We start from the raw sequence: 42,856 nt of genomic DNA on the forward strand, positions 1-42,856 counted from the left end.
GCGTCCACGTTGCCCGCGCTGGTGGCGGGCACGTACAGCATCGCGAGCAGCGGATCGTGCGCCGAGCCGGTCTTCTCCACCGTCGCCACGTCGGAGCCGGTCGTGACGACCGAGCCGATCCGCGCGACGAGCGCCGTGACCCGGCCGGCGTCGATGGCCCGCACGGCGCGGTTGCCCTGCGCGGTCTGCACCTTGAGGAGCGGCGCGCCCGCGCGCACCCGCTGGCCCTCCTTCACGTACAGGCCGGTGACCTGCCCGGTGACGGGGGTCTGCAGGACATAGCTGCCCTGCGCGTACGTGAGGATGCCGTTCGCCTTGAGCGTCGACGACACCGAACCGGTGACGGCCCAGACGCCGGCGGCGACCATCACGACGACGGTGACGGCGAGTACGAGCAGACCCTGCGGCCGCGCGAGGCGCACCGGCAGGTCGAGCTCCTCCGGCGACTGCAGTTTGGACAGGGCCTGTTGGCGGAACTGCACGGAGACTTTCCCTTACCTAGCTTCCATGCCGGGCGGGACTGAGAATTCCCGGACCCGGACGCCCCGAAAGCCCCGGGACACGGAGTCCCGAGGCTTGGGGTGCGCCACCCGTCAGGAGGTGGCGCGGCGATCCCGTGGGATCGAATCCGACTCAGAGGCCGGCCGTCACGCCGCCGACGAGGCCGGTCACGGCGCCGGTGTTGACGCCGGTGAGGCCCTCGACCGTGTTGGTCACGGAGGAGACGGTGCCCGAAACCGGGGCGATGCCGTCAACGGTGCCCTGAACCTGGCCGACGAGGCCGCCGACGAGGCCGCCGGAGACGTTGTCGAGGTCGGCGTCCGAGATCTCAACGGTCTCAATGTGGTTGCTCATAATGAGCCGCCCTTCTTGGGTATGTCCGGGTACTTCGAAATTCGCGGGGCGCGCTGGAAATCGGTGGCTGCGAATCCCTGCGGCCGTCATGCGATGCGGAGGATCAAAGCATGTTGACGCGTCGCACAGCTAATCGGACCGCGTCCATTCATAGGGGATCCGCGAGCCCAATTACCTTCATGTGCCGGGGTGTTCACAGCCGGGCGGCATGTCCTTCACATTCTTCACGGAGAGGATTGTGAACGCCCTGTGTCCCCCAGTAACAAAGAGGACAGTCGCGCATCAACGGCGCGCGGTGCTTGTATGAGGCAATGTTTTCTTGCGAAGCACCGTGACTGCCCTGCGCATTCGGTGTGCAGGTTTCTGGCACGCGACCGCGGCGGCGGTCAGGACGGCCGGCGGCACGAATCCCCACGGCGCGGCGGCCTCCCGCAGGGCAACGGCGCAGGCCGCGCCGCCGACCACGGCCAACAACCGGCCGATCACCCACAGTTGCTCCCGGCGCCGCCCGGACCCGTCGACGGCCCCGGTCACCAGCGTCGTCAACGTCCCCGTGAAATAGGTGGTGGGCGCGCCCCCGGCCCCCGCCGCGACCATCGCCGCGGACTGCCCGCCCATCGCGAGCGCGGCCGTCACGAGCAGCACGGTCCGCCACACCCCGGCCGGGTCCCCGCCGAGCAGCCCGCCCGCCACCGCGAGGAGGCAGAGCAGCCCGCACTGCGCCGCGAGACACACCACGACACGGCCCGGCCACAACTCGGTGCGGTCCGTACGGACCTTCCGGCACACCAGGGCGGTCAGCGCGGCCCCCACCGCGTACCCGCCGAGCGCGAACAGCGGACCGGCCACCTCGGGCCCGGAGCCCTGCCCCGCCGAGATGCCGAGCAGTACCAGGTTGCCGGTCATGACGCCCGCGAACGTCTCGCCGAGGGCCGTGAACGCGAGCGCGTCCACGGCCCCGGACGCGGCGGCGAGCAGGACGAGCGAGACATGGGGGCGTGTGTCCATGTCCGAGACGGTAGGCGCGCGACCCCCGTCCGAAACGCTCAGGCGTCGGCGCGTCGGGAGGGCTCGTGCGCTGGGGTGGGCCAGGGCCTGTCGTCAAGCTCCCGGCTGCGTCGCGGCCGGGTCGGGCCCGAGGTCCAGCGGCGCGAAGTCCACGCCCTCCCACAGGAGCCGCGAGACCTCCTCCGGGTACGACGCCGTGCGCGACGGCGCGTCGAGGACCCGCGTCGCGCGCCCGTCCGCGGTGAACGGTGCCCACCCGGGCCCCTCGCCCGCCGCGAACGCGGTCCAGGCCGTGCCCATCTCCTCGGACAGCGCCCGGGCCGCGGGCGGCACCTCGGCGCCGAGGAAAAGACCGGCGAAGTCGGAGTCGAGCGTCCCGAAGACGAGCGGCACGTCCAGGGCGTGGCAGGCCCCCATCGAGCCGCCCGCACCGGGCGCCTGCCAGTACAGCTCGTACGCGTACGAGGTCCCGCCGCCCGCCGTGTGGGCCTCGGCCAGGCGCAGCGTCGGCATCCGGAACAGCCAGTCGGACAGCACCAGTTCATGGAGGTCGGTCGGGCCCGCGGACGGGTACGCGACCCGGTAGCGGGCCTCGGCGTCCGGGCCGGGGCCGAACCGCCGCAGCGCCTCGGCCGCTTCCTCCTCGGTCGTCTTCCCGTACCGGCCCGCCATGATGGTGAACAGCCGGTACTCGTCCCGGTTGTGCCCGGTGAGCAGTTCGACGTCGCGCGCGGCGCCGCCCGCGAGCGCCTCCCACGGGGTGGCGGGCAGCACCTCGCCGTCGACCACCGGACCGAACGGGGTGGCGGTGTGGGCGACACGGCCCCATCGGTCCGCGTACGCGGGCAGCGCGCGGATCAGGTCGTCGGTGGCGTCGCGCAGCGACTTCGGCGCGTACGCGGCGACTTGAGCGGCACCCGCGCCCGGCGCCCCGAGCCGCTCCGCGATCCGCGCGCCGATGTCGCGCGCGAGATCGAGCGAGAAGTACGTGCCCGGCACGCTCTGCGCCACTGCGCGCCGGAACAGGCCCGCCGCCGACGGCATCGCGAGCAGCGCCGCCACCGATCCCGCGCCCGCGGACTCCCCGAACACGGTGACCCGGTCCGGATCGCCGCCGAACGCCGCGATGTTCTCCCGCACCCAGCGCAGCGCCGCCACCTGGTCGAGCAGCCCGCGGTTGGCGGGCGCGTCGTCGAAGACACCGAAGCCCTCTGCCCCGACCCGGTAGTTGAGGGTCACGACGACCGCGCCGCGGGCGGCGAGCGCGGAGCCGTCGTAGTGCGGCCCGTCCGTGGAGCCGGTGACGTACGCCCCTCCGTAGATGTAGACCAGCACCGGGAGGCGGGCGGCGCCGACGTCCGGGGACCACACATTGACGGTCAGCCAGTCCTCGCCCTCGGCGGCGATGCGGCCCGTGAGTCCGCCCACGAGGGACTGCGGGGGCGGCGGCCCGAAGGCGAACGCGTCGCGCACCCCGTCCCATGTCGCCGCCGGCTCTGGCGCCGCCAAGTGCAGGGATCCGGCCGGGGGTTGGGCGTAGGGGATGCCGCGGAAGACGCTCAGCGCTCCCTGCGTGAGCCCGCGGACCCGGCCCGATGCGGTGCGTATCGGCGCGGTCGGGGTGGCGTCGGTCATGCGTGTCCTCCCTGGTGGCTCGCCTGGTGCCGACCGGGTGTCGAAGCGCTTCGACGGACTTCTGGACAGGCACCCTGCGCAAATCATAGGGTCGACATGCCGAACGACGGGCGGCTCGCGCCCACCCCTCGGCCCGGCATCAGGAGAACGACATGGTCACGCTCGCAGAGGTCGCCCAGCACGCCGGAGTCTCCGCCAGTACCGTGAGCTATGTCCTCAGCGGCAAGCGGTCCATCTCGGCAGCCACCCGCGAGCGCGTCGAGACGAGCGTGCGCACGCTCGGCTACCACCCCAACGCCGGGGCCCGCGCCCTCGCCAGCAGCAAGTCCAACATCATCGCCCTGATGGTGCCGCTGCGCACCGACATGTACGTACCCGTGATCATGGAGATCGCGACGGCGGTCGCCACCGCCGCACGCGCCCACGGCTACGACATCCTGCTGCTCACCGGCGAGGAGGGCGCCCAGGCCGTGCGCCGCATCGAGGGCAGCGCGCTGGCGGACGCCGTGATCGTCATGGACGTCGAACTGGACGACGAGCGGCTGCCGCTGCTGCGCACGGCGAGCCGCCCCGCCGTCCTCATCGGTCTGCCCGCCGACACCACCGGACTCGACTGCGTGGACCTGGACTTCGCCGCCGCGGGCGCCCTGTGCGCCGAGCACCTCGCGGGCCTCGGGCACCGCGAGATCGCCGTCATCGGCGAGGCCGCCGCCGTCTACGAGCGCCGCACCGGCTTCGCCGAGCGCACCCTCACGGGCCTGCGCGAGCGCAGCGCCGAACTCGGCCTGCGGCTGCTGCACCGCCCCTGCGAGGGCAGCTACGCCTCCGTCTCGGCGACGCTGTCGCGGATCTTCGACGAGCGCCCCGGCACCAGCGCGTTCATCGTGCAGAACGAGGCCGCAACCGACCCGCTGCTCGCCCTGCTGCGCCAGTCGGGGCGGGCCGTCCCCGAGGACGTGTCGGTCGTCGCGGTCTGCCCCGAGCAGGTCGCCCGGCACGCGTCGGTGCCGCTCACCTCGGTCGCCGTGCCCGCGCAGGAGATGGGGCGGCGTGCGGTGGAGCGGGTCGTCGCGCGGATCGAGGGCCGTGGCACGGGCGAGGAAGTGGTGCTGATCGACCCGGAGTTGACTGTCCGGGAGAGCGCCGCGCAGGCACCGCCCGCTGCATAGGATCGCCACATCCGGTCCCGAAGCGTCACAAGACGCGGCAGAAAGCGAGCGTGCCCGTGCACCCGACGTACGTCCTCGTCCATGGAGCGTTCGCCAACTCCTTCTCGTTCGCGCCGCTCCAGGCGGAACTGGGCCTGCTCGGGCACCGCTCGGCCGCCGTCGACCTGCCGGGGCACGGATTCAAGGCGACGTACCCCGCCGGGTACCAGACCCCGCAGGACCTGGAGGGGCTCGCCTCGACACCCGGCGCCATCAAGGGAGTCACCCTCGCCGACAACGCCGAGCACGTGATCGGCGTCCTGGAGCGGGCCAAGGAGAACGGGCCCGTCGTGCTCGTCTCGCACAGCCGCGGCGGCGTCACGGCCACGGCCGCGGCCAATCGCCGCCCCGACCTGATCGACCACATCGTCTACGTCGGGTCCTGGTGCCCCGTCGACCTGAGCGTGGGCGACTACCACGCCGAACCGGAGATGGCCTCGGTCGACATCGCCGCGCTCGGCCTCGCGATGGCGGGCGACCCGGTCGAACTCGGGCTGCTGCGCGTCAACTTCCGCACCGCCGACGAGAAGGCGCTCGACGCGTTCAGGTCGGCCTTCTTCGCCGACGGCACCGACGACGAGTTCCGCACGTTCCTGAACACCTTCCAGCCGGACGAGAACCTCGACGTCGGCGCCGCGGACGACCGGGCGCGGGCGGACACCTGGGGCCGCATCCCAAAGACGTACGTCCGCCTCGCGCGCGACGCGAGCCTGCCGCCCGCCCTCCAGGACCGGCTGATCCGCGAGGGCGACGCGCTGACCCCGGACAACCCCTTCCGCGTCCGCACCCTCGACAGCTCGCACCTGAAGTGGCTGGTCGACCCCGCGCCGGCGGCCCGGGTCCTGGCGGAGATCGCCGAACTCCTCTGACCGCCCGGGGCATGGGGCGGGGGTGACACCACATCCCAGACGTGAGTAAGGTGAGCCTTACCTCAGTTTGGAGTGGAGATGGTCAACCCAGTGGCGCACCAGGAGCTCACCCCCGCCGAGCGGGCGCGGACGATCCTCGCCGCGGCCGACACCCTGACCCTGACCCTGACCACCGCGACCGAGGCCCGGCTGCGGCTCGACTGCGTGGGGCTCTACGCCGTGGACGCCGCGTCCCGGCTGGTCCTGCTCGACCCCGCCGACCCGCGGCTGACCGAGGCGCTCGCCACGGCGCCGCACTCGGGCCTCGCCGCGTACGCGGAGTTCACCGATGTCGCCCCCGTCGTCGTACGCGACCGGGTGCGCGCCCGCCTCGCCTTCAGCGGACGCCTCGGGAACGCGGGGCCCGACACCCTGGTGTTCCGCCCGGCGCGCGCCGCGTTCGCCGAGGACGACACGGTGCGCGTGCTCGACATGACGGAACTCTCCGCGGCGGCGCCCGACCCGCTGGCCGGGGTCGAGGCGGAACTGCTCTCGCACCTCGACACGGGCCACGCGGACCTGCTCGTCCAACTCATCGAGCTCGTCGGGGACCTGGACCTGTCCGACGTGGCGGACATCCGGCCCGTACGCCTCGACCGCAGGGGCCTCGTGCTGCGCCTCGAACGCGCCGCCCAGGAACACGAGGACGTACGCATCGCCTTCCACACCCACGCGGTCGGCCCCCACGAGGTGGGCCACCGCATCCAGGAACTCCTCGACGTCGCGGCCGCCCGCGCGCACCGCTGAACGGAGGCATCATGCAGCGCGGCAACCTCACCGCCACCCGCGTCAAGCCCGAATCGGCGCGACCCCTGCGCCTGCACGTGCTGCGCAGCGAACGGCTCTCGCCGCACTTCGCACGGGTCACCCTCGGCGGCGACGACATCGCCGACTTCCGGCCGATGGGCTACGACCAGTGGTTCCGCCTCTTCCTCCCGGCGGGGCCCGACGCGGACGCCTCGCTGGGCCGGGTCCCGGACCGGCTGACCACGGTCAGCTACCTGAAACTCCTCGGCGGCCCCAAGGAGACCCGCCCCGTGCTGCGCAACTACACGGTCAGCGCCCACCGCGCCGAAGGCCCCCAAGGCCCGGAACTGGACGTCGACTTCGTGCTCCACGGACACGGTGACGACGGTGCGGCCGGCCCCGCCGCGACCTGGGCGGAACACTGCGGACCCGGCGACCCGGTCGTCCTCTTCGACGAGGGAACCGGCTTCAACCTTCCCGAAGGCGTCCGCCACGTCGCCCTCGCCGCCGAGGAGTCGGGCCTGCCCGCACTCGCCGGTGTCCTCGCCTCGCTGCCCGGAGACACCACGGGCTGGGCCGTCGCCGAAGTGCCGACCTCCGAGGACCGCAGGAAACTCACGGCCCCGCCCGGCATCGAGGTCGTGTGGGTCGACCGGGGCGGCCGGGAGTCGCCCGTGCCCGGCGCGGCCGCACTGGAGCGTGCCGGCCAACTGTCGCTCCCCGACGGCCCGTTGTACGGCTGGGCGGTCGGAGAGTCGGGTCTCGCCACCGGGCTGCGCCGGCACTGGGTGGCTCAGGGTGTGCCGAAGGAGCGCATCATGTTCTGCGGCTACTGGAAACGCTGAGCGCTTGCGCCTGCCTGGCGCGCCGCAGCTCCTCCACGGCCACCGGGACCGGAGCCGGCTGCACGCCGAACGCGCCGAGGTGCCGGTACGCGTCGCGCAGCGCCAGATAGGCGGCGGCGGGCAGCACCCGGCGCAGTACGGGAACCGCCGCCTTCGCGACGCCGTGCAGGGGGTGTCGGGACGCGGGTGCGGCGGCGGTCCGCGCCCGCTCGGCCGGCACGGGCTTCGCGGCGCTCGGCACGGAGAGCTTCACCCCGGAAAGGCGCGGCGAGCTGAGCCAGCCGCCCACGTTCAGGCGCAGACACACGTGCCAGGCGCCGGGGTCCAGCGGTCCTGAGATCTCGTCGACGCCGGCGGGGTCGATGGTGCACTCCGTCGTCCAGTGCATCTCCCACAGCTCGGGGTCCGCCTCGTGCGGCGTGGGATGCAGCGTGGACGTCCCGGTGGTCACGACGAGCTGGGTGCCGCCCGCCTTGTGGTGCACGAGACCCTGCGCCTTGGCCTTCTTCAGCGGCCGGGTGAAGTCGAGCACGGGGTCGAGCCCCGTCAGAACGTCGAGGGGAGCCGGGGGCTGCCAGGTCCACCGCACCCGCTTCTGCCCGGACGGTGCGCCGTGCACCGTGCGGCGGAACAGCAACGGAGTGCTCTCGCCCGTCTCCGGGTCGGTCCGCACCAGCGCCGTGCGCGTACGCACGTGCAGTGCCCCGTCGCGCCAGTCCGCCGCCTCGATCGCCGGGCGGTGCCCGACCTGGCTCTCGTACCGGGCGTAGGCATGGATGCCCTCGTGATCGCCGGACCGGCACAGCCGGGAGAGCACGCGAAGGCGCTCCGGCAGATGGCGGTCGACGGCGGCGGGCAGCTCGCCGGCGAGATCGATGACCTCCTGCCGCCAGGCCGCGCGACGCTCCTCGTCCTGCCCGAGGAAGCCCTTGCCCGTGAGCCGCTTCAGCGCCTTGCTGCCGTACCAGTTGGCGGTGAACCGGTGGCGCAGCTCGTCGTCCGACACCTGGGTGTCCGGGGCGTGCAGCAGCGCGATGATGCGCCGCACCGAGCCGATGTAGGGGGCGGGCTCGATGGGGGTGTAGCTGATGTTGTGCTTGCCGCTGCGGTGCCGCACCCAGTGGTAGGTCGTGTAGTCCGGCACCGTGCTGACCTGCTTGGCCAGCAGATAGGCCCGCAGCGTGAACAGATGGTCCTCGAGCCGTACCCGGCCCTCCTCGAAGCGCAGGTCGTGGTCGAGGAGGAACTGCCGGCGGAACAGCTTGTGGACGGTCATGCTCCCCAGCAGCACCGGGTTCTCGCGCACCGACCCCCGCTCCAGCGGCCTGGCGAACGGGGCCCGCGGGGCGCCGCGCCCGTGGCCCGCCATCCGCCCGATCACGATGTCCGCGTCGGTCTCCTTGGCGCGCGCGTAGAGCCGCTCCAGCGCCTGCGGGGCGAGCCAGTCGTCGTCGTCGACGAAGTGCACGTACTCGCCGCGCGCGCGGGCGACGCCGGTGTTGCGGGGGCGGCCGGGCCAGCCCGAGTTGGTCATCGGGACGACCGTCATGTTGTCCTCGTCGGCCAATTCCCTTTCCAGGAATGCGACGGTGTCGTCGGTGGATCCGTCGTCGACGTAGAGAACTTCGAAGTCCGTGCGGGGCATGGACTGTTTCCGCAGTGCGGTGAGGCCCACCATGACGTCTTCGCCAGTGTTGTGGGTCGGAATGATAACCGTGACTTTTACGGGGGTCATGTAGGTGTGTCAATCCGTGCGCTCGGACCAGTTCCGAGGAGAGGGCTCGTAACCTAGCAGCGTTTACATCCTTCACAGGAAACGCATCTTCCATGGTCACCCCGCGATATGAATATCGCACGGAGTATGCCGGGTCACTGTTTTGAGTGACGTGGGCCGGGCCCTGCCGGGGTTCTCATTCATCTCTGCGACGGTGTCGGCCATGGCTTCTCTGTACCGGACACTGCTGAACGGCCTCGCTCGGACCGGGGCCCAGATCATCGACCTCGCCCCCGGGGCGGCGGTCCTTGTGCACCGGCGGCACGGGAAGTGGACCAGCACCGACTTCGGCGGCGGCGTCCATCTCGTCGTGGACCAGCGGAAGTCGGGGATGCCGGAGCGGGATTTCCAGAAGGCGGCGTCCGACTATCTGTGCAGCCGCCACGTCGCCGAGATGCTCGACTACTACGGGGTGAACTGCGTATTCGACGTGGGCGCGAACGTCGGACAGTACGGAAACCGCCTGAGGCAGTTCGGATACAAAGGCCGCATTGTATCCTTCGAGCCCGTCCCGCGCTTCCTGGAGAAGCTCCAGAAGCATGCGGCGAACGACCCTGACTGGCACATTTTCCCGTGCGGGCTCGGCCGTTCGGACGAACGTCGGCCCATGTACGTCGAGTGGAACACGATGAACTCGCTGCTTTCCCCGAGCGACTACGGGAACGCGGCGTACAAGCGGTTCACCAAGGGCCGCACCGAGGAAATCCAGGTAAGCCGCCTCGACGGCCTCATGGACCAGGCCCTCGACGGCATCGCGGACCCACGCCCCTACCTGAAGATGGACACGCAGGGCTACGACCTGGAGGTCTTCGCCGGGGCGGGGGAGCGCGTCGACGACTTCGTGGGCCTTCAGTCGGAGGTCGCGCTGCTGCGGCTCTACGAAGGCAGCCCCCGCATGCAGGAGGCCCTCGCCGAGTACGAGGGCCGCGGCTTCGAGGTCACCGGCATGTACCCGGTGACCCGCGAGAAGAGCACCGGCCGGGTGCTCGAGTTCGACTGCGTGATGATGCGCCCCGGTGAGGCACCCGTGCCGGTTCCGGGGGAGCGGAAGCGCGCTGCCGCCGCCGGACAGGGGTCCGGCGGCTGAGCCGCTTCAGCGGTCGAGCTCCCGGTGCGCGCTCTCCGGGAGCCGCAGGTACACCACGGAGGACACGAGGCACAGCACGGCGACGTACCACGGGAACAGCCCGCTGTGCCCCAAGTCCTTGAACAGCGTGCCCATGTACGGCGCCGTACCGCCGAACAACGCCACCGTCAGCGAGTACGGGAACCCGATCCCGGCGGCCCGCACCCGCGCCGGGAACACCTCCGCGTTGACCGCCGCCGAGATCGACGTGAACCCGGTGAGCAGCACCATGCCGGCGCACTGCGCGAACAGCAGCGAGGCGAACGACCCCGTCAGCGAGTGCAGCAGCGGCACGCTCAGCAGCGCGAACCCGAGCCCGAAGAACAGCAGCAGCGGCTTGCGGCCGAAGCGGTCGGAGAGCATCCCGCCCACCGGCTGCAACAGCGCGAAGAACGCCAGCGAGATCGTGCCCGCGGTCAGCGCCTGCGGCTTGTCGATGTCCGTGTTCAGCTCCGCGTACGTCGGCAGGTACGAGGTCCACGTGTAGTACGCGAGCGTGCCACCGGCGGTGATCCCGCAGATCAGCAGCGACTGCCGCGGGTACTGCCGCAGCGCGTCGAACAGGCCCGGCCGCTCGTGCCCCTCGCTCCGCGTCTCCTGCGCCCCCTGCCGGATCCAGAACCCGACCAGGCTGAGCACCGCCCCCGCCAGAAACGGCACCCGCCACCCCCAGCCGTCCATCTGCCCTTCGGCGAGCGTGGCCACGAGCACCGCGGCGACACCGGACGCGATCAACTGCCCGATGGACGTGGACACATACTGGAACGACGAGAACAGCCCGCGCCGCCCCAGCCCCGCCGACTCCACCAGAAACGTCGTCGACGCGGCGAACTCCCCGCCCACGGACAGCCCTTGAAGCAGCCGGGCGAGCACCAGCACGACGGGCGCGAGCACCCCCACCGACGCATAGGTCGGCGTGATCCCGACGAGCAGACTGCTCCCACCCATCAGCAAAATGGTCACGGTCAACGCGGCCCGCCGCCCCCGCCGGTCGGCGACGGCCCCCATCAACAGCCCACCCACGGGCCGCATGAAGAACCCGACCGCGAACACGGCGAAGGTGGCGAGCAGCGGAACGAGCGAGTTGTCGGCACTCTTCGGAAACACCTGGTCGGCGATGTACGTCGCCAGGAAGGTGTACGCGTACCAGTCGTACCACTCGACGGCATTGCCGACGGAGGCGGCGAGGAGCTGTCGGGCCGGGTGAACAGGGCGGAGAGTGGTCGTGGCGGTCTCTGTCATGATCCTGTCCCGTTCCCAGGAACGTCCCTGTTCAAGCGCAGGTCGAGGCAGTCAACACTTTGCCTTCACCCGCGTCGACTCGCCGCAGCCGACCGGCCGTGCCGTTTGGTGCGGCCGTAGATCAAAACCATACTCACGGGCGCTGAGTCAGCAAAAAGTCAGCACGAGCCCGAGGCCGTGGCCATGGCCTGCTCTCCGACGTATCGAATCTTCGCGTGTGTCGTGTTGTGACGGCCTGCCACCGCTTGAGGTGTCGTCCCTCGAACGGTATGCGGACCGGGAAGCCGGCACCTTGACAGGCCTTGTCGGCCCAGCACTTGGTGCCCACCTCGGCGAGCGCGTCGATGATGCCGTGCGTACGCGCCGCCGAGGATGACGTATGCCTTCTTCCGGGCCCTGACCATGGCCTCGTCCAGTGTCGGTGCCAGCGCGGCCAGGACGCCGGCGGCCTCGCGGATGTAGCGGCACGCGGTTGCGACGCCGATACCAAATCCGGCCGCGAGCTGCGCATATGTGCCGCCGCACCGCAGATGGGCCAGGGCGATAAGGGCTTGGCGGCCGGGAGACAGCCGCTTCCACCGGCTGCCGATCTCCCGGCGTCGAGCCGTCAGGTGCCGGCCCGGGTGACGCAGGTGGGTGGTGGACAGGTCCATCGCGGACGGGTAGACAGCACGCGGAACTCCTGGCACGACGGTTGATCTTGGTCGACACTCTGGCTCGCACCGTCGAACAGGCCGGACCCTGACGGGGTGCCTCGGTAGGTGAGGTGCGGGATGCGGCTTCGACGTCGCGTTCGTCGAAGCCGCCGCGGAAGGGGTTCTGGTGTCGGATCGGCCGCGGCTCAGCCGCTCGACATGCTCGCGCAGCTTCCCCGTCAGCCGTGAGCGATGCGCCGGTAGCGTCGGACGGCCAGCGGCATGAAGACCGCGATGACCGCGCACGTGCACAGCAGTGCGTAGCTTGTGGCGTGTTGGACCGGCCAGGCCGATGGTGTCACGACCCCCTCCGGAGCCTGGTTGCCGAAGAGTGAGCGGGCGGCTGTGGCGGTCGCGGAGACCGGGTTCCACTCGGCGATGACGCGGAGGGGGCCGGGCATGGTGGTGACCGAGACGAAGGCACCTGAGACGAAGGTGACGGGGAAAAGCCAGATGAATCCGGCGCTCTGGGCGACTTCGACACTGCGCGCCATCAGGCCGATCGTCGCTCCGACCCAGGACATGGCGAACGCGAAGAACAGGACCAGACCGTAAGCGGCGACGGCGGCCGGAACGGATCCTTCTACGCGCCAACCGACCAGGAGACCGCACAACGAGGTGACGGTGAGCGTGACGGCGCTCATGGCGAGGTCGGACAGGGCGCGGCCGAGTATGACGGAGCCGCGCGGCATGGGCAGCGCGCGGAAGCGGTCGACCATCCCCTTGTCCATGTCGGCGGCGAGACCGATGGCGGTGAAGGAGGCGTTGAAGGTGACGGCTTGCGCGAAGATGCCGCCCATCAGGAACGTGCGGTACTCCGCACCACCGAGGCTGCCCCCGAAGACGTAGGCGAGCAGCAGAACGAACATCAGTGGTTGGACGAGCGCGGCGACGACGGCGCCCGGCGTGCGCCGAAGGTTGACCAGGTTGCGCCAAGCGATCACCAGTCCGTCGCGTACGGTGCGCAGCGATCCGGCCGGCTTCCGGGCGGTCAGGGTCACCGTCGCCATGCATGGGCTCCTTTCCTGCGGCCGCCGCGGCGCTTGACCGCGGCGGGGCTCTGTGCGGGGGACTGACTGTCATTCGGGGCCAGTTCGGTGTCCTGCACGTCCGGTTGCTCGCCGAGAGCGCGGGGCGATCGCGGCCTGCTGGTCAGAGACAGGAACACGTCGTCGAGGGTCGGTGGGGCGACGGACACCTCCCGTACGGGGAGTTGAGCCGCTTCCAGCGCGGCAAGGGCCTGCCGCAGGTCAGCCGCTCCGTGGTCGGTGGCGAGCGAGATCTGGCCGGTACGCCGGTCCACCTCGGGCTGGTGGCGGCCCAGGCCGGCCAGCACCTGGGCCACCACCGGGAGAGTGTCAGGAAGGGCCGGGCGCAGCGTGATCCGCTCGCCGCCGACGGCAGCCTTCAGCTCGGTGGCCGTGCCGCGCGCGATGACGCGGCCCTGGTCGATCACGGCGATGGAGTCGGCGAGCTGGTCGGCTTCCTCCAGGTACTGGGTGGTCAGCAGGACCGTGGTGCCGTCTGCCACCAAGTCCTGTACGGCTTGCCAGGTGTCGGCCCGTCCACGGGGGTCGAGGCCGGTCGTGGGCTCGTCGAGGAAGACCACCGCGGGCCGTGTGGTCAGGGCGCCCGCCAGGTCCAGTCGGCGGCGCATGCCGCCGGAGAAACCGCCACTGGGCCGGTCCGCGGCTTCGGTGAGCGCGAACCGGTCGAGCAGGTCGCCGGCGTGTGCGCGGGCCTCCTTGCGGCTCATTCCGTAGAGCCGTGCGACGAGGTAGAGGTTCTCGCGGGCGGTCAGGCGTTCGTCGACCGCGGCGTACTGGCCGGACAGGCCGATGCGTTCGCGTACGGCCTCGGGGGCGTCGCGGACGTCGTGTCCTGCGACCGTGGCACGGCCACCGTCGGGACGCAGCAGCGTGGTCAGGATGCGCACGGTGGTCGTCTTGCCCGCGCCGTTGGGACCCAGAAGGCTGAGTACGCTGCCCGCCGGGGCCCGCAGGTCGATGCCTGCGAGCGCCCGGCGGTCGCCGAAGCTCCGGGTGAGCCCCTCGGCCACGATGGCGTCCCGCTCGCCGGTAGATGTCACGGCCTGGCCGGCCCGCTGGGGCAGGGGCTGCCTGAGAGGGCCCATCAGATCCACAGCGGACGGGCTCACCGGGACGCCAGCGCGCTGCGCGGGGTGAGGTCCGTCCAGTGCGCGTCGACGTAGGCGATGCACTCCTGCCGGGGTGCGGGCCCGTGGACGGGACGCCAGCCCGCGGGGACGTCGGCGAACTCGGGCCACAGGGAGTGCTGGCCCTCGTCGTTGACCAGGACGCGGTGCTGAATGGCGGGGTTGTCGAAGGGGTTGGTCATGGTGGTGTCGCTCTTTCCGGTGTCGTTGGATGAACTGCGTTGGTTTCGGGTGGACTTGGGTCCGCCGCCGGGCCTGACGGCCCGGCGGGTGGGGTTCATACGGCGCGGAGCGCCGCGTCGAGGACGGGTCCGATGAGAGCCCGGGAGTCGGGGCGCAGCATCTGCGCATGGCCGCATGGCACGTCGTGCACCTGGAGCGTGCCGTCGACGTGCGGATCCCACAGGGCGGGGACGAGGCCGTTCTCGGGGTCCTCTTCCGTGGCGCGGAAGAACAGGACGTCGCCGTGGAAGGTGCGCGGCACGTAGCGACGCATCAGCCGGGCCTGGTCGGCGAAGTTGCCGACCATGGTCTCGATGGTCTCCGGCTCCAGGGCGCCGAGCGGGCTGCCGGTGTCGCGCAGAGCTCCCCGGACCGCCGCCGCGTCCAGCGGGACGTCGGTGTCCCAGGCGGACAGGTCGAGCCCCAGAGCGGTCAGCAGGGCGCGGAAGACGACGTCTCGACCGGCTTCCTCCAGCCCGTCGGCGGGCGGTACGGGGAAGGCGTCCAGGACGGCCAGCAGCGCCACCTCCTCGCCCGCGTCCTGGAGTTGGACGGCCATCTCTTGGACGACGTTGCCGCCGAAGGACCAGCCGAGCAGCCGGTAGGGACCTTGCGGCTGCGCGCTGCGCACCTGTGCGACGTAGTGAGCCGCCATTGCCTCGATGCTGTCGGGGAAGTGCTGAGTGCCGTCCAGATTGGGTGTCTGCAGGCCGTACACCGGTCGGTCGGTGACGTGCTGGAGGAGGCCCGCATAGGACCAGGAGAGACCGCCGGCCGGGTGGACGCAGAACAGGGGCGGCAGGCTGCCGGTGACGCGCAGCGGCAGCAGGCACGCCAGGTCCGCGTCGGTCGAAGTGTCGCCGGACGGTGCCTCGTGTGACGCGAGCGCGGCCGCGAGAGCGGCCGGGGTCGGCGTCTCGAACAGCGCCCGCATGCCCAGTTCGGTCCCCGTGCTGTCGCGGATGCGGGCCAACAGACGAGCAGCCAGCAGCGAGTGGCCGCCGAGGGCGAAGAAGTCGTCGTCGGCCCAGCACCGTTCGAGGTCCAGGACCTCCGCGAACAGAGCACACAGCAGGTCCTCGCGCGGTCCGGCCGGGGGCCGGCCTGCCGTGCGCGCCAGATGCTCGTCACGCGGAGCGGGAAGAGCATCGACATCGAGCTTGCCGTTCACGGTGAGCGGCAGCGCGTCGAGGGTGACGAACGCGGCGGGAACCATGTAGCCGGGCAGCTCCGCCGCGACGGCCGCGCGCAGCGCGTCACGGTCCGGCGCGGTTGTTCCGGCGGCCCTGGCCGTGTCGCTGTTGACCACGTAGGCGACCAGTTGATCCGTGCCCTGGACATCCTGGGCGCCGACGGAGCCCAGCGTCACCGCCGCCCGAGCGACGCCGGGCTGTCGCTCCAGTACGGCGACGATCTCGTCGGGCTCCACGCGGAATCCGCGCACCTTCAGCTGGCCGTCGGCCCGGCCGCGGAACTCCAGTCGGCCGTCCGCGGCTCGGCTCACGAGGTCTCCGGTGCGGTACATCCGCTCGCCCGGCGGGCCGAACGGGTCGGGTACGAACCGGGCCGCGGTCTCGGCGGGCCGGCCGAGGTAGCCGCGCGCCAGGCTCGCGCCCGCGAGGTACAGCTCGCCGGTCGTCTTCGGTGCGGCGGGCCGCAGGTACCGGTCGAGGACGTAGCAGCGGGTTCCGGCGACGGGCTCGCCCAGGACGGGCCGTTCCGTGGCGCGCAATGGTGCGGCCAGGGTGTCCACGGTGGCCTCGGTGGGGCCGTACAGGTTCCACACGCTCAACCCGGGCACGTCACGCAGCCGCTCCCAGAGGCCGGGTGGCACGGCTTCGCCGCCGAGCGCCAGCACGACGGGCCGATGCCCGGTCCCGCACAGCCCGGCGTCGAGCAGGGCCGCCGCGTGGCTCGGGGTCGTCTCCAGCACGTCGATCCGTTCCTCGCGCACGGTACGGACGAAAGCCGCCGGGTCGCGCCGGACGTCGTTGTCGACGATCAGGAGTTCGTGCCCGTCGAGCATCCACAGCAGGGGGTCCCAGGAGGCGTCGAAGGACAGTGAGGCGGTGAGCGCCACTCGCAGCCTGCGTCCGCCCGCCGCCGCTCGCGCGGGAGCGAACAGTGCGCGCCGGTGGTGTTCCAAAAGCTGCGCCAGAGACCGGTGCTCCACGACGATGCCCTTGGGTCGTCCGGTGGATCCCGACGTGTGCAGGACATAGGCAGAGTTCCGGTCCCCGAAGGACGAGCCCTGCCCCGGGAGTTCGCCGGGGAGTCCGGCCAGTGCCGTCAGAGTCGCGGCGGAGTCCAGCAGAATGACCTGCCAGTCCCCGTCGGGGAGCCGGTCGGCGGTCGACGCGGTGGCGAGCACCACGGCGGGCTGTGCGTCCCCCAGCACCGCGGCCACGCGCGACTGTGGCAGGGAGTCGTCCAGCGGTGCGTACACACCGCCCGCGCTCAGCACACCGAGCATGGCGGCCACCGAGTCGGTCGAGCGCGGCAGCAGCACCGCGACCGTCCGCTCCGGCCCGACGCCTTTCTGTCGCAGAAGATGTGCCAGACGGGCGCTGTCCCGGGACAGTTCGGCGAAGGAGAGTGCGTGCGGGCCGCAGCGCACCGCGATGTCGCAGCTGCGCGCCGCCGTGGCCGTGGCCTCGAAGCCCGCGGCCACGGTCGGATGTCGAGGCGTGGCCTGCGGACCGCGCCCACGGTGGAGCAGCTCGGCGCGCTGCGATTCGCCGAGCGGGTCGTGCCGGGACAGGGGAGTGTCCGGGGCCCTCACCACGAGCCGCAGCAGCGTGACGAAGGACTCGGCCAGCCCCTGCGCAGTCGCAGTGTCGAAGAGGTCGCGGGCGAACTCCAGCTCGCCGGTCAGTTCGCCGTCACCCGACTGCTCAGAGAAGTTGAACGACAGGTCGAACTTGGCCGCCGCCGTGTCCACGCCCTGCACCGCCGCGTGCAGGCCCGGCAGATCGAGGGTGGGACGGCCGGCGTTGTTGAGAGAGAGCATCACTTGGAACAGCGGGTGCCGGGCGAGCGAGCGCGGGGGTGCCAGATGTTCCACCAGTGACTCGAACGGCAGGTCCTGGTGCGCGTACGCGGCCAGGTCGGTCTCCCGGGTCCGCTCCAGCAGGCCGCAGAAGTCCGGGTCGCCGTCGGTACGGACCCGCAAGGTCAGTGTGTTCACGAAGAAGCCCACCAGCCCGGCGAGCGCCTCGTCGGTCCGTCCGGCGACCGGGGTGCCGACGACGATGTCCTCTCCCGCGCCGTAGCGGTCCAGCAGCGCGGCGAGCACGGCGTGCAGTGCCATGAAGGTGCTGGTGCCCTTGCGCCGGGCCAGCTCCGCCAGCCGTCGGCCGTCGTCCTTCGTCAGCGGAAGGGTGACGTTGCCACCGTGCCCCGAGCTGACGTCCGGACGCGGCCGGTCCGCGGGAAGCGCCAGTTCGGTGGGAGCGCCGGCCAACGTGTGCCGCCAGTGCGCCAGTTGCCGCGCGTGCACGCTGTCGGGATCATCCGGGCTTCCCAGGAGATCGTGCTGCCAGAGCGCATAGTCGGCGTACTGCACCGGCAACGGCGTCCAGACGGGAGCGCGGCCGGCGGAGCGTGCGGCGTAGGCGGCTGCCAGATCCTGCGCCAGCGGGCCCATCGACCATCCATCGGCCGCGACGTGATGGACCGTCAACAACAGGATGTGCTCCTCGGGCCCGGTCAGCAGCAGCTCGGCGCGCAGCGGTAGGTCATGGGTCAGATCGAATCCCTCGCGTGCCGACGCGCGCAGTACGTGCGGAACCTGGTCCGGCGTGCAGGGCGTGACGGAGAGCGTCGGGCGGCCTTCGCCGGGGGACAGGACGCGCTGGGCCGGTGTGCCGGGACGGTCGGCCGTGTCGCGGAAGACCGTGCGCAGACTCTCGTGCCGGGCCACCACGTCGCCCAGCGCGCTGTGCAGCGCGGGCACGTCCAGCCGCCCCTGAAGGCTGACCGCCATGGGCAGGTTGTAGGAGGCGTCTTCGGAGTGCATGCGGTTGAGGAACCACAGTCGGTGCTGCGCGGAGGACAACGGCAGGTCCGCCGGTCGATCAGTCCGGGCGTGCAGGGACGGACGGCCGCGCGCGGCGCCGTCGAGGTGCCTCGCCAGGCCGGCCGGGGTCGGGTCCTCGAACAGCGCGCGGACCGGTATCTCGACCCCGAAGGCGCCCCGTACGCGGCTGACGATCCGGGTGGCCAACAGTGAGTGGCCGCCGAGCGCGAAGAAGTCGGCGTCCCGGCCGACCGGGCCGCTGCCGAGGCACTCGGCGAACAGCGCGCAGAGGATCTCCTCCTGCGGGGTGCGCGGACGCTCTCCCTCCCGGGGCGAGGCCGTCCCCGGCTCGGGGAGCGCGGCGAAGTCGGTCTTGCCGTGCACCGTCAGCGGAATGCCCGTCACCAAAGCGAGGTGAGAGGGCGTCATGTACGTCGGGAGCCGGTCGCCGACGAACGACCGCAGGTGCGCGGCCGTCGGCTCCGTGCCCGTCTCCGGCACGATCCAGGCGACCAGCCTGCCGCCGCCGTCGGCCGCACGGACTGTGACCACCGCCTGCCGCACGGCCGGGTGGGCGGTGAGCGCCGCCTCCACCTCGCCGGTCTCGACACGAAAACCGCGCACCTTGACCTGTGAATCCGTGCGGCCCACGAACGACAAGGAGTGGTCCGGCCGTCGGCGCACCAGATCGCCGGTGCGGTACATCCGGCTGCCCGCGGGGCCGTAGGGGTCGGCGAGGAAACGGTCCGCCGTCATGCCCGTCGCCCCGTCGTAGCCACGGGCCACGCCGGCCCCGGCCAGATACAGCTCGCCTGTGACACCTGGCGGCGTGGGGCCCAGTTGCGGGTCGAGGACCCGGGCGCGCATCCCCGTGACCGGGTGGCCGATGACGGGCACCGAGCCGGGCACCACGGGGGCGATCACGCTGTCCACGGTCGTCTCGGTCGGTCCGTAGAGGTTCCACACGGTCACGCCGGACAGGTCCGACAGCTCCTGCCACAGCTTCTCGCCCACCGGCTCGCCGCCCAGCGCGACGACACGCGGCCAAGGCTTGCCGGGCGCGAACAGGCCGCACGCCCGCAGCTGTTCGAGGAAGGACGGCGTCGTCTCGATCACGTCGATCCGCCGCGCGTGCAGCAGCTGCACCAGCGCTTCCGGATCCCGACGGCTCTCGTCGTCCACCAGGTGGAGTTCGTGTCCGGCGACCATCCACAGCAGCGGGTCCCAGGAGGCGTCGAAGGTCGCCGCCGCTGTCAGGGCCACCCTCAAGGGACGCCCGTTGTTGGCGCGTTCGGCAGGTTCGATCAGGTGCCGTCCGTGGTGCCGCAGCAGATTTGCGAGCGCGCGATGCTCGACGACGACGCCCTTGGGCCGACCGGTCGAGCCGGAGGTGTGCAGCACGTAGGCGGGGTCGCCCCCGCGCGGGCAGTCTGCCGGCAGCTCGATGGAGCCAGGGGCGACGGTGGTCGCGTCATCCAGATAGAGGGCGGGTGTGCGGGAGGCCGGAAGTGCCGTAGCGCGGTCCCGTTCGGTGAGCAGCACCGCCGGCTGTGCGGAATCAAGGATGTGGGCATTGCGCTCGGCCGGATGGGACGGGTCGAGAGGCACGTACACGGCGCCGGCGCGCAGCACACCGAAAAGGGCGGCGATCTGTCGTTCCGACCGGGGTACCGCGACGGCCACGCGGTCACCCGGACCGACCCCCGCGGCGGTCAGGCGTAGTGCCACGCTGTGCAGTTGGTCCGTCAGCTCCGCGAACGACACCGTGCGCTGCCCGTCGGACACCGCGGTGCGGCCCGGGGTGACCGCCGCCTGCGTCTCCAGTACGTCGCAGACACTGTGCACCAGCTCGTGTCCGCGATGCCCGTCCTCGTCACGCGCCCCCGCGTCGAGGGCGGCGTGCCGTTGTTCCCTCGTGAGCATCTCCAGGGCGCTCAGCCGCGCGTGGGGAGCGGCGAGCGCCGATCGCAGCAGACGCACGAAGTGGTCGGCGAAGCGGCGTACGGTGCTTTCGTCGAACAGCTCGGCGCTGTACTCGACCTCGCCGGTCAGTCCCGCGGGCAGTCCGTCCGCGTCCTGGAGCTCCGTGAAGTCCCAGGTGAGGTCGAACTTCGCGGTTGCGTGCTCGGGCCGCAGGACCTCGGCGCGGACCCCAGGCAGGTCGAGGCGGGGCGCGCGGGTGTTGTTCAGAGCCAGCATCACCTGGAAGAGCGGGTGCCGGGAGAGCGAGCGCGGCGGAGCCAGCGCCTCCACCAGCTGCTCGAAGGGCAGGTCCTGCCTGCCGTAGGCGCCCAGGTCCGCCGTGCGCACCCGGTCCAGCAGCTCCCGGAAGGCGGGGTCGCCGCCGGTGTCCACGCGCAGCACCAAGGTGTTGACGAAGAACCCCACGACCTCGTTGAACTCCTCCTCGTCCCGCCCCGCGACCGGGGTGCCGACGACGATGTCGTCTCCGCCGCCCAGCCGCTGCAACAACGCGGCGAGCACCGCGTGCAGAACCATGAACGGGCTGACTCCCGCCTCCCGCGCAAGCGCGACAAGGGCACGGTGCTCACCCGCGTCCAGGCGCACCGGCATGCGACCCCCGCGGAACGTGGCGCGCTCCGGACGCGGCCGGTCGTGCGGCAACGGGATCTCGGGCGGCAAGCCGTCCAGGACCGTCCGCCAGTCCCTCAACTGGTGGGCGGCGAGCGAATCGGCATCGTCCCGCTCACCGAGCCGGGTGCGCTGGCTCAGCGCATAGTCCGCGTACTGCGCAGGCAGCGGCGCCCACTGCGGCCCGTGTCCTTGGGTGCGGTCCTGGTACGCCGCGCACAGGTCTCGGACCAGAGGCCCCATCGACCAGCCGTCGGTGACGATGTGATGGAAAGTCAGCAGGAGCAGATGCGAGCCTGCGCCGCCGTTCCGCTCGCTGGTGGGAACCAGCAGAGCGTGGAGGGGCGGCCGTGCGGTCAGGTCGAACTCGGGGGCAGGGAAGTCTCCCGGGTGGGCGTCCAGCAGCAAGGGGGCGGTGTGCAGTTCGACTCCACACTCGTCTGCCGGCAGCACGACCTGGTGCGGGCCCTCCGCGTCCTCCCGATACATCGTCCGCAGACTCTCGTGCCGCGCCAGTACATCGCTGAAGGCCGCCCGTAGAGCCGGTACGTCCAGATCTCCGTCGAGCCGGATGGCGACGGGTATGTGGTAGCGCTCGCCGCCTTCGCCCATGTGCTCCAGCAGCCACAGCCGGTGCTGCCCCGCCGAGAGCGGCAGCCGTGCCGGGCGGGCCCCGATGCCCGGGCCATCGGCGGATCCCTGAGGCTGTCGGGACCGGCGGTCGGCGGCCACGAGTTCCGCGAGCCCGGCGACGGTCGGCGCCCCGAACAGTGCGCGTACCGGCAGCCGGATTCCGGTCCGTTCGGCCAGTGCGCCCAGGAGCGGAGTGGCCAGCAGCGAGTGGCCTCCCAGGGCGAAGAAGTCGTCGTCCCGGCCGACCTCGGCAAGGCCGAGGAGGTCCGCCATCGCCGCGCACACCGCTTCCTCGGTGGCGGTGCGCGGTGGACTCTTGGGACCCGTGGAGACAGCGGCGGCCCGGGGGAGGGAGGAGGTGTCCAGTTTCCCGTTCGGGGTCAGCGGGAGCCGGTCGGTGGTGGCGTACGCCGCGGGCACCATGTGCGAGGGCAGCGACGCTGCCAGGGCGTCGCGGACCAGGCGCTGATCGCACCGCACCCGCGTGCCCGCCTCGTCGACGGTCGGGACGAGGTAGGCGGTGAGCAGCTCTGTGCCCGGCTCATCGCCGTGCAGAGCGACCGCCGCCTGGGCGATCCCCGGCAGCGCCGTGAGCGCCGACGCGATCTCCCCGGTCTCTACCCGGTGCCCACGGACCTTGATCTGGTCGTCACTGCGGCCGGCGAATTCCAGCGAACCGTTCTCGTGCCACCGCGCCAGGTCCCCGGTGCGGTACATCCGCGCCCCCGGCTCCCCGAACGGATCGGGCAGGAACCGGTCCGCGGTCATGCCCGGTTGCCCTGTATAGCCGCGGGCCACGCCATCCCCCGCCAGGTACAGCTCCCCGGTCTGCCCGCACGGCAGCAACCGCATGGCCGCGTCGAGCACGTAGCAACGGGCGCCCAGGACTGGACGTCCGATGACAGGATCCGTGCCGTGGACCCGCGCGGTGACGGCGTTCACCGTCGTCTCGGTCGGCCCGTAGAAGTTGTAGGCGAGAAGGTCCTGCTGCGCCGACAGCCGCTGCCACAGTTCGTCGTTGACCGGTTCGCCGCCCAGCGCGATCACCGTGGGACGGTGGACTGCCCCGCCGACCGTGCCCTCGTTCTCGGCGATGAGACCGGCGACCAGCAACTGCTTCAAGAAGCTGGGCGTTGTCTCGATGACGTCGATCCGCTCGGCGCGCAGGAAGCCGACCAGTGCCTCCGGGTCGCGGCGCGTGGCGTCATCCACGATGTACAGGTGGTGGCCGTCCAGCATCCACAGCAGCGGGTCCCAGGAGGCGTCGAAGGACGTGGCTGCGGTGAGCGCGACACGCATCCTGCGCCCCGCGGCCAGTTCCGCGCTCGCGTACGACTCCTGCCGGTGGTGGGCCAGCAGATTGCTGATCGAGCGGTGCTCGACCAGGACACCCTTGGGCCGGCCCGTCGAGCCGGACGTGTAGATGAGGTAGGCGGCGTCATCGCCGCGCGGTGCCTCACGTGGGAGTCCGGACCCGGTTTGGCGGGACTGCGACAGGCCTCGCACGGCCGTACTCGCAGGAGCCATCTCTGCGATCGGACCGTCAGGCACGCAGATGAGGATCGCCGGGGCCGCATCGCCCAGCAAGTAGCTGATGCGTTCTGCCGGGTAGGCGACGTCCACCGGCAGATAGACCGCGCCGCTGCGCAGCACGGCGAGCGGGGCGACGACGGTGTCGACCGAGCGGGGCAGCGCGACGGCCACCGTCGTGCCAGGACCGGCGCCGTCGGCCCGCAACGCCGCAGCCGCCGCGTCGACCTCCCGGTCCAACTCGGCGAACGTCAGGCTGCGCGTGCCGTCGTCGACAGCCGGTGCGTCGGGCATCGTGCGCGCCAGTTGGGACAGCACCTGTGGCAGCGTCGGCTCGTCCCCTTCGGCACACGTGCGGGACCCATCCGTGACCGGCACGGCGTTCGGCAGCCCGGTGCCCATGGTCAGCAACCGGTCCCGCTCATCGGGTCCGGCGAGGTCCAGTGAGCTGAGCGGCCGCTCCAAGTCCGTGACGAGTTCCTGTGTCACTCGCAGGATCCGCTCCAGGTGTCCGGCCGCGGTGCGCTCGTCGTAGAGCGCCGCGTTGGCCAGGACATCGATGCGGGCACCGGCGCCACCGGGCGCCGGGTGCACGGCGAGCGTGAGGTCCTCGACGGGGCCGAGCGACAGGTTGTGGAGCGTGCCGGTGGCCGGACCGAACCGCAGGTTCTCGTCGAAGGCCAGCACGTTCACCGCCGGTCCCATCAGGGAATCGCCGCGGACCAGACCGCGTTCCCGGCGCAGTTCCTGCGCCGGGAACCGCTGATGCCGCAGCGTGCCGCGCATCGCGTTCGTCACCTGACGCAGCAGAACCTGGGCGCTGTCCGTCGCGCTCAGGTGCAGCCGCAGGGGAAGGACCTGGGACATCATCCCTGGTGTCTGCCGTGCGGTCCGGCCGCGGCGACCGGTCACCGGCATGCCGAGCAGCAGATCCTGTGCGCCACGTATCCGGTGTGTGTAGACGGCCGTGCCGGCGACGAACAGCGCGGGCCAGGCCACCTTGGCGCGCCGGGCACCGTCACGCAGTCGCTGCCACGCGGCCCGGTCCAACGTGACCGACTGCCGCACCACCTCCGGGCCCGGCGCACCCGTGCTGTCCGACAGCCGCTCGGGGGAGGGCGCATCGGTCAACTGGCTTTGCCAGTGGGCGGCGTCCTCGGCGTACTGCGCCGACCCCACGTACTGCCGTGCCTCGGATACGAGGGGTTCGAGCGGGAGCGACTGGAAGGGTACGTCGATGCCGGCGGCCAGAAGGCCGTACGTCTCGGCGATCCGGCTGAGCGCGACAGCCGCGCCGTAGCCGTCCAGGATCAGGTGATGTGTGCGCAGGTACAGGAGATGGCGCGACGGCGACAGCCGGTACAGCGTGAACGCCGTCACCGGCCCCCGCACGACATCGACGGGCGTGGACAGGTCCTGCCGCATCGCCCGATGAGCGTCGGCTTCGCCGTTCGCACTTGCGGACACGTCGACGAGGGCGACACCAATGGACAGGTCACGGTGGACACATTGGCTCGGCGTACTGCCGGTCTCGTCGTCGGTCACCGTCGTGCGCAGCGCCTCGATCTCCTGAGTCGCGAGCTGGACGGCCCGGCGCAGTGTTGTGACGTCCAACTCCCCTTGGATGTCGGCGTACTCGGCAATCGTGAAGTCCGTGCCGCGCGGGCGGAGGTGGTGGGCGAACCACAGGGACTCCTGCGCCGGCGTCAGCGGCAACCGGACGGTGGTCTTCTCAGCCATGCGCCCGCCCCAGTACCGATGTGTTGCGTGCCGACACCGTCGACCACCCCTCCTGATCTCACCTGAATCGGTGCACATGCGAAGCCTCAACTGCACCGTCTTTCGTGGTTAATCCGCGACGCGTGGGACTACGGATTGGTGTGTGACACAGCACACCCTTTGTTACTAGTGCGTATTGCGTCCCGTTCATACCCACGGGCTTCGAGCACCCATCCGGACGGGGGGAGGGCTACGGATCAAGGTCGTCAGGAATCGTCGAGCGGTTCGACGCCGCCGACTCCGAGCGCAGAGGAGCACCTTCAGATGCACCGTTCAGGATGGGCCAGGTCCCTTCGCGGCATAGCCGTGGCAGGCAGTGTCGTGGCCCTGGGCCTCACCGGCGCCACGGCCGCGTCGGCCTCCACCGGGTCAGGAAAGGCGGGGAATACTTGGTCCAAGCAGGAAGCACCCGTTCGGCAGGCCGTCACGGATGGCCGTGGTTATCGAGGGACTCAGGGCTTCAACTTGTGCCTGCTTTCCCGCTGTTCCACGGGCTCTCACGATGACACCGGAGGCGGCATCGGTCTCGTGCAGGGCGGCAATCTCTGCCTGCTCTCGACCTGCGAGCTGCGGCCCTGAAGCGTATCGACGTAAATGACGATCTGTAGGGCCAACTCCTTCGGGGTAGGTCGGCAGATCAGTGCTCGCTCTTGATCGCACCGTCACCAAGGGCCGGCGGCGGCCCGGGTGGCGAGGCCGATTCCGACGCACAGGACGAGGACCGACGTGCCGACCGGTCCGCACGCAGGCCGGCCCCGAGACGGTCACGCAGGCGTACGAGGAGCAGGCCTGCGAGGGTGAGGGTGCCGGCCATGCCTACGCCGTAGCCGATGACCAGGGTGATGCCGCAGGTAGTGCGTCCCAGCGCGGTGGCGCCGAGCAGGACGACGAGGGCGGACGGACTCGGCACGAGGCCGCCCGCGATGCCCCTGTCGATGAGGCCAGTTCGCCTGCTCCGAGAGGGGCTTGTGCCGTGGCCCGCTCGCTTGTGTGGATGAGTGTGCTCGGGCTCCTTGGTCAGCACGGCCGCGGAGCTGCGTTCGGACTCCGTCTGCTGAACCGAGCTACTGCTCGGGCCGAGGACGGCCACCGCATCAGTCGGCCCGCGTCCGTCAGGAGCACCGTGAGGGTGCTGATGGTCATGCGGGTGGCTGTGTGCGTGATGGTCGCTGTGCCCGTGATGGTGATGGTGTTGGGCGCTGCGACCGAGGAGTGCGGATCGCAGGAGCCACAGTCCGATGGCCGAGCCGACACATCGCCGTCATCCGGGCCGCACCGCCGCGGCCGACCGGACGTGTCGTTCGGTGCGGCCAGCACCCCTCAGCACATCATCCGCCGCTGTGGACGGGGTGGTTCGTTCGGAGGGGTGGAGTGCGTCCCCGTGTCGACGCCCTTACCCGTGGGGTGCTGCGGTGTTGTTCGACGTTTTCAGGGCCAGATGCTGATGACCGTTGCGGTGGGCAGGAGTGCGCCGGCGAGGGCGAGAAGCCAGTACCAGAGATGTCCGAGTCGGGTGCGGCGGGCGAGTGGTCGGTTGGCGAGCCACCACAGGACGGCGCAGGCGGCGGCCATGGGGCCGAACAAGACGAGTGCGGCTGATGGATCGCCGCCGAATTCGGCTCCTGCTGGATGAACCCAGAGGACTGCGGTGAAGTACAGCATCGAGATCGGAACGATCGCGGGGATGCCAAGGAGCACGTTGATACCGAGTGCCGTGTACCACTGTCTGATCATGGCTCCCTCACCCTTGTGATCACCTGTCGGTGACAGTGTGAACAGCGCTCCACCGACCCGCCGTTCGAGCTTCGCGATGGTCTGGCCGCCCCGACCGCTACTGAGGTGCAGCAGCTCCGCCGTGCGGCGGATGTGCAGCTCCCCGGCTCCAGGGTGCGGGAAGGTCTCGATCTCGTGCCGCTCCACCGGTCGCCCCCGCGTCCGCATTCCGACTGCGTAATTCAGGTGAGCGATCGTAGCGTGATTGAGCGAGGTCCGGTTCGGACAGGTCACCGGGCGAAGCCCCTGTTCACGAGCGGTTCGACGGAGTCGGCGCATCCGCGTCGTCGCGCCGGTGGACCTGACCTCTACGGCCGGCCACCGGCGCGGGCGGTGACGGACGCCTGACGGCGTCAGTCCAGCTGGAGTTCCTTCGTCTCCGGCGCCCACGCCAGCGACACCACAGCCCCGAGCACCAGCAGCGCCGTGAGGGTGATCATGGAGGCGGAGAAGCCGAACGCCGAGAGGCTCATCGGGAGCAGGAAGGTGCCGATCGCGGAACCGACCCGGCTGAGCCCGTTGAGCAGGCCCACGCCCGAGCTGCGGACCTGTGTGGGGAAGAGCTCCGGGGGATAGACCTGGTCGAGGTTGGAGGACGCCGACATCGTGAAGGTGAACACGAGGAACAGCGGGAACAGCAGCATCGTCGGCGCGTGCGGCCACACCCCGATCACGCCGAGGGCCAGTGCCATCACGAAGAACGAGGTGATGAGGAAGCCGCGCCGCGTGAAGCGGGCCACGAACCACAGGCCGATCAGCCCGCCCAGCAGCAGGAACAGGTTGAGCAGGCCGTTGCTGAGGAACTCCTCGTCGGCCAGCCCCACGCGCTCCATCACCACGGGCAGGAACGTGTAGATGGCGAAGTACGGGATGACCTGACAGTTGTAGTAGAGGACACCGAAGAGCGTGTTGCGGCGGTAGCGGCGGCGGAACAGCTCGCGGTAGTCGTAGGACTCCTCGGCCTGCCCCCGGGTCAGCAGGCTCGAGATGTCGATGTTGGGGCCGATGTGCTTGGCGACGACGGCCTTCGCCTCCTCGATCCGCCCCTTGCTGATCAGCCAGCGTGGCGACTCGGGTGTCCCGATGCGCATGAGGAGGACGAAGACGGCCGGCAGCGCGCTGCTGGCCAGCAGCCATCGCCAGCTGTCCCCGCCGAATCCGATCACGTAGTTGCCGATGAAGTACGCCGCGATGTAGCCGATCGTCCACATCGCCGTCAGCGAGGCGAGGAAGCCGCCGCGGTAGCGGCGCGGGCAGAACTCGGCGACGAGTGTGGGGCCCAGCGCGTAGTCCGCGCCGATGCCGAAACCGATCAGGAGGCGCAGCACGAACAGCTCGGTCGGCCCGGTGACGAAGAACTGCGCGACGGAGGCGACGGCGATGAGCAGGAAGTCGAGGGTGTAGAGCAGCTGCCGGCCCCAGCGGTCGGCGGCCCAGCCCAGCACGATGCTGCCGGCGAAGATGCCGATGAGCGCCGAGGCGCCGAGCAGGCCCTGCCAGGCAGGACCGAGGTGCATCTGCGGCGCGATGAGCGTCAGTGCGATGCCGATGATGCCCAGGTGGTAGCCGTCGGAGAAGTTCGCGCCGAAGGTGAGCGCCGTGATCTTGAGGTGGAAGCGGTTCAGCGGGGCGTCATCCAGGGTCGTCGCGGTCCCGGGAGCCGTCGCTGTCCCGGTGCCCGGTGGCGCGGCCACTTCCACAGACGGCGGTTGCTCCACGGCGTCCTCCTGAACCTCGCGAGAATATTGAATGATCGATTTCATGAAGCCTCAGGTGTGAATACATCTATGTCAAGGGGTTGCGGGCGATCGCCGTGTGCGGGTCGCCCGGACAGTTCACCCTTCAAAGGCATGTGCCGCCAAATGCGCCGAGTCTTGTCAAGCGGCGAACGGACTCCTACAGTCCGTCGACAAGTGAGGCGTGGGAGCGCTTCCACTCCTCTTGGTTCATCCAAGCAATGGAGCCGCGATGACCGACATACCGCGCATGCCGAGCCGCCGTCGCATGCTGGGCGCAGCGCTCGCCGCGCCGCCCGCACTGATGCTGGGCGCACAGACCGCACGGGCCGATTCCTGGGGCGCCCCCGTGACGGTCGACTCCTGGAACAAGGTCAGCGGTCGGTGGACCGCCAACAACGAGCTGGAGACGTACACCCCGGACTGCGTCTGGTACGAGGGCGGCACGCTGGTGATCAAGGCGTACAACGCCGGGGGCGGTGTCTACTACTCGGGCCGTGTGGAGTCGACCGCGCTGTACGGGTACGGCACGTACAGCTTCACCGCGAACATGCCCAACGGGCAGGGCCTGCTGCCCGCGGTGTGGGCCGCGTACCTGAATCCGTGGCTGCCGGAGTTCGATGCGGCCGAGATCGTGGGACAGGACCCGAACGTCGTGTATCAGACCTCCCACGACGCCAACAACGCCCAGCAGCAGTTCTCCAGGACGAACTCCGCAGGCTGGACCAACGCGTTCCACACCTACTCGTTCACCTGGTTTCCCGACCACATCGACTTCGCGGTGGACGGCGCCATCACCGGCACCACCTGGTACAGCACCCCGGCCGGAACCGGCATGCGCTTCATCGCCAACGTCGCGGTCGGCGGCGACTGGCCGGGCAACCCGGATGCCTCGACCTGGGCCACCGCCGACGGCGCCCGCTACCTCAAGGTCTCCTCCATCACACACACGCCGTACAACCCGTAGTCCTGCGGCGGGAGTTCACTTCCGGTGCCGCGTCAGAAGACCGCGACCGGATTGACGACGAGTCCGGTGATGCCCGTGATGCGCGGTGGTGCCAGCACCAGCATGAAGCTCCAGCGGCCCAGTGTCGCGCAGGCCTCGGCGAGCCGGTCGAGGTCCGGCACCGGTTGGGCGAGCGGACGGTTGTGGTCCACGTCGACGTCGGTGCTGCGCAGTACCTCGCGGACGTACGCGGCGTGGCCGTGCTCGCCCGCGGGGATCAGCGACGTACCGCCGTAGCGGTTGAGCAGCGAGTAGTCCGGGTCGGCCGGGACGAGGGCGCGGGCCATGGCGGCGCGGACCGCGCCGGTGTCGCCCTCGCCCGCCGCGCGCAGCAGGTTCGCGGAGGCCTCCGCGGCGGACGGGGCGCCGGACGGGGCGCCGGACGACCGCTCGGCCGAGGCCCTCGGTGACCGCCCGGTGTCCGCCGCGTCGTCCGGCGCCGCGGTGCAGGCCGTGACGAACGCCGGTGCACCGACCGCGATCAGTCCGCTCAGGCGGGTGCTGGGGCGTCGTCGTCCGGTGCGCATCGCGGTCCTCCGTCGGGTGGGGGCTGTGCCGATGCCCCGATCCTCCGCCCCGCTCGCGTGCCCCGGCGTCGCCCCGTCGGGTACGTGCCGCGGTCGAGGGGGGCGGACCCCATGTCGTCCGATCGGTCGATGCGCGACCGAGTCACCCCCTCTTGTAGGCGAGCACGGCGGTCGTCACCAGGCACGGGGCCGGTGGCACCATCTGGACGCGCAGGGCGCCCCGCGCGGCGTCGTAGTCGATGCCCTCGGACTCGAACGTGCCCTTGCAGACGCTGCGCTGAGGAATCGCGAAGGCGGACGCCACGCGGCCCGTGACCGGTGTGCCGTCCAGGGGGCGGTCGAGGGTGATCTCGAGGACCTCCTTCGTCGCGGCGTCGGACGAGCACAGGAGGTGGGTGGCGTCGGTGAAGTCGCAGCCCTGGATGTTCGTGACCGGCTTGTCGAGGGATATCTGGCCGGCCTGGGGGAGGTTGGCGCCCGGCTGCGGCGCGGAGGGGTTGAGGACCGGTGTGGGGAAGACCTGGAGCCGCTGCCGCGTGCCCCACTCGCCGGACACCAGCCACTGCCCGTCGGGCGACACGGACGCGAACGAGTTGTTGAGCAATTCGCCCGGGTCGAGGGCGTGTTCGTACGTGGTGCGCTGTCCGGCCGAGGTCGTCACCGCGAACATCTTCTTCGTCGCGCTGTCGCCGCCCTGGTACGCGTCGAACGTGTAGCCGCGCGCCACGTCCGGGTCGCCCACGTGCGTCCAGCCGGCCACGCGCAGGGACAGGGGGATCGAGCCCAGGCCGCGGTACAGCAGCGTCCCGTCCGCGCGGGACGCCAGACCTTGACTGCCCGTCAGGGAGTTCACGTGCGTGGTGCCCGTCTCGGTCCAGGTGGGTGCGGCGGACGCCGTGGTCGCGCCGAGAGTGAGGGCGCCCAGGGCGGTGGCGAGGGTCAGCGCCGAGCGTCTTTTGTGCCGTTTCTGGTGCCGCTTCGTGTGCCGGGTCATGAAGGTCACCCTGCCCCATGATCGGTACGTGCAGGGGGCGTTCGGTCAGGGTGGCGGATTGTCGCCGTACGCCCCCATGCAGAGATGTAAAGGGTTGTAAAGGCGCCGTATAGGTGGAGTGACCACAAAGCCCCCCGCAATGCGCGGTCATTACCTGCCTGACGTTGTGTCATCACGCTGCGTGGCGGAATGAACTCCTCAGGGGTGTGACGCGTCTTACCCAAAACGAGACCTGGAAATTCGCTGGAGGTGCGACGTCGGAGAGTCACCATGCGCTTGACTTGGCGCACCCCCAACTAGGAGAGCTCATGCGACCGTTCGCACTGAACTATGCCCGCCCCACGCGAGAGGCAGAGGTCAGGGCGCCGTATGTGTACGACGCAACGCTGCAGTTGAACGTGTTGGCCGACGGCGCAGTGGCGGCACGCGACTACGCAGTGTTGCGGAACTTCGCGGCCACCACCTCGACCGCGGGCTCGAAAACCCATTTCGACGACTGAACGGCCCTGCCGAAATGACCGTGCTGATCCTGACGAGTGAACAGGATGTGACGGCCGACATGGCCGTCGTCGAATTGAACGCCAATGGAATCCCCGTCCTGCGGCTCGACCCCGCCGAACTGCCCGGCGGCGTCGGGGTGTCGGGCGAGTTCGCGCACGGCGCGTTCCACGGCCATCTCTCGGTCGGTGGCCGGGTCGTCAGCATCGGCGGCCTGCGCTCGATCTGGGTGCGCCGCCCCGGCGTGCCCGCCGCCCGCGCGCAGGCCGCGTCGTCCTGGCTCACCGAGGAGGCCTCGCAGTCCCTGTACGGGATGCTGCGCTGCACCGAGGCGCGCTGGATGAACCACCCCGACTCCGCCCGCCAGGCCCGCCACAAGCCCTGGCAGTTGTGGCTGGCGCGCGGCTGTGGACTGCCGGTGCCTCCCACGCTGATCACCACGTTCCCGCGCGCCGCCCGCGAGTTCGCCGCGCGCTATCCCGACCTGATCGTCAAGCCGGTCTCCGGCAGGCACCCGGGCGACGCCGGGCTCGCCGTGCCCACCACGCGTGTGCGGGCGGGCGAGGACTACCAGGACGTCGCGAACGGGCCGACGCTGTTGCAGCGCCGGGTGCGCAGGGCCGCGGACATCCGGCTGACCTGCGTGGGCGACCGGCTGTTCGCGGCGCGCGCGGCGAGTTCGCCGGAGGCCGACGCGCTGGGGAACAGCACGGAGGCGGCCGTGGACGACGTGCGCTTCGACGACGCCGCGGGCCCCTGGCGCCCGATATCCGTGCCCCGGCGCGTCGCGGACGGGGTGCGGGCCTATCTGACCCGCGCGCAACTGGCGTACGGGGCGTTCGACTTCGCCGAGGACGCCGACGGCATCTGGTGGTTCCTGGAGTGCAACCAGTCGGGCCAGTTCGGGTTCATCGAGATCGAGACGGGGCAGCCCATCGGCCGCGCCGTCGCCCAGTGGCTCGCGGGCGAACCCCTCCGCCCCGCGCCTCCCGCGGGCGAGGACGGCGAGCGCACGCTCGGCGCGGGGTGTGGCTGACACGACTGCGTGGGGATCTTTACGCGGAGGCGGGCGAGGGGTACGAGAGGAGCATGACCGACGCCACCGCAGTCACCAGGCAGGGAACCCTCCGCGGCCGCACCGAGGACGGCATCGCCGCGTTCCTCGGAGTGCCGTATGCCGCCGCCCCGTTCGGCCCGCGCCGCTTCGCCGCGCCCGAGCCCGCCGAGCCGTGGACGGGGGAGCGCGACGCCACCGAGTACGGGCCGACCGCGCCCAAGGCCCCGTACGCCCCGCCGTTCGACGCGCTGATCCCGGAGACGTCCCAGGACGGCGCCGACTGTCTCAATCTGAACGTCTGGACGCCGGAGCCCGGCACCGGCGCCGGCCTCCCCGTCATGGTGTGGCTGCACGGCGGCTCCTTCTCCAACGGCTCCGCGAACTCCTCCGGCTACCGCGGCGACGCCTTCGCCCGCGACGGCGTCGTCTTCGTCGGCGTGAACTACCGCCTCGGCGTGGACGGATTCCTGCACCTGCCGGGGGCGCCCGACAACCGCGGCCTTCTCGACATGATCGCCGCGCTGGAGTGGGTGCGGGACAACATCGCGGCGTTCGGCGGGGACCCGGACCGGGTGACCGTGTTCGGGGAGTCGGCGGGCGGGGTGGCCATCGGCCGGCTGCTCGTCGAACCGCGGGCCAGGGGCCTGTTCCGGCGCGCGATCCTGCAGAGCGGGGCCTGCCACCACTTCGTACGACCCGAGACCGCGCGGCGTATCGGCGAGCGGCTGGCCGAGCGGCTCGGCGTCGCACACACGGCGGAGGCGTTCGCGGCCGTGCCGCTGCCGGAGCTGATCGCGGCGCAGGGCGCGCTGTCGGACGAGTTCCGGAGCCGGCCCGACCCGGCGGTGTGGGGCGACGCGGCGCTGAACGGGATGGTCTTCGAGCCGATCGCGGACGAGCACGTCATGCCGGGGCCCGACCTCGGTGTGGACGTCCTCGTCGGCAGCAACCGCGAGGAGAACCGGCTCTACATGGTGCCGACCGGGCGCTTCGACACCATCAGCGAGGGGCGGGTACGGCGGGGCGCGGAGGCCTTCGGCGCCGACCTGGAGGGGTACCGCGCGAGCCGTCCCGACGCGAGTCCCGGTGAACTCCTCGACGCCGTCGTCACCGACTGGTTCTGGCGGATCCCCGCGGTGCGGCTCGCCGAGTCCGTGCCGGGCTCGCACCTGTACGAGTTCGCGTGGCGGTCGCCGCAGTTCGACGGTCGGTTGGGCGCGTGCCACGCCCTGGAGCTGGGTTTCGTCTTCGACCGGGCCGACGACCCGGACTACGCGGCGCTCGCGGGCAAGGACGCACCGGCGGAGCTGGCCCGGGAGATGCACGGTGCGTGGGTCGCGTTCGCGGCGTCCGGGGATCCGGGCTGGGACCCGTACGACCCGGCGGGGGAGCGGACGACGATGGTGTTCGACGCGGGGGCCTGCCGGGTCGAGGGGGATCCGCGGGCGGCCGAGCGGGAGCTGTGGGAAAGCGTGCGCTGAGGGCTGGAAAGGTGCACAGGGGATCGCGGTAGTGTGCCCCGGTGACGACGCATTCGAACACCCCCGCAGGTTGGTACCCGGACCCCCAGGGCACGCCCCAGACGCTGCGGTGGTGGGACGGCGCCCAGTGGACCGGGCACACGCACGCCGCCCAGGCCCAGCCTCAGGCTCCGGCCGCGGGGCAGGTGCCGCAGCAGCAGGCTCCGGCGCAGCCGCAGTTCGCGCCGGGGCAGCCCCAGCCGCAGTCCCTGCACGAGCAGCAGGGGCAGGCGCGGGCCGCCGACGTGCAGCGGCAGGTGCAGCGGCAGGCGGGCGTCGCCGGGGCCGGGCAGGGCGGCGGCACGCTGTTCACCGAGCCGGTCCTCGTGGTGAACCAGAAGGCCAAGCTGATCGAGCTGACGAACGAGTACAGCGTCATGGATCAGCACGGCAACCAGCTGGGCTCCGTCGTCCAGGTCGGCCAGAGCGCCATGAAGAAGGCGCTGCGGTTCGTCGCCAGCGTCGACCAGTTCATGACGCACAGGCTCGAGATCCGGGACGCGTACGGGCAGCCGCACCTGGTGCTCACGCGGCCTGCCAAGTTCATCAAGTCCAAGGTGCTCGTGGAGCGGCCGGACGGCACGCCGGTCGGCGAGATCGTCCAGCAGAACGCCATCGGGAAGATCAACTTCGCGATGGTCGTGAACGGTCAGCAGATCGGGGCGATCAAGGCGGAGAACTGGCGGGCCTGGAACTTCGCGATCGTCGACCACGCGGACAACGAGGTCGCGCGGATCACGAAGACGTGGGAGGGGCTGGCCAAGACGATGTTCACGACGGCCGACAACTATGTGCTGCAGGTGCATTTCCAGTTGCCGGAGCCGTTGTTGAGCCTGGTCGTCGCGACGGCGCTCACGGTGGACACGGCGTTGAAGCAGGACTCCCGCGGGTTCGGGTGACCGGTTCCTTGTCGCGGTCCTACGGAGTTGCGGCCACGGGGCTCTGCCCCGGACCCCGCTGCTCAATCGCCGCAGGGGCTTGAATTTGGTCACCCGCCGCAGGGGCTTGACCTGGCTCACCGGCCACACGGGCCTCACGTGGTTCGCCCGTTGGCGAATGTGTCAGCAGCACCACGCCCCCGGTCGCCAGGGCCGCGCCCACCGCTGCCAGGCTCCAGCCTGCTACTCCGCCCTGGAGGCGTTCGCCGAGCAGTACCAAACCGATGACCGACGCCGCCACCGGGTTCGCCAGGGTCACCATCGCGAGCGGGGCGCCCAGGCCGCCGCGGTAGGCCGTCTGGGAGAGGAGCAGGCCGCCTGCCGCGAAGGCCGCGACCAGGAGGGCCACCGCGATCACCCGGACGTCGAGCAGGGGGCCCGTGCGGTCGGTGGCCGCGACCGTCACGGTCTGGGTGAGCGCGGACGCGACACCCGAGGCGACGCCGGAGGCGGTGGCGTGGCGCAGGCCCGGCTTCGCGCCGCGCCGTGAGAGGACGCCGATGAGCGCCGCCGTCACCGCGGCCACGCCGAGCGCCTCGGGCAGCGAGAGCGTGTCGTCGGGGGCGGGCCCCGAGGCCGTCACCAGCAGCGCGCCCAGGCCCACGAGGGTGAGCGCCGTGCCCCGCCACTCGCCGGCCGTGACGTGCCGACCGGCCACCTTCGCCCCCAGCGGCACCGCCGCGACGAGGGTGAGCGCGCCGAGCGGCTGGACGAGGGTGAGGGGCCCGTACTTGAGCGCGGCGACGTGCAGCAGCGCGGCCGAGGCGTTCAGGCCGACCGACCACCACCACGTCCCCGTCGCGAGCAGCCGCAGCACGCCCGCGCCGGATCTGGCGGCGAGCCGCTCCTGGGCCACGGCCGCGGCGGCGTAGGCGACGGCGGAGACGAGGGAGAGCGCGACGGCGAGCAGGGTGGCGGTCATCGTGCCGCTCCGGTCGTGAGGCTCGGCGCGGGGGGCGGCGAGGCGATCACCTCGACCGGTATGTGCGTCGGCGTCGCCGCCGCGAGCACATCGGCGGCCGTCAGCGCGTCCGGTGGCGTACGGAACGCGGCCGGTGTCCAGGGGGTTGGAGTGGACGCCGAGGACTCCGTGATGGGCGGAACGCTCGCGGGCGCGGGCACCGGGAACAGGTGGCGCCAGAAGCCGGTCGTGTCGATGGCGCGCGGCAGCCGGATGACCGCGAGCGCGGCGCCCAGGAGCAGCGTGGCCACGATCGTGTCGAGCCAGTAGTGGTTGGCGGTGCCCACGATCACCAGAAGCGTGAACAGCGGGTGCAGCAGCCACAGCCGGCGCCACCGCGAGCGGGTCGCCGCGACGAGGCCGATCGCGACCATCAGGGCCCAGCCGAAGTGCAGCGAGGGCATCGCGGCGAACTGGTTGGCCATGGTGTCGGTGGACGGCTTGGCCGCGTAGACGGACGGGCCGTAGACCTGCGCCGTGTCGACGAGGTGCGCGGCGCCCAGCATCCGAGGCGGGGCCAGCGGGAACGTCAGGTGCAGGACGAGCGCCGCCGCGGTGAGCACCGCGAGCACCCGCCGCGTCCACAGGTAGTGGCGCGGGCGGCGCAGGTAGAGGAAGACGAGCAGCGCGATCGTCGCCGGGAAGTGCACGGAGGCGTAGTAGACGTTCGCGGCGTGCACCAGGGTGTCGCTGCTCAGCAGCACGTCCTGCACCGCGCCCTCGCCGGGCAGGTGCACGGCACGCTCGAAGCTCCACACGTGGTCGGCGTTGTGGAAGGCCTCGGCGGTGTGGCCGTTGGCCAGCTGCCGCCCGAGCTTGTAGACGAGGAAAAGTCCCACGACCAGCAAGAGCTCGCGTATCAGGGGTGGCCGGACGGCGTGCTGCTCCGGCTCCCGCATGTTCCCGTTCATCGATACGCCAGTGTACCGATACGATTGCGTACCGGTACACTGGCGTATCGATAGGCCGGTGTGATCTCATCGACACTGCCGCCGACCCGAGGAGTGAGGGCGATGACGACGCGAGAGAAGGCCACCGAGGCCGCGCCCACCGCCTCGCGCCGCTCGAAGATCAGCCCCGAGCGGGCCCAGGAGTTCTTCGACGTGGTCCTCGATCAGCTGCGGGAGCAGGGGTACGGGGCGGTGACCATGGAGGGCGTCGCCGCGCAGGCCTGTTGCAGCAAGTCCACGCTCTACCGGCAGTGGAAGACGAAGCCGCAGCTGGTGGCCGCGGCGCTGCGGGCCGGACGCTGTGCCAAGTTCTTCACGGCCGACACGGGTACGCTCGCGGGGGACCTCGTGACCGCCGCGCGCAACGCGGCGTCGCAGGCCAAGCCGGACACGGTGCTCGTGCAGGCCCTCGGGCACGCCGCCCTCCAGGACGACGAGCTGAAGGGCGCGCTGCGCGAGGCGCTGATCGAGCCGGAGCTCGCGTCGATCGACGCGATGGTGCGGCGGGCGGTGGCGCGCGGCGAGATCGCCGCGGACCATCCCGCGCTGCCCTACCTGGCCGCGCAGCTCTTCGGAGTCATGCGCAGCCGACCGATCCTGGAAGGGCGCGAGGCCGATCCCGACTATCTCGTCGGCTTCGTCGAACGCGCGCTGATTCCGGGACTCGGCCTGACCCCGGAGGGTCGGGCCACCTGAACGGGAGGCCGCCGGTCGCAGGGATGACCGACCGGTGGTCTGCCCGCGCCGCACCGTGGGGACGGGGGCGGCGCGCACCCCCGGCCGGGCGGGTTCCTCCTTGAGCGGAGGGGGACCCGCCCGGCCGCACCTTTACGGGGCGGGGGCCGGGCTCAGACGTTCTCGCCGGTGTCGCCGTCGCCGGTGACCGTGGCCTTCTTGATGCCCTTGAGGATCTTGTCGATCGCCCCGGCGTCCGGGCCCTTCGCCTTGTCCGCGGCGGTCTTCGGGACGTCGACGCCCGCGCGCAGCACGACGAGCTTGTCGGGGTTGGCGGGCGAGGGGAAGGCGGCCGACTCCACCCAGGCGTCGACGCCCGCCTTCGTCTCGACGCTCCAGCGGACCCGGTAGCCCTTCTGCCCGGCGACCGTGACCGCCTTCGCGAAGACCTGCTTGTGTCCCGTGATCCCTTGGTAGGTCTTGCCGCCGTAGGACGACTTCGCGTTCTTGGCGATGTCCTCCTTCGCGGCCGCCTTCGCCGTCTTCGCGTCGAGCTTGAGGCGCTGCGCCGAGGAGGTGGACGCGCCGCCCTTCACGCAGACGTCGCCCTTCGAGTTGGGGCAGGGGTACGGGCCGACCGTGATGCCGGCGACGCCCGCGCCGTCGGTGCCGGTCCAGTTCTTGATGACCGGGATCGCGACGCCGTTGCTGACATCGGTGGCGAAGCCCTGGTCGAGTGGAGCCCGCGGGCCGGCGCCCTGCCCGTCGGGATCCGGGCTCTCGCCCCCGCCGCCGGGGGCGCCGGGATCCTCGGGGTTCGCCTCCTTCGGGCTCTGCGACCGGGAGTCCGCCTTGTCGTTCCTGTCGTTCTTTCCGTCGCCGCCACCGCCCGTCGTGAGCGCGTAGACACCGGTGCCGATCCCCGCGAGGACCACGACCGCGATCCCGGCGGCGATGGCGATCCGGCCCCGGCCGCGCGACGCCGGCGGCAACGGGCCGGGATGGCCCGGATGGTTCGGGTACGCCGGGTCGGGCGCGGGCGGCTGCGGGGCGAACTGCGCCGGTTGCTGCGCGGGCGGCTGCGGCTGCGGCGCCGGCGGGGTAGTGGTGGCCGGGCGGGTCTGGTCGGTCCAGCGTGCGCCGTCCCACCAGCGTTCGGTGCGCGGGCCGTTGGGTATCTGCCCCGGGTCGGGATACCAGCCTGCGGGTGTCTGCGACGTCATGGACGGAACAGTATGAGGCCCGGCTGAAAAGGGGATGAGAGGGTCCCTCCCCGCGGTCGGGATCGTTACCCGCGGGATCCGCACTGCCCATCTCCGGCCAAATGTCACCGGCTGCCGCGACGCCCCACGAAGCGACGGCCTCCCGGTCTAGGCTCGTGACCAGTACGTCGATCGCCCCAAGTGGTCGGCTGCGACCGGACACCGGGACGACACCCGGTACGACAACGGGAGGCTGTGGGATGACCCAGGGACGACGGCACGCGGACGCCGCGCCCTCTGGCCCTCACCTGTGGGAGAGAGAGTCCGAACTCGACGTCGCGGCACGCGCGCTCGACGAGCTGTGCGCGGGCTCCGCGGTCGCGGGCAGCCTCGTCGTCTTCAAGGGAGAGGCGGGCATCGGCAAGACGGCGCTGCTCTCCCAGGTGCGCGAGATGGCGGCGGGCCGGGCCACCGTGTGGTCGGCCCGGGGCGGCGAGACCGTCACGTCCGTCCCCTTCAACGTCGTGCGCCAACTCCTGCAGCCCGCCCTCGTGGCGCTCTCCGAGGAGGAGGCCCGCGAGTACTTCGGGGACTGGTACGACATCGCGGGCCCCGCCCTCGGCATCGCCGAGCCCACCGGACGGCAGGCCGACCCGCAGGGCGTGCGCGACGGACTCGTCGCCGCCGCGTCCCGACTGGCCCGACTGCACTGGCCGTTGGTGCTGCTCATCGACGACGCGCACTGGGCCGACCTGGAGACCCTGGAGTGGCTCGCCGCGTTCGCCGAGCGCCTCGACGGGCTGCCGGTGTTCGTCGTCGTCGCCCAGCGCGAGGCCGCCGACGGGCGCGCCGCCGCCTGCCTGGACGCGGTGGCCGCCGCCGCCCGCCCCGGCGTCTCCCAGCTGAGCGCACTCACCCCGGACGCCACCGCCGGACTGACCCGCGCCACGGTCGGCGGCCACGCCGACGACCCGTTCTGCCGCGAGGTGTGGGCCGTCACGGGCGGAAACCCGTACGAGACCGTCGAGTTGCTCGCCAAGGTGCAGGACAGCGAGCTCCAGCCCGACGAGCGGGCCGCCGTCGAACTGCGGGCGCTCAACCGGTCCGCCCGCGGCCGCGGCCTCGTCACCCGGCTCGAAGGGCTCGGCACCGACGCGACCCGGTTCGCCTGGGCCGCCGCCATCCTCGGCACCCGCATCGAACCCGGCCTGGCCGCCCTGCTCGCCGGCATGAACCCCGAGCAGGCGGGACGCTGCGCCGAGCACCTGCGCGCCGCCCGCATCCTGACCGACACCGTGACCCCCGGATCCGGCTACGGCGCCACCGACACCCTGGAGTTCGTCCACCCGCTGATCGCGTCCGCCGTGTACGACGCGATCCCCTCGGCCACCCGCACCGCCATGCACGGCCAGGCCGCATGGGCGGTCACCGCCTCCGGGCACGGCCCCGCCGCGGCCTCCCGGCACCTCCTGGAGGTGCACCCGGACGACGACCCGGAACTCGTCGAGCAGTTGCGCGCCGCCTCCCGCGAGCACCTCGCCGTCGGTGCCCCCTCGGCGGCCCGGCGCTGCCTGGAGCGCGCCCTCCAGGAACCGCCGCTGCCCGAGATACGCCCGCACGTGCTGTACGAACTGGGCTGCGCCACGCTCCTCACGTCGCCGTCCACCACCGTCGCCCACCTGCGCTCCGCTCTCGACTCGAAGCCGGGGCTCATCGGCGAGGACCGCGTCGACGCGGTGTGCCGCCTCGCCCAGGCGCTCGTCCACACCAACCGCCTGGACGACGCGCTCGCCGCCATCGACACCGAGACCGCCCAGTTGGACGAGGGCCACCACCGGCTCCGGCTGCGGGCCACCCGCCTCTTCTGGGAGTGCATCTACGCGGGCGAGCACGATCCGCAGGACCGCTCCCGCAGCCTCGCCGAACTCGCGGGCCGGGTCACCGGACGCGACAACCCCGAGCGCGTCCTGCTGATCCTGCGCGCCTTCGACATGATGAACCGCGGCGAGAACGCCGAGGAGGTCGCGGAGTACTGCGACCGCTCCCTGGTCAACGGCCGCCTCGCGCCCGGCCTCGGCTGGACCGACACCGCGTGGGGCTTCGAGATCCTCATCGCGCTCGGCCTGTCGTACCTCTTCGCCGACCGGCTCGACCGCGCCGAGAGCCTGTTCACGGAGAGCATGCGCGCCTACGAGACCGCCGGGTGGAGCGGCGGCCACCTCTCGCTCGCGCACGCCTTCGTCGGCTACGTCCACCGCAGGCGCGGGCGGCTCAACGATGCTGAAGCGTTCCTGCGCGAGGCGCTGCGCCTGGCCGACCGGGTGGGCCACGGACTGCCCATGCACTGGGACGCGGCGGCCATGCTCATCGACACGCTGCTCGTCCGCGGCAAGCCCGACGAGGCGCTGCGGATCGCCGACCGCTACGGCTTCGCCGCGCCCTACCCGTCGATGATCCTGCTGCCCGACGCGTACTCGGTGCGCGGCCGGCTGCTGCTCGCCGTCGGCCGCACCGAAGAAGGCATCAACGAACTGGAGACCGGCGGCAAGGTGGCCCTGGCCCGCGGCGGGCACAACACCGTCGTCGCGTCGTGGGCCGGCGACCTGGCCCTCGCCCTCGCCGACACCGACCCGGGGCGCGCGGCCGAACTCGTCGCCCAGTCCCGCGTCCAGGCCGAGCGGTTCGGCACGGACACCGCGATCGGCGAGGCGCTGCGGTGCGCCGCCGCACTGGCCACGGGGCGCGAGCAGCTCACCCTCTACGCGAAGGCGGTCACGTACCTCGAAGCGTCCCCCTGCGCGTACGAACACGCTCGGGCACGGGTCGAGTACGGGATCGCCGCGCGCTCGCTGACCGAGCTCAACCGCGGGCTGCAACTGGCCCGTTCATGCGGTGCGGACGGGCTGACGGCGCGGGCCCGGGAGGTACTGGAGACGGGGCGAGGACTGCGCTAGGGCTTGTCGTTTGGATCAGGCCGGGCTCGCGGGGCCTGGCACGCACGCTCGCGGCGTTGTCGTCGGTCGACGACGCTCCGCGTCGCCTCCCTCCTCCGCCTTGCGATCGCACGCACCAGGCCCCGCTCCCTGATCCGGCCTGATCCAAACGACAAGCCCTAGAGCCCCAACGGCCCCAGGATCCGGTCGAGTTCGGTGTCGAGGCGGTCCTGGACCTCGCGGTCGTACGTCTCCGCGTGCGCGAGCGTCGGCTGCTCCCCGTCGAAGAACCCCGCAGTGGCCTCACCGCCCAACTCGCCGACGGCCAGGGCCAGTACGCCGGTCGCGCCGTCCTCGACGGTGTTCAGCGGGCCGACCCCGGCCTCACGGACCATCGCCGTGTCCATGTACGTCGCCGGGTGGATGACGTTGACGTGCACGCCCGTGCCGGACAGCTCGCGTGCGAGGGCGAAGGTGTGGGCGGCGAGGGCGAACTTGGCGCGACAGTACGCCTCGACACCGTTGTAGTCGCTCGCGAACTCCAGGTCGTCGAAGTCGACCGGGGACTGGCCGAGGGAGCCGCAATTCACCACGCGGGACGGCGCGTTGGCGCGCAGCGTGGGCAGCAGGGCGCGGGTGAGGGCGACCGGGGCGAGCAGGTCGACGGCGAACCGCAGCTCGTGCCCGTCCGCGCTCAGCTCGCGGCCCGTGCCCGGCGTGCCGGTGCCGACGCCTGCGTTGTTGACGAGGACGTCGAGCTCCGGGTGGGCGGCGGCGACCCGGGCGCCGAGGTCGCGGACCTGCTCCAGCGAGGAGAGGTCCGCGACGAAGCCCTCGGCGCGCCCGCCGGTGGCCCGCAGCTCCTCGACGAGCGCGTCGTTGCGTTTCTCGTCCCGGCCGTGGGCGAGCACGACGTGCCCGCCGCGCACCAGCTCGAAGGCGAGGTACCGGCCGAGGCCGGAGGTGGCACCGGTGATCAGGATTGTTGCCATGCGTCCAGGCTAGGGCCTGTCGTTTGGATCAGGCCCCGCGAGCCCGGCCGGAACGCAACGCCACGCCCGAGGGGGCGGGCGGGGCCGCCGCACCCACCCCC

General features: G+C 71.5%; 31 protein-coding genes and 1 pseudogene (1 of these 32 cut by a window edge). 12 read left to right on the forward strand and 20 right to left on the reverse strand.

Annotated elements, in window-relative coordinates; translation table 11 throughout:
* The 4 genes from ACIA8D_RS17095 to ACIA8D_RS17110 form a co-directional block, all read right to left on the reverse strand.
* Positions 1 to 482: the 5' portion of a DUF2118 domain-containing protein gene (locus ACIA8D_RS17095; RefSeq protein ID WP_399232837.1), read on the reverse strand. Its footprint begins 316 nt before the window's first position; only the first 482 of its 798 coding nucleotides appear in the window; its start codon is at positions 480 to 482; the stop codon falls past the left edge of the window.
* A gap of 151 nt (positions 483 to 633) precedes the next feature.
* Positions 634 to 855, reverse strand: a complete 222-nt coding sequence (locus ACIA8D_RS17100) for a type A2 lantipeptide (protein WP_399232839.1) — start codon at positions 853 to 855, stop codon at positions 634 to 636.
* Between the two features lie 282 nt (positions 856 to 1,137).
* A complete protein-coding gene (locus ACIA8D_RS17105) occupies positions 1,138 to 1,863 on the reverse strand; it encodes a YoaK family protein (protein WP_399232841.1) in 726 nt (241 codons plus the stop codon).
* A gap of 93 nt (positions 1,864 to 1,956) precedes the next feature.
* A complete protein-coding gene (locus tag ACIA8D_RS17110; RefSeq protein WP_399232843.1) occupies positions 1,957 to 3,498 on the reverse strand; it encodes a carboxylesterase/lipase family protein in 1,542 nt (513 codons plus the stop codon).
* Between the two features lie 152 nt (positions 3,499 to 3,650).
* Here ACIA8D_RS17110 and ACIA8D_RS17115 point away from each other — a divergent pair, with 152 nt between their 5' ends.
* The 4 genes from ACIA8D_RS17115 to ACIA8D_RS17130 all read left to right on the forward strand — a co-directional run bounded on the left by ACIA8D_RS17115 (position 3,651) and on the right by ACIA8D_RS17130 (position 7,206).
* Positions 3,651 to 4,667: a LacI family DNA-binding transcriptional regulator gene (locus tag ACIA8D_RS17115; protein ID WP_399232845.1), complete on the forward strand. Its 1,017-nt coding sequence runs from the start codon at positions 3,651 to 3,653 to the stop codon at positions 4,665 to 4,667.
* A 56-nt stretch (positions 4,668 to 4,723) separates the two neighbouring features.
* Positions 4,724 to 5,575, forward strand: a complete 852-nt coding sequence (locus ACIA8D_RS17120; protein WP_399232912.1) for an alpha/beta hydrolase — start codon at positions 4,724 to 4,726, stop codon at positions 5,573 to 5,575.
* Between the two features lie 78 nt (positions 5,576 to 5,653).
* Complete coding sequence (locus ACIA8D_RS17125) at positions 5,654 to 6,361, forward strand: DUF2470 domain-containing protein (RefSeq protein ID WP_399232846.1); 708 nt, start codon at positions 5,654 to 5,656, stop codon at positions 6,359 to 6,361.
* 11 nt (positions 6,362 to 6,372) lie between these two features.
* Complete coding sequence (locus ACIA8D_RS17130) at positions 6,373 to 7,206, forward strand: siderophore-interacting protein (protein WP_399232848.1); 834 nt, start codon at positions 6,373 to 6,375, stop codon at positions 7,204 to 7,206.
* On the opposite strand, the gene ACIA8D_RS17135 is transcribed toward ACIA8D_RS17130, so the two are convergent.
* Entirely contained in the window at positions 7,178 to 8,941 is a 1,764-nt protein-coding gene (locus ACIA8D_RS17135) for a glycosyltransferase family 2 protein (protein ID WP_399232849.1), read from the reverse strand. The two genes, ACIA8D_RS17130 and ACIA8D_RS17135, sit on opposite strands and share 29 nt — an antisense overlap.
* Before the next feature lie 202 nt (positions 8,942 to 9,143).
* Between ACIA8D_RS17135 and ACIA8D_RS17140 the strand changes: the two genes are divergently transcribed.
* Positions 9,144 to 10,067, forward strand: coding sequence for an FkbM family methyltransferase (locus tag ACIA8D_RS17140; protein ID WP_399232851.1), 924 nt, complete (start codon positions 9,144 to 9,146; stop codon positions 10,065 to 10,067).
* 6 nt (positions 10,068 to 10,073) lie between these two features.
* On the opposite strand, the gene ACIA8D_RS17145 is transcribed toward ACIA8D_RS17140, so the two are convergent.
* The 9 genes and pseudogenes from ACIA8D_RS17145 to ACIA8D_RS17185 form a co-directional block, all read right to left on the reverse strand.
* A complete protein-coding gene (locus tag ACIA8D_RS17145) occupies positions 10,074 to 11,348 on the reverse strand; it encodes an MFS transporter (RefSeq protein WP_399232852.1) in 1,275 nt (424 codons plus the stop codon).
* 176 nt (positions 11,349 to 11,524) lie between these two features.
* A pseudogene (locus ACIA8D_RS17150) lies at positions 11,525 to 12,001 on the reverse strand (transposase family protein); the annotation flags it as partial.
* 221 nt (positions 12,002 to 12,222) lie between these two features.
* A complete protein-coding gene (locus ACIA8D_RS17155; protein ID WP_399232854.1) occupies positions 12,223 to 13,053 on the reverse strand; it encodes an ABC transporter permease in 831 nt (276 codons plus the stop codon).
* Entirely contained in the window at positions 13,041 to 14,132 is a 1,092-nt protein-coding gene (locus ACIA8D_RS17160) for an ATP-binding cassette domain-containing protein (protein WP_399232856.1), read from the reverse strand. Before ACIA8D_RS17160 ends, ACIA8D_RS17155 begins: the two co-directional genes overlap by 13 nt.
* A 65-nt stretch (positions 14,133 to 14,197) precedes the next feature.
* Positions 14,198 to 14,401, reverse strand: a complete 204-nt coding sequence (locus ACIA8D_RS17165; protein WP_399232858.1) for an MbtH family protein — start codon at positions 14,399 to 14,401, stop codon at positions 14,198 to 14,200.
* A 95-nt stretch (positions 14,402 to 14,496) separates the two neighbouring features.
* A complete protein-coding gene (locus ACIA8D_RS17170) occupies positions 14,497 to 24,954 on the reverse strand; it encodes an amino acid adenylation domain-containing protein (protein WP_399232861.1) in 10,458 nt (3,485 codons plus the stop codon).
* A gap of 676 nt (positions 24,955 to 25,630) precedes the next feature.
* Positions 25,631 to 25,903, reverse strand: a complete 273-nt coding sequence (locus tag ACIA8D_RS17175) for a hypothetical protein (protein ID WP_399232863.1) — start codon at positions 25,901 to 25,903, stop codon at positions 25,631 to 25,633.
* Between the two features lie 518 nt (positions 25,904 to 26,421).
* Positions 26,422 to 26,913 (reverse strand): hypothetical protein, encoded by a 492-nt coding sequence (locus ACIA8D_RS17180; RefSeq protein WP_399232864.1) that lies wholly within the window; start codon positions 26,911 to 26,913, stop codon positions 26,422 to 26,424.
* A 206-nt stretch (positions 26,914 to 27,119) separates the two neighbouring features.
* The gene (locus tag ACIA8D_RS17185; protein ID WP_399232866.1) at positions 27,120 to 28,484 is read right to left on the reverse strand and encodes an MFS transporter; all 1,365 of its coding nucleotides are present in this window, start codon (positions 28,482 to 28,484) and stop codon (positions 27,120 to 27,122) included.
* Positions 28,485 to 28,734: 250 nt separating this feature from the next.
* Here ACIA8D_RS17185 and ACIA8D_RS17190 point away from each other — a divergent pair, with 250 nt between their 5' ends.
* Positions 28,735 to 29,469: a family 16 glycosylhydrolase gene (locus ACIA8D_RS17190; RefSeq protein WP_399232868.1), complete on the forward strand. Its 735-nt coding sequence runs from the start codon at positions 28,735 to 28,737 to the stop codon at positions 29,467 to 29,469.
* A gap of 32 nt (positions 29,470 to 29,501) precedes the next feature.
* Here ACIA8D_RS17190 and ACIA8D_RS17195 read toward each other — a convergent pair whose 3' ends face one another.
* Positions 29,502 to 30,035, reverse strand: a complete 534-nt coding sequence (locus tag ACIA8D_RS17195) for a hypothetical protein (protein ID WP_399232870.1) — start codon at positions 30,033 to 30,035, stop codon at positions 29,502 to 29,504.
* 142 nt (positions 30,036 to 30,177) lie between these two features.
* Positions 30,178 to 31,029, reverse strand: a complete 852-nt coding sequence (locus ACIA8D_RS17200; protein WP_399232872.1) for a hypothetical protein — start codon at positions 31,027 to 31,029, stop codon at positions 30,178 to 30,180.
* A gap of 308 nt (positions 31,030 to 31,337) precedes the next feature.
* Here ACIA8D_RS17200 and tgmA point away from each other — a divergent pair, with 308 nt between their 5' ends.
* The 4 genes from tgmA to ACIA8D_RS17220 are packed head-to-tail and all read left to right on the forward strand — an operon-like array spanning position 31,338 to position 35,003.
* Positions 31,338 to 31,529 (forward strand): putative ATP-grasp-modified RiPP, encoded by a 192-nt coding sequence (gene tgmA / locus ACIA8D_RS17205; protein ID WP_399232874.1) that lies wholly within the window; start codon positions 31,338 to 31,340, stop codon positions 31,527 to 31,529.
* A gap of 14 nt (positions 31,530 to 31,543) precedes the next feature.
* Positions 31,544 to 32,563, forward strand: coding sequence for an ATP-grasp ribosomal peptide maturase (tgmB, locus tag ACIA8D_RS17210; RefSeq protein WP_399232876.1), 1,020 nt, complete (start codon positions 31,544 to 31,546; stop codon positions 32,561 to 32,563).
* 53 nt (positions 32,564 to 32,616) lie between these two features.
* Positions 32,617 to 34,065, forward strand: coding sequence for a carboxylesterase/lipase family protein (locus ACIA8D_RS17215; RefSeq protein WP_399232878.1), 1,449 nt, complete (start codon positions 32,617 to 32,619; stop codon positions 34,063 to 34,065).
* A gap of 41 nt (positions 34,066 to 34,106) precedes the next feature.
* Positions 34,107 to 35,003, forward strand: a complete 897-nt coding sequence (locus tag ACIA8D_RS17220; protein ID WP_399232881.1) for a phospholipid scramblase-related protein — start codon at positions 34,107 to 34,109, stop codon at positions 35,001 to 35,003.
* A gap of 19 nt (positions 35,004 to 35,022) precedes the next feature.
* Here the strand turns inward: ACIA8D_RS17220 and ACIA8D_RS17225 are convergent, their stop codons facing one another.
* Positions 35,023 to 35,964: a hypothetical protein gene (locus ACIA8D_RS17225; protein WP_399232882.1), complete on the reverse strand. Its 942-nt coding sequence runs from the start codon at positions 35,962 to 35,964 to the stop codon at positions 35,023 to 35,025.
* Positions 35,961 to 36,902, reverse strand: coding sequence for a phosphatase PAP2 family protein (locus ACIA8D_RS17230; RefSeq protein WP_399232914.1), 942 nt, complete (start codon positions 36,900 to 36,902; stop codon positions 35,961 to 35,963). The genes ACIA8D_RS17225 and ACIA8D_RS17230 overlap by 4 nt, the downstream gene beginning before the upstream one ends.
* 114 nt (positions 36,903 to 37,016) lie before the next feature.
* On the opposite strand from ACIA8D_RS17230, the gene ACIA8D_RS17235 reads away from it, so the two are divergent.
* Positions 37,017 to 37,649, forward strand: coding sequence for a TetR/AcrR family transcriptional regulator (locus tag ACIA8D_RS17235; RefSeq protein WP_399232884.1), 633 nt, complete (start codon positions 37,017 to 37,019; stop codon positions 37,647 to 37,649).
* A gap of 152 nt (positions 37,650 to 37,801) precedes the next feature.
* Here the strand turns inward: ACIA8D_RS17235 and ACIA8D_RS17240 are convergent, their stop codons facing one another.
* Positions 37,802 to 38,851: a DUF2510 domain-containing protein gene (locus ACIA8D_RS17240; protein ID WP_399232887.1), complete on the reverse strand. Its 1,050-nt coding sequence runs from the start codon at positions 38,849 to 38,851 to the stop codon at positions 37,802 to 37,804.
* A gap of 239 nt (positions 38,852 to 39,090) precedes the next feature.
* Between ACIA8D_RS17240 and ACIA8D_RS17245 the strand changes: the two genes are divergently transcribed.
* Positions 39,091 to 41,784: an ATP-binding protein gene (locus tag ACIA8D_RS17245; RefSeq protein ID WP_399232889.1), complete on the forward strand. Its 2,694-nt coding sequence runs from the start codon at positions 39,091 to 39,093 to the stop codon at positions 41,782 to 41,784.
* A 158-nt stretch (positions 41,785 to 41,942) separates the two neighbouring features.
* Here the strand turns inward: ACIA8D_RS17245 and ACIA8D_RS17250 are convergent, their stop codons facing one another.
* Entirely contained in the window at positions 41,943 to 42,755 is an 813-nt protein-coding gene (locus ACIA8D_RS17250) for an SDR family NAD(P)-dependent oxidoreductase (RefSeq protein WP_399232891.1), read from the reverse strand.
* Positions 42,756 to 42,856 lie beyond the last annotated feature (101 nt).

Source organism: Streptomyces sp. NPDC051684 (assembly GCF_044453445.1).
GTDB lineage: Bacteria > Actinomycetota > Actinomycetes > Streptomycetales > Streptomycetaceae > Streptomyces.

Excerpts from the sequence above, each read along its gene's own strand:
- ACIA8D_RS17100 (WP_399232839.1), bottom strand. The coding sequence starts at position 855 with ATGAGCAACCACATTGAGACCGTTGAGATCTCGGACGCCGACCTCGAC.
- ACIA8D_RS17105 (WP_399232841.1), bottom strand. The coding sequence starts at position 1,863 with ATGGACACACGCCCCCATGTCTCGCTCGTCCTGCTCGCCGCCGCGTCC.
- ACIA8D_RS17110 (WP_399232843.1), bottom strand. The coding sequence starts at position 3,498 with ATGACCGACGCCACCCCGACCGCGCCGATACGCACCGCATCGGGCCGG.
- ACIA8D_RS17115 (WP_399232845.1), top strand. The coding sequence starts at position 3,651 with ATGGTCACGCTCGCAGAGGTCGCCCAGCACGCCGGAGTCTCCGCCAGT.
- ACIA8D_RS17125 (WP_399232846.1), top strand. The coding sequence starts at position 5,654 with ATGGTCAACCCAGTGGCGCACCAGGAGCTCACCCCCGCCGAGCGGGCG.
- ACIA8D_RS17130 (WP_399232848.1), top strand. The coding sequence starts at position 6,373 with ATGCAGCGCGGCAACCTCACCGCCACCCGCGTCAAGCCCGAATCGGCG.
- ACIA8D_RS17135 (WP_399232849.1), bottom strand. The coding sequence starts at position 8,941 with ATGACCCCCGTAAAAGTCACGGTTATCATTCCGACCCACAACACTGGC.
- ACIA8D_RS17140 (WP_399232851.1), top strand. The coding sequence starts at position 9,144 with ATGGCTTCTCTGTACCGGACACTGCTGAACGGCCTCGCTCGGACCGGG.
- ACIA8D_RS17145 (WP_399232852.1), bottom strand. The coding sequence starts at position 11,348 with ATGACAGAGACCGCCACGACCACTCTCCGCCCTGTTCACCCGGCCCGA.
- ACIA8D_RS17155 (WP_399232854.1), bottom strand. The coding sequence starts at position 13,053 with ATGGCGACGGTGACCCTGACCGCCCGGAAGCCGGCCGGATCGCTGCGC.
- ACIA8D_RS17165 (WP_399232858.1), bottom strand. The coding sequence starts at position 14,401 with ATGACCAACCCCTTCGACAACCCCGCCATTCAGCACCGCGTCCTGGTC.
- ACIA8D_RS17170 (WP_399232861.1), bottom strand. The coding sequence starts at position 24,954 with ATGGCTGAGAAGACCACCGTCCGGTTGCCGCTGACGCCGGCGCAGGAG.
- ACIA8D_RS17190 (WP_399232868.1), top strand. The coding sequence starts at position 28,735 with ATGACCGACATACCGCGCATGCCGAGCCGCCGTCGCATGCTGGGCGCA.
- ACIA8D_RS17195 (WP_399232870.1), bottom strand. The coding sequence starts at position 30,035 with ATGCGCACCGGACGACGACGCCCCAGCACCCGCCTGAGCGGACTGATC.
- ACIA8D_RS17200 (WP_399232872.1), bottom strand. The coding sequence starts at position 31,029 with ATGACCCGGCACACGAAGCGGCACCAGAAACGGCACAAAAGACGCTCG.
- tgmA (WP_399232874.1), top strand. The coding sequence starts at position 31,338 with ATGCGACCGTTCGCACTGAACTATGCCCGCCCCACGCGAGAGGCAGAG.
- tgmB (WP_399232876.1), top strand. The coding sequence starts at position 31,544 with ATGACCGTGCTGATCCTGACGAGTGAACAGGATGTGACGGCCGACATG.
- ACIA8D_RS17215 (WP_399232878.1), top strand. The coding sequence starts at position 32,617 with ATGACCGACGCCACCGCAGTCACCAGGCAGGGAACCCTCCGCGGCCGC.
- ACIA8D_RS17225 (WP_399232882.1), bottom strand. The coding sequence starts at position 35,964 with ATGACCGCCACCCTGCTCGCCGTCGCGCTCTCCCTCGTCTCCGCCGTC.
- ACIA8D_RS17230 (WP_399232914.1), bottom strand. The coding sequence starts at position 36,902 with ATGCGGGAGCCGGAGCAGCACGCCGTCCGGCCACCCCTGATACGCGAG.
- ACIA8D_RS17235 (WP_399232884.1), top strand. The coding sequence starts at position 37,017 with ATGACGACGCGAGAGAAGGCCACCGAGGCCGCGCCCACCGCCTCGCGC.
- ACIA8D_RS17240 (WP_399232887.1), bottom strand. The coding sequence starts at position 38,851 with ATGACGTCGCAGACACCCGCAGGCTGGTATCCCGACCCGGGGCAGATA.
- ACIA8D_RS17245 (WP_399232889.1), top strand. The coding sequence starts at position 39,091 with ATGACCCAGGGACGACGGCACGCGGACGCCGCGCCCTCTGGCCCTCAC.
- ACIA8D_RS17250 (WP_399232891.1), bottom strand. The coding sequence starts at position 42,755 with ATGGCAACAATCCTGATCACCGGTGCCACCTCCGGCCTCGGCCGGTAC.